General features: G+C 58.8%; 55 protein-coding genes (2 of these 55 only partly in view). 49 read left to right on the top strand and 6 right to left on the bottom strand.

The genetic code is table 11. From position 1 onward, the window contains the following. From ACP26L_RS26165 to ACP26L_RS26120, 10 genes are all read left to right on the top strand, one after another. Positions 1–119: the 3' portion of a DUF1540 domain-containing protein gene (locus ACP26L_RS26165; RefSeq protein ID WP_426447768.1), read on the top strand. It extends 85 nt beyond the left edge of the window; only the last 119 of its 204 coding nucleotides appear in the window; the start codon falls outside the window, past its left edge; its stop codon occupies positions 117–119. 99 nt (positions 120–218) lie between these two features. Continuing rightward, positions 219–1,163, top strand: coding sequence for a hypothetical protein (locus ACP26L_RS26160; protein WP_426447766.1), 945 nt, complete (start codon positions 219–221; stop codon positions 1,161–1,163). 206 nt (positions 1,164–1,369) lie between these two features. Beyond that, the gene (locus ACP26L_RS26155; RefSeq protein ID WP_426447764.1) at positions 1,370–2,080 is read left to right on the top strand and encodes a lytic transglycosylase domain-containing protein; all 711 of its coding nucleotides are present in this window, start codon (positions 1,370–1,372) and stop codon (positions 2,078–2,080) included. Positions 2,081–2,231: 151 nt separating this feature from the next. Further along, positions 2,232–3,404: a cysteine desulfurase family protein gene (locus tag ACP26L_RS26150; RefSeq protein ID WP_426455091.1), complete on the top strand. Its 1,173-nt coding sequence runs from the start codon at positions 2,232–2,234 to the stop codon at positions 3,402–3,404. Further along, a complete protein-coding gene (thiI, locus tag ACP26L_RS26145) occupies positions 3,405–4,613 on the top strand; it encodes a tRNA uracil 4-sulfurtransferase ThiI (protein ID WP_426447762.1) in 1,209 nt (402 codons plus the stop codon). Between the two features lie 30 nt (positions 4,614–4,643). After that, the gene (locus ACP26L_RS26140; RefSeq protein WP_426447760.1) at positions 4,644–5,309 is read left to right on the top strand and encodes a TerC family protein; all 666 of its coding nucleotides are present in this window, start codon (positions 4,644–4,646) and stop codon (positions 5,307–5,309) included. A gap of 225 nt (positions 5,310–5,534) precedes the next feature. After that, positions 5,535–7,373 (top strand): translational GTPase TypA, encoded by a 1,839-nt coding sequence (gene typA / locus ACP26L_RS26135; RefSeq protein ID WP_426447758.1) that lies wholly within the window; start codon positions 5,535–5,537, stop codon positions 7,371–7,373. 169 nt (positions 7,374–7,542) lie between these two features. After that, entirely contained in the window at positions 7,543–7,821 is a 279-nt protein-coding gene (locus ACP26L_RS26130; protein WP_426447756.1) for a YlaH-like family protein, read from the top strand. A gap of 58 nt (positions 7,822–7,879) precedes the next feature. Further along, positions 7,880–8,314, top strand: coding sequence for a hypothetical protein (locus ACP26L_RS26125; RefSeq protein ID WP_426447754.1), 435 nt, complete (start codon positions 7,880–7,882; stop codon positions 8,312–8,314). A gap of 6 nt (positions 8,315–8,320) precedes the next feature. Continuing rightward, the gene (locus tag ACP26L_RS26120) at positions 8,321–8,593 is read left to right on the top strand and encodes a hypothetical protein (protein WP_426447752.1); all 273 of its coding nucleotides are present in this window, start codon (positions 8,321–8,323) and stop codon (positions 8,591–8,593) included. 737 nt (positions 8,594–9,330) lie between these two features. Here the strand turns inward: ACP26L_RS26120 and ACP26L_RS26115 are convergent. Further along, positions 9,331–9,885 (bottom strand): YhcN/YlaJ family sporulation lipoprotein, encoded by a 555-nt coding sequence (locus ACP26L_RS26115; RefSeq protein WP_426447751.1) that lies wholly within the window; start codon positions 9,883–9,885, stop codon positions 9,331–9,333. A gap of 112 nt (positions 9,886–9,997) precedes the next feature. On the opposite strand from ACP26L_RS26115, the gene ACP26L_RS26110 reads away from it, so the two are divergent. Continuing rightward, a complete protein-coding gene (locus ACP26L_RS26110; RefSeq protein WP_426447749.1) occupies positions 9,998–11,332 on the top strand; it encodes a PhoH family protein in 1,335 nt (444 codons plus the stop codon). 166 nt (positions 11,333–11,498) lie between these two features. Here the strand turns inward: ACP26L_RS26110 and ACP26L_RS26105 are convergent, their stop codons facing one another. The 3 genes from ACP26L_RS26105 to ACP26L_RS26095 all read right to left on the bottom strand — a co-directional run bounded on the left by ACP26L_RS26105 (position 11,499) and on the right by ACP26L_RS26095 (position 14,264). Further along, the gene (locus ACP26L_RS26105; protein ID WP_426447747.1) at positions 11,499–12,020 is read right to left on the bottom strand and encodes a hypothetical protein; all 522 of its coding nucleotides are present in this window, start codon (positions 12,018–12,020) and stop codon (positions 11,499–11,501) included. An 81-nt stretch (positions 12,021–12,101) separates the two neighbouring features. Continuing rightward, positions 12,102–13,241 (bottom strand): coiled-coil domain-containing protein, encoded by a 1,140-nt coding sequence (locus ACP26L_RS26100; protein ID WP_426447745.1) that lies wholly within the window; start codon positions 13,239–13,241, stop codon positions 12,102–12,104. A 96-nt stretch (positions 13,242–13,337) separates the two neighbouring features. After that, complete coding sequence (locus ACP26L_RS26095; protein WP_426447743.1) at positions 13,338–14,264, bottom strand: hypothetical protein; 927 nt, start codon at positions 14,262–14,264, stop codon at positions 13,338–13,340. Positions 14,265–14,385: 121 nt separating this feature from the next. Here ACP26L_RS26095 and ACP26L_RS26090 point away from each other — a divergent pair, with 121 nt between their 5' ends. Next, positions 14,386–15,558 (top strand): class I SAM-dependent methyltransferase, encoded by a 1,173-nt coding sequence (locus tag ACP26L_RS26090; RefSeq protein ID WP_426447741.1) that lies wholly within the window; start codon positions 14,386–14,388, stop codon positions 15,556–15,558. Positions 15,559–15,694: 136 nt separating this feature from the next. Here the strand turns inward: ACP26L_RS26090 and ACP26L_RS26085 are convergent, their stop codons facing one another. Further along, positions 15,695–15,925 (bottom strand): DUF2626 domain-containing protein, encoded by a 231-nt coding sequence (locus ACP26L_RS26085; protein WP_014371645.1) that lies wholly within the window; start codon positions 15,923–15,925, stop codon positions 15,695–15,697. A gap of 307 nt (positions 15,926–16,232) precedes the next feature. Here ACP26L_RS26085 and ACP26L_RS26080 point away from each other — a divergent pair, with 307 nt between their 5' ends. The 8 genes from ACP26L_RS26080 to ACP26L_RS26045 all read left to right on the top strand — a co-directional run bounded on the left by ACP26L_RS26080 (position 16,233) and on the right by ACP26L_RS26045 (position 24,484). Continuing rightward, positions 16,233–16,880, top strand: a complete 648-nt coding sequence (locus ACP26L_RS26080) for an RsfA family transcriptional regulator (RefSeq protein WP_426447739.1) — start codon at positions 16,233–16,235, stop codon at positions 16,878–16,880. Positions 16,881–17,086: 206 nt separating this feature from the next. Beyond that, the gene (locus ACP26L_RS26075; protein WP_426447737.1) at positions 17,087–18,091 is read left to right on the top strand and encodes a ketopantoate reductase family protein; all 1,005 of its coding nucleotides are present in this window, start codon (positions 17,087–17,089) and stop codon (positions 18,089–18,091) included. Between the two features lie 19 nt (positions 18,092–18,110). Beyond that, the gene (locus tag ACP26L_RS26070; RefSeq protein WP_426447736.1) at positions 18,111–18,500 is read left to right on the top strand and encodes a DUF3397 domain-containing protein; all 390 of its coding nucleotides are present in this window, start codon (positions 18,111–18,113) and stop codon (positions 18,498–18,500) included. Between the two features lie 368 nt (positions 18,501–18,868). Then, on the top strand, positions 18,869–20,530 hold the full coding sequence (locus tag ACP26L_RS26065) for a peptide ABC transporter substrate-binding protein (protein ID WP_426447734.1): 1,662 nt from the start codon (positions 18,869–18,871) through the stop codon (positions 20,528–20,530). 94 nt (positions 20,531–20,624) lie between these two features. Further along, a complete protein-coding gene (locus ACP26L_RS26060; RefSeq protein WP_426447732.1) occupies positions 20,625–21,554 on the top strand; it encodes an ABC transporter permease in 930 nt (309 codons plus the stop codon). A 5-nt stretch (positions 21,555–21,559) separates the two neighbouring features. Next, positions 21,560–22,477, top strand: coding sequence for an ABC transporter permease (locus tag ACP26L_RS26055; protein ID WP_426447730.1), 918 nt, complete (start codon positions 21,560–21,562; stop codon positions 22,475–22,477). A 16-nt stretch (positions 22,478–22,493) separates the two neighbouring features. Then, the gene (locus tag ACP26L_RS26050; RefSeq protein ID WP_426447728.1) at positions 22,494–23,531 is read left to right on the top strand and encodes an ABC transporter ATP-binding protein; all 1,038 of its coding nucleotides are present in this window, start codon (positions 22,494–22,496) and stop codon (positions 23,529–23,531) included. Beyond that, positions 23,528–24,484, top strand: a complete 957-nt coding sequence (locus tag ACP26L_RS26045) for an ABC transporter ATP-binding protein (RefSeq protein ID WP_426447726.1) — start codon at positions 23,528–23,530, stop codon at positions 24,482–24,484. The genes ACP26L_RS26050 and ACP26L_RS26045 overlap by 4 nt, the downstream gene beginning before the upstream one ends. Before the next feature lie 73 nt (positions 24,485–24,557). On the opposite strand, the gene ACP26L_RS26040 is transcribed toward ACP26L_RS26045, so the two are convergent. Continuing rightward, complete coding sequence (locus tag ACP26L_RS26040) at positions 24,558–25,229, bottom strand: DUF4085 family protein (RefSeq protein WP_426447724.1); 672 nt, start codon at positions 25,227–25,229, stop codon at positions 24,558–24,560. 229 nt (positions 25,230–25,458) lie between these two features. Between ACP26L_RS26040 and bshC the strand changes: the two genes are divergently transcribed. From bshC to ACP26L_RS25895, 29 genes are all read left to right on the top strand, one after another. Next, the gene (bshC, locus tag ACP26L_RS26035; protein WP_426447722.1) at positions 25,459–27,090 is read left to right on the top strand and encodes a bacillithiol biosynthesis cysteine-adding enzyme BshC; all 1,632 of its coding nucleotides are present in this window, start codon (positions 25,459–25,461) and stop codon (positions 27,088–27,090) included. A gap of 50 nt (positions 27,091–27,140) precedes the next feature. Further along, a complete protein-coding gene (locus tag ACP26L_RS26030) occupies positions 27,141–28,406 on the top strand; it encodes an adenosylhomocysteinase (RefSeq protein ID WP_426447720.1) in 1,266 nt (421 codons plus the stop codon). 169 nt (positions 28,407–28,575) lie between these two features. Then, positions 28,576–29,661 carry a DUF4349 domain-containing protein gene (locus ACP26L_RS26025; protein WP_426447718.1) on the top strand — a complete coding sequence of 362 codons (1,086 nt, stop codon included), beginning with the start codon at positions 28,576–28,578 and terminating at the stop codon, positions 29,659–29,661. Between the two features lie 125 nt (positions 29,662–29,786). Continuing rightward, complete coding sequence (mraZ, locus tag ACP26L_RS26020) at positions 29,787–30,224, top strand: division/cell wall cluster transcriptional repressor MraZ (RefSeq protein WP_426447717.1); 438 nt, start codon at positions 29,787–29,789, stop codon at positions 30,222–30,224. A 36-nt stretch (positions 30,225–30,260) separates the two neighbouring features. Next, complete coding sequence (gene rsmH, locus ACP26L_RS26015) at positions 30,261–31,220, top strand: 16S rRNA (cytosine(1402)-N(4))-methyltransferase RsmH (protein ID WP_426447715.1); 960 nt, start codon at positions 30,261–30,263, stop codon at positions 31,218–31,220. A 14-nt stretch (positions 31,221–31,234) separates the two neighbouring features. Then, positions 31,235–31,669 carry a cell division protein FtsL gene (ftsL, locus tag ACP26L_RS26010; protein ID WP_426447713.1) on the top strand — a complete coding sequence of 145 codons (435 nt, stop codon included), beginning with the start codon at positions 31,235–31,237 and terminating at the stop codon, positions 31,667–31,669. 30 nt (positions 31,670–31,699) lie between these two features. Next, positions 31,700–34,132: a penicillin-binding transpeptidase domain-containing protein gene (locus ACP26L_RS26005; RefSeq protein WP_426447711.1), complete on the top strand. Its 2,433-nt coding sequence runs from the start codon at positions 31,700–31,702 to the stop codon at positions 34,130–34,132. Positions 34,133–34,255: 123 nt separating this feature from the next. Further along, positions 34,256–36,214, top strand: coding sequence for a stage V sporulation protein D (locus tag ACP26L_RS26000; protein ID WP_426447709.1), 1,959 nt, complete (start codon positions 34,256–34,258; stop codon positions 36,212–36,214). 181 nt (positions 36,215–36,395) lie between these two features. Continuing rightward, positions 36,396–37,889, top strand: coding sequence for a UDP-N-acetylmuramoyl-L-alanyl-D-glutamate--2,6-diaminopimelate ligase (locus tag ACP26L_RS25995; RefSeq protein WP_426447707.1), 1,494 nt, complete (start codon positions 36,396–36,398; stop codon positions 37,887–37,889). 51 nt (positions 37,890–37,940) lie between these two features. Beyond that, positions 37,941–39,338, top strand: a complete 1,398-nt coding sequence (locus ACP26L_RS25990; protein ID WP_426447705.1) for a UDP-N-acetylmuramoyl-tripeptide--D-alanyl-D-alanine ligase — start codon at positions 37,941–37,943, stop codon at positions 39,336–39,338. Between the two features lie 4 nt (positions 39,339–39,342). Next, the gene (gene mraY / locus ACP26L_RS25985) at positions 39,343–40,305 is read left to right on the top strand and encodes a phospho-N-acetylmuramoyl-pentapeptide-transferase (RefSeq protein ID WP_426447703.1); all 963 of its coding nucleotides are present in this window, start codon (positions 39,343–39,345) and stop codon (positions 40,303–40,305) included. A gap of 2 nt (positions 40,306–40,307) precedes the next feature. Continuing rightward, a complete protein-coding gene (murD, locus tag ACP26L_RS25980) occupies positions 40,308–41,729 on the top strand; it encodes a UDP-N-acetylmuramoyl-L-alanine--D-glutamate ligase (protein WP_426447701.1) in 1,422 nt (473 codons plus the stop codon). A gap of 80 nt (positions 41,730–41,809) precedes the next feature. After that, entirely contained in the window at positions 41,810–42,907 is a 1,098-nt protein-coding gene (gene spoVE, locus ACP26L_RS25975; protein ID WP_426447699.1) for a stage V sporulation protein E, read from the top strand. Between the two features lie 64 nt (positions 42,908–42,971). Beyond that, complete coding sequence (locus tag ACP26L_RS25970; RefSeq protein WP_426447697.1) at positions 42,972–44,048, top strand: undecaprenyldiphospho-muramoylpentapeptide beta-N-acetylglucosaminyltransferase; 1,077 nt, start codon at positions 42,972–42,974, stop codon at positions 44,046–44,048. A 205-nt stretch (positions 44,049–44,253) separates the two neighbouring features. Beyond that, on the top strand, positions 44,254–45,159 hold the full coding sequence (gene murB, locus ACP26L_RS25965) for a UDP-N-acetylmuramate dehydrogenase (RefSeq protein WP_426447695.1): 906 nt from the start codon (positions 44,254–44,256) through the stop codon (positions 45,157–45,159). Positions 45,160–45,174: 15 nt separating this feature from the next. Beyond that, complete coding sequence (gene murA / locus ACP26L_RS25960; RefSeq protein ID WP_426447693.1) at positions 45,175–46,443, top strand: UDP-N-acetylglucosamine 1-carboxyvinyltransferase; 1,269 nt, start codon at positions 45,175–45,177, stop codon at positions 46,441–46,443. Between the two features lie 296 nt (positions 46,444–46,739). Beyond that, a complete protein-coding gene (locus ACP26L_RS25955; protein ID WP_426447691.1) occupies positions 46,740–47,570 on the top strand; it encodes a cell division protein FtsQ/DivIB in 831 nt (276 codons plus the stop codon). Positions 47,571–47,789: 219 nt separating this feature from the next. Continuing rightward, positions 47,790–49,043 (top strand): cell division protein FtsA, encoded by a 1,254-nt coding sequence (gene ftsA, locus ACP26L_RS25950; protein ID WP_426447689.1) that lies wholly within the window; start codon positions 47,790–47,792, stop codon positions 49,041–49,043. A gap of 47 nt (positions 49,044–49,090) precedes the next feature. Next, positions 49,091–50,242, top strand: coding sequence for a cell division protein FtsZ (gene ftsZ, locus ACP26L_RS25945; RefSeq protein WP_426447687.1), 1,152 nt, complete (start codon positions 49,091–49,093; stop codon positions 50,240–50,242). Between the two features lie 376 nt (positions 50,243–50,618). Then, positions 50,619–51,518, top strand: coding sequence for a sigma-E processing peptidase SpoIIGA (spoIIGA, locus tag ACP26L_RS25940; RefSeq protein ID WP_426447685.1), 900 nt, complete (start codon positions 50,619–50,621; stop codon positions 51,516–51,518). Positions 51,519–51,616: 98 nt separating this feature from the next. Then, positions 51,617–52,339 carry an RNA polymerase sporulation sigma factor SigE gene (sigE, locus tag ACP26L_RS25935; RefSeq protein ID WP_426447683.1) on the top strand — a complete coding sequence of 241 codons (723 nt, stop codon included), beginning with the start codon at positions 51,617–51,619 and terminating at the stop codon, positions 52,337–52,339. A 172-nt stretch (positions 52,340–52,511) separates the two neighbouring features. Beyond that, the gene (sigG, locus tag ACP26L_RS25930; RefSeq protein ID WP_013917745.1) at positions 52,512–53,294 is read left to right on the top strand and encodes an RNA polymerase sporulation sigma factor SigG; all 783 of its coding nucleotides are present in this window, start codon (positions 52,512–52,514) and stop codon (positions 53,292–53,294) included. A 271-nt stretch (positions 53,295–53,565) separates the two neighbouring features. Next, a complete protein-coding gene (locus ACP26L_RS25925; protein ID WP_426447680.1) occupies positions 53,566–53,865 on the top strand; it encodes a YlmC/YmxH family sporulation protein in 300 nt (99 codons plus the stop codon). 177 nt (positions 53,866–54,042) lie between these two features. Then, positions 54,043–54,897 carry a peptidoglycan editing factor PgeF gene (gene pgeF / locus ACP26L_RS25920; protein WP_426447678.1) on the top strand — a complete coding sequence of 285 codons (855 nt, stop codon included), beginning with the start codon at positions 54,043–54,045 and terminating at the stop codon, positions 54,895–54,897. Positions 54,898–54,961: 64 nt separating this feature from the next. After that, positions 54,962–55,654 (top strand): YggS family pyridoxal phosphate-dependent enzyme, encoded by a 693-nt coding sequence (locus tag ACP26L_RS25915; protein WP_426447676.1) that lies wholly within the window; start codon positions 54,962–54,964, stop codon positions 55,652–55,654. A 35-nt stretch (positions 55,655–55,689) separates the two neighbouring features. After that, positions 55,690–56,115 (top strand): cell division protein SepF, encoded by a 426-nt coding sequence (locus ACP26L_RS25910; protein ID WP_426447674.1) that lies wholly within the window; start codon positions 55,690–55,692, stop codon positions 56,113–56,115. 25 nt (positions 56,116–56,140) lie between these two features. After that, positions 56,141–56,410 (top strand): YggT family protein, encoded by a 270-nt coding sequence (locus ACP26L_RS25905; RefSeq protein WP_426455089.1) that lies wholly within the window; start codon positions 56,141–56,143, stop codon positions 56,408–56,410. Positions 56,411–56,440: 30 nt separating this feature from the next. Continuing rightward, positions 56,441–57,223 carry an RNA-binding protein gene (locus ACP26L_RS25900; RefSeq protein WP_426447672.1) on the top strand — a complete coding sequence of 261 codons (783 nt, stop codon included), beginning with the start codon at positions 56,441–56,443 and terminating at the stop codon, positions 57,221–57,223. A gap of 223 nt (positions 57,224–57,446) precedes the next feature. Further along, a protein-coding gene (locus ACP26L_RS25895; protein WP_013917737.1) for a DivIVA domain-containing protein crosses the window boundary here: on the top strand, positions 57,447–57,471 show its 5' portion. The gene runs 455 nt beyond the window's last position; 25 of the gene's 480 nt are visible here — the first part of the coding sequence; it begins with the start codon at positions 57,447–57,449; its stop codon lies beyond the right edge, outside the window.

Below are 57,471 nucleotides of genomic sequence, written 5' to 3'. Positions count from 1 at the left end.
TCGATCAGCATGCCAATCTGGCTTACGATACGGAGTTCGGACTTGATTTCGAAGATCACACAGACCAGGCTGCTAACGAGCGCAGCACCTGCTGTCACACGTTCGAGCAAAAGGAGTAGTCCGGCAAGGTCGGATGAACAGGACCGGATCTCTATCATTACGAACCCTACCCGTGGCACGAACTTTTCTTAACCTTGTTACGAAAGGATGGGGCAGGCATGAAGAAAAAGTCCAAAGAACGGCAGCAGTCAGGCGGCTCTGGGGCCACTGACGGGCAGCAAGGGATTAAAAGCAGGCAGCAGGTGAACATGGAATCCGGAGGGGCAGCGGACACGGAATTCGCACAGGATCCGGGTGCCGCGGCCGGTGGTTCCACTGCGCGCGGCGGCGGTGCTTCCATGACGGCGGGTACCCGCAGGTTCCTGGCGGAGCTCTCGGCCATGCAGGCGCTGTCGGACATTCAGGCGAGAACCAGTGCGGCTCCTGCGCGGAGCAATGCCGCTGCCGGCCCGGCATCGGCCTCCAATACGGAGGAGTTCGCTGCAGAGGTCTCCCCTTCCGTAAACCAGGCGGCCCAGTCTTCGGGTGGAAGCCAGGGATATGCCGACCAGGATCATTCGGCTACGCTGGCTGAGATTGCCGATCTCCAAGCGTTGTCCGACGACCAGCGCCGGCTGGATGAGGAACCGGTGAGCAGCACAGCGGCTGCAGCCAACGTTCATGAGGAATACTCTTCGGAGATTGCGCCGGCCGGCAAGTCGGAAGATCATACCCGCACGATCGCTGAGCTTTCGGCACTGCAGGCCATGTCGGATGCACAGGCTCGCGCGGACCGTGCGGAACAGGTGTTCTCCAATGCCAATGAAGAGTATGCCGCCGAAGTAGCTCCGCCGATGACGGTACACAATATCCGCCAGCCGGTTTCCAAAGCCGAGGGGCAGGAGAACAGCGGCACCACGGCGGCGATGAAGTGGATCGGATATACCGCTCTGATTTTGGCCGTACTGTCCTTATTCGTTGCGCCGGCACTGCTTGGATCTTCCGCGGCTTTATTCGGCTTTTTTGCTTTCGTTCTCGGACAGCGCGCCATCGGGGCACTGGCCATTCTGATCGGTCTTATTTCCTTGGCAGGATACTTCATTCTAGTGCCTCTATATGCTTAGCCCGGGTTAGCCAGCCCGTGCATACCAACGGAGAAGCAGGTTCCTTAACCGGACCTGCTTTTTTGTTTTGGGCTCAGAATCAAGAAGTACAAATGAAAATTCAGCCTTGACATGGAAAATTATCCTTGAAAATGGGGTAGCCGGGCCGGGCAAAACCGTGTACAATAGGAGGGACAACCGGAAACAGGAGGAGAATCCAAGACACCATGAGCATAAATTCCTTATCGGCGATGGATCCCCGGACAATCAAAGAACTGCTGCAGCTGCAGATGCTTTCGAAATCGAGCCTTCTCAGCAGCGGAAACGGTACATCCTCTGCGGACGATGGAGAATTCTCAGAGCTGTTGGACCAGTTGATGGCGATGCAGGAGAACGCAGCCCCCTCTTCGGACAAAGGCACGGCATCGATCAAGCCGGCGCTCGTACCGGCCGGTATCACCTCCGCTGCTGAGGCAGATGCCGAGGTAAACGTGCCGCGTACCGCATCCAAGGCCAGCAAGCCTTCTTCTTATGATACCATGATCGCGGAAGCCGGCCGCAGATTCGGTGTAGAGACGAGCCTGATTAAGGGCGTCATTCAGGCCGAATCCTCCTTTAACCCGAATGCGCAGTCGCAGGCGGGCGCGAAGGGACTCATGCAGCTGATGGATGCGACAGCCCAGGGAATGGGTGTGCGGAATTCGCTCGACCCCGAGCAGAACATCCAAGGCGGGACGAAGTACCTGGCCAACCTGCTTGAGCAGTATGACGGGAACACCGGCATGGCGCTGGCCGCTTATAACGGAGGCCCGGCAAGGCTGAAGCGTCTTGGCATCCAAAATGACCAAGAGCTGATGGAGAAGCTGCATCTGTTCCCGAAGGAAACACAGGGCTATGTGCGCAAAGTGCTCCAGTTCAAAGAAGGATTCGAGGTTTGATCACACCTCTTTACGTAAGACCAATGTTGGCTTCTGCCGGGCGTTCAAGCCGGCGGAAGAGGGCTTGGTCTTCTTTTCATGCGTATAGCATCCGGCGTATCGATCAAGGCTGAGGTGGATGATATACATAGAGGAGGAGCACGAAGTGAAACTGATCTATATGGATTATGCCGCTACAACACCGATGGACGAAGAGGTCATCGGGGCGATGGCGGAAGTGATGCGCTCCCACTACGGCAACCCTTCGTCCCTGCATCGGATCGGGGTGGAAGCGGACAAGCTCGTGCAGCGTTCCCGGGAGACCATTGCTGCGGCGGTGGGCGTGAATCCGGGAGAGATCCGGTTCACCTCCGGGGGAACGGAGAGCAACAACCTGGCGATCCTGGGAGCTGCGCGGCGCTACCGCAGCCGGGGGACCCATCTGATTACAACCCGTATCGAGCATGCGTCGGTCTATGAGGCGTTCCGCCTACTGGAGAAGGAAGGCTTCCGGGTAACTTACCTCGGTGTGGATGAGACGGGAGCGGTCCGGGTGGAAGAGCTGGAGGCCGCCCTGACGGATGAAACGATTCTTGTCAGTGTGATGGCGGTAAATAATGAGATGGGGCGGATTCAACCGATCGATGACATCGGCCGGCTGCTGAAGTCCCGCCCGCGGACGCTGCTGCATGTCGATGCCGTCCAGGCGGTCGGCAAGCTGCCGCTGGATCCGAAGGCACAGGGCATTGATCTCCTCTCGGCGGCGGCGCACAAGCTTCACGGCCCGAAAGGGACCGGCTTTCTGTACTGCCGCGAGGGGGTCGAGCTGCAGCCGTTCATGGCCGGCGGAGGGCAGGAGGACGGTCTGCGCCCCGGTACGGAGAACGTGCCGGCGCTGGTGGGCATGGCCAAGGCGGTACGCATGGCCGTGGAACGTCAGGAAGCGTTTGCAGCCCACACCTCCGCATGGAGGCAAAAGCTGGTCGACTGCATCGGGGCCATCCCGGCGCTTCGTTACAACGGCTCGCCCCACAGCGAGGAGATGGCGCCGCATATCGTGCATTTTTCGTACCCCGGTATGAAATCCGAAGTTCTCGTATATGCTTTAGAACAGCAAGGAGTCTGCGTGTCCGCGCGTTCCGCCTGCTCGTCCGGCACAGAGCGGCCGAGCCGGGTTCTGGAGGCCATGGGGGCCCCTTACGCGGTTGCGGTCAGCGGTGTCCGGCTGAGCTTCTCGCTGAGGGAATCGGCAGAGGATATCGAACGGGTGTGCAGCGCCCTTACCAGGGTAGCCCGGGATCTGGGCAGCGTCACGGCGGAACCGCAGAAGGGAAGAAGATCGTAAATGAAATGGCAGAAAGTCATACTAAAGCTTGGTGAATTGGTGCTTAAGGGACGCAATCGGCACCGCTTCGAAAAAACAGTGTACGAGCAGGTCAGAAGGGTATTGGCCCCTTGGCCCGGGATCACCTACAGAAGAGAGTTCGGCCGGATCGTGCTGACGCTCGGCGGAGCTTCTTATGAAGACATCCGTCCCCGGCTGGCAAAGGTGCTTGGGCTCGGCTCGTTCTCTCCGGCACTGACGTGCGCTCTGAGCCTGGAAGAGGTGCAGGCCGCCTCGCTGCAGGTCATGGCTGCACTTGGCGAGGCCCCCCGCACCTTCAAAGTGAACGTGCGCCGGGTGAACAAAAGCTTCCCGCATGATTCTCTGGAGATGAACCGGCTCGTTGGCGGGCCGATTCTAAGGGCTTACCCCGACCTGCGGGTGGACGTGCACCGGCCGGACGCCGAGCTCCGGGTGGAGCTGCGTGAAGAGGAGGCCCTGATCTACTGCGTATCGGAGTCGGGCGCGGGCGGGTTCCCGCTCGGCTCGAACGGCAGGGCGGTGCTGATGCTCTCCGGTGGAATCGATTCCCCTGTAGCGGGCTTTCTTGCCCTGCGGCAGGGGCTGAAGCTCGAGGCGGTGCACTTCCACAGCTATCCGTTCACGAGCGAGAAGTCACAGGAGAAGGTGAAGGACCTGGCCCGCAAGCTGTGCGCTTATGCCGGACCGGTGAAGCTGCACATGGTTCCTTTTACCAGTGTACAGACCCGCATTCATGAGGCGTACCGCGATAATCTGCTCGTTACCATTCTCCGGCGGACGATGCTTCGCATTACGGGGAAGCTTGCGGAGCTGCACGGCGCAGGGGCCATTGTCACGGGAGAGAGCCTGGGGCAGGTAGCCAGTCAAACGCTGTCTTCGATGAATACGATCGGACGGGTCGCCGATCTTCCGATGATCCGGCCGCTGGTCTGTATGGAGAAGGCGGAGATCATCCGGCTGGCGGAGCGGATCGATACCTACGAGCTTTCGATCCTGCCGTATGAAGACTGCTGTACGCTCTTCCTTCCGCCGAGCCCGAGCACGAACCCGAACCTGAAGGTAGTGCAGAGCATCGAGCGGAACCTGGAGTGGCTGGAAGAGGAGATCGACAAAGCCGTCAGCGGGACCGAAACCCTACTCATTACCGAGGAAGACGAGAAGCAGGACCGCTACTCATCTTTATTTTAATTATATAAGGAAGACGGGGGACGAATCGAAATGTGGGATTGGCTTTTGCTTTTTATGGAGATTATGCTTATCAATATCGTGCTCAGCGGCGACAATGCGGTGGTAATCGCTCTGGCGAGCAAGAACCTGCCTCCGGAGCAGCGCAGGCAGGCTGTCTGGTGGGGGGCCTTCGGTGCGATCGCTCTGCGGATCGTGCTCACTATTGCGGCGGTCTACATCCTCAACGTGCCGTACATTCATACGGTGGGAGCGCTTCTCCTGCTGTGGATCGCCATCAAGCTGCTGACCGATGAAGAAGGCCATTCGGATGTGAAGCAGGCTTCCACCCTCGGACGAGCCGTCTGGACGATCATTGTCGCGGACTTCGTCATGAGCCTTGACAACGTGCTGGCGATTGCGGCCAAAGCACAGGGGGACAAGGCCGTCATTATCCTCGGGATCGGGCTCAGCGTGCCGATCATTATCTGGGGGAGCACCCTGGTCATGAATCTGCTCAAGAAATTCCCGATCCTCGTGTACCTGGGCGCCGCGATTCTCGGATTCACGGCCGGGGAGATGGTCATTGCCGATGAGGCGGTCTACCACCGCATCTTCGGAAGCCTGAATACGCACGTGCTTCCGCTTGCCGCGGCGGCGCTCGTTATTGCGTGCGGACTCGTCAAGCGGCTTCTTCCCTCGTCGCTGAGAGAGAATTAAGCACTTCCGGGCCGCCCGTACGAATATGAAAAAAGGTAAATCTGCGGGCTTTCCTTGCGTTTTGCTACGAATGACCGTATAATGAAAATATATTGTAGCGTCGGCGCTTACGTCCGGCGCTTCTTTTGTGAAAAACCAAGAAAGTCGGACGGTTTATTTTCATAACGGAACAACCCGGGTCAGTCCAAGAGGCGGCCCAAAATCGAAGAGAGGGTTTTGTGACTAATGCATTCAAGAGACAAGATTCGTAATATCGCAATTATCGCCCACGTAGACCACGGGAAGACCACGCTTGTAGACAAGCTTCTCCAGCAGTCCGGTACCTTCCGCGACAATGAAGCCGTTCAGGACAGGGCCATGGACTCCAACGATCTGGAGCGGGAGCGCGGGATTACCATCCTGGCTAAGAACACGGCGATCTCCTATAAAGATTACCTGATCAACATCGTGGATACCCCGGGCCACGCCGACTTCGGCGGCGAAGTGGAACGGATCATGAAGATGGTTGACGGTGTGCTTCTAGTCGTCGACGCTTTCGAAGGCACCATGCCGCAGACGAAGTTCGTCCTTCGCAAGGCGCTCGAGCAGCATCTGACGCCGATCGTCGTCGTGAACAAGATCGACCGTCCGAACGCACGTCCGGCGGAAGTCATCGACGAAGTGCTCGACCTGTTCATCGAGCTCGGCGCGGACGACAACCAGCTGGAGTTCCCTGTCGTGTACGCTTCCGCTCTGATGGGAACATCGGGTCTGGATGCCGAGAAGCAGGATGAGAACATGCTGGCGCTGTATGAGACGATCATCTCCCACATTCCGTCTCCGAGCGAGAGCGTGGAAGAGCCTCTGCAGTTCCTCGTGACGCTGATGGATTACAACGAATACCTTGGTCGTATCGCCATCGGCCGCGTCAACCGTGGTAAAGTGCGCCAAGGCCAGTCCATCGCGGTCATCAACCGCGAAGGCCAGGTGAAGCAGGCGCGTGTCGAGAAGCTCTTCGGCTTCCAGGGCCTGAAGCGCCTCGAGATCGAAGAAGCGGGCGCGGGCGACATCATCGCGATCGCCGGCATCAAGGACATCAACATCGGGGAAACCCTCGCCGATCCGGCGAATCCGGAAGCCCTGCCGGTCCTCAAGATCGACGAGCCTACGCTGCAGATGACGTTCCTCGTCAACAACTCGCCGTTCGCGGGCCGCGAAGGCAAGTGGGTGACCTCCCGGAAGCTGCGCGAGCGTCTGTTCAAGGAGCTCGAAACCGACGTATCCCTGCGCGTGGAAGAGACCGACAGCCCGGATGCATTCATCGTCTCCGGCCGCGGTGAGCTTCACCTTGGGATCCTGATCGAGAACATGCGCCGCGAAGGGTTCGAGCTGCAGGTATCGAAGCCTGAAGTCATCATCAAGAACATCGACGGCGTGAAGATGGAGCCGATCGAGCGCCTGATCATCGACGTACCGGAAGAGAGCATGGGTGCGGTCATGGAGAGCCTTGGAACGCGTAAAGCCGAGATGGTCAACATGATCAACAACTCGGGCAACGTCCGTCTGGAATTCCTGATTCCGGCGCGCGGCCTGATCGGCTACCGTACCTACTTCCTGACGCTGACACGCGGCTACGGCATCATGAACCACGCGTTCGATTCCTATGGCCCTTATGCGGGCGCCGGCGTAGGCGGACGTCACGAAGGCGTGCTCGTATCGAGCGAGAACGGCACTTCGACATTCTACGGGATGATGTCCGTAGAAGACCGCGGCACGCTGTTCCTTGAGCCGGGTACGGAGGTATACGAAGGCATGATCGTCGGCGAGCACAACCGCGACAACGACATCATCGTCAACATCTGTAAGGAAAAGCAGCTGACCAACGTCCGTTCGGCAACGAAGGAAGATACGGTGAAGATGAAGACGCCTCGCCTGTACTCCCTGGAAGCGGCGCTCGAATATCTGAATGATGACGAGTACTGCGAAATTACGCCAAAATCGATCCGCCTGCGCAAGAAGATCCTGAACAAGGGCGAGCGCGAGCGTGCCGAGAAGAACCGCAAGAACGCTGAAGCCAGCGTATAAGCCAGCGATTTAAGCATACAAGTACAAGCAGGAGAGCTCTGAGCAATCAGAGCTTTCTTTGCGATAGGAACACATAACCAATAGGAGCGGCCGCCCGCATCCCGTCGATCCCGTCTTGGGAATCTCACGGGACGGGGCGGGAGCTGCTGCCAAAAAGGGGTAGAGGACAATGACCGATTGGTTCCGCGCGAATCCCGTGCTGACCTGGTTCTTGATATTCGTGCTGATGTCTTTCGTATACAACCGGGTATTCCGGACCCGCAAGCTGCCTATTCTGAAGGCGGCCGTCGTGTATATCCTGCTGGCCTTATTTTCAGTCGTGCTCCTGGATTTCCAGCTGTTCGGCCTGCCGATCGTGCCCAGCATGTCCGTTGCGGTGCTGCTCATGTTTATGGTCCGCATCCGTTATTTTGTCGAGGGGCGCAGCTCCCGCAAGCCGGAGCAGTAAGGCCGTCTGTGCTGTGTGCATCTGAACGGGGTGGAGAAATAGCGTTAGGAGGATAAGGATGGCAGGATATTGGCTTGTTCCGCTGGAAACCGGCGGGAACTCCGTCGAGCTGGGCGGAGACCGGATTCTCTTGGAGCCGGAAGAGCGGCGGATCGCTTTCATGGACACCCTGAAGGCGCTTCATCCGCGGCTCTCCCTCACCTTCAAGAGCCATCTGCTGCCGGGGGAGGAAGAGGCGCAAGCCTGCGGTCTGGACGCCGCCGAGTTCCTGCTGTCCGGTGGCAAAGGCATTGCGCTGCACTATCCCGGAAGCGCTCCGGCTGACGGCTGGACGCTGTCCCATTGTGCGGAAGCTTATTTAGATCGGCTGCTGCCGCCGGCCGAGATAAAGGCGCATCTGGATGCCGCGGGGGAGACGGGGGAAGAGTGGATACGGATCATGCGGTCCTGGGTGAACGCCGGCCGCGGAATCATTTTGCTGAGAGAGGAATGATAGCGCTTGAATCTGCAGGATGCCTTGTTCAATTGGCTTCAGATCTCGCTGGTGGCCGCAGCGCGGCCGGAGGACGGTGCGGCGGTGGAGACACGGGATTTCTTCGAGGTGATTCTGAGGGAGGATCACGGCCTCCAGAGCTTTGCCTATGAGCCGGAAGGGGAGCGTTACCGGATCGACTATACGGCGGACGGCCAGATCCGCACCCAGCGCTTCGACGCCGAACTGGCCGACCAGCTGCTGACGGATATTAATTCCAATCCGAAATACAATGAATGACATATATTGCACAGGGTTCCGATAGAATAGATTATCCACATTCGAAGGGAGAGATCGTGACAACTGCTGGTAGCTGGCTTGATTCAACGTGTGTTATAATGAAAGCAGATGTAGAGATCACTTTTGGTAGGAGGGGAACCTATGGCCGAAACGATCACAGCTCTTTCGGAACAACTCTTCGCACTTCCAGATGAATCCTTCGCACTCGTAAGCACCATCGACCATGCATGCGGTTTGCCTGCACCTGGCGTCCAGGCTTTATTCCGGCCGGGTGCCAAGAAATGGGCGATGATCCGGCGTGACATGGATCAGCGATCCCGTGCGGCGGGCTCCATCGGGTCGAATCCCCTTGTCCCTGTGACCTCCGTGGGCTCTGAATGCTCCACCCCTGCCCCTTCCGGATGTGCTCAGACACCGCCGGAGGATGTGCCGATCCCACATGCCTGCTATACCCAAGACATTCCTACGGCGCGTGATGCCCTGCCTGGCGCAGACGCATATCCGTGCCACCACCATATGAGAAGACTCGCAGCTAGCGTGCGGCGCAGCCGTTCACGCAGGTGTTTCGTGTCATGAAAAAAGCCTAGACAGCATTACGGTCTCAGGCTTTTTTGAAATACCGCCAATTCGGCATAGGCTCGGGACACATGTACCCTTGTTCCCGCTGATAACGAAGCTGGCTGATCTTTCATCTTAGGTCTAATCTATCGGAGCGGCTTGACAGCCCTCTTACGTTCTTACGAGTTGTTGTCTGGTACTTGCGGATTTGCATTCTGGGGCCGGTTCGTCTGGTTCGAGTCTACATCGCGCGGCAGCTGGGGAACAATACGGCCAATGATGGCAGCCATCTCCTGGGCGAAACTGTTCACTCCCCGACCGTTACGCACCCCATCTCTTACCTTACGCAAACGCTCCCCCAGATCCATATCCGCAGTTACGAGAGCGTCCACACCATACGGATCTTTTTTCAACGCCTCGGCCACAGACAGCTTGATCGTTCCTACCTTCGCACGATCCATATCCTGCGGTACGTCGATGCCTACTACCGCCGTATTGCCGAACACGACGCAGTTGGCTCCCTCCACATTGGGGATGGACGAAGCAATCTGCTCCAGCCGGTCGGCTACGGCGCGGGAGTCCGTAATTTCCTTCTTCTGAGGTGCCGTTTGTTTCACCTGTACCTGCCGGTTCGCATCATCTGTCTGAGATGGGGAGGCTCCATTCCTTGGTGATTGGTTACAACCAGATACAGCGGCGGACAACAACAGCAGCACCGCGGCAAACTTCCTCATTAGTCCATCTTCCTTTCTATACGGCATCAGCTTTGGTTAGTTTGTCCTTCGGGGCTGGATCTATGTATTCTCGCTAAAGCAAGCCAAACACCATACCTGGGAGGGACTCACCATGAAGAAAATTTATGTGCTGGATACCAATGTGCTGCTTCAGGACCCCAATGCGGTTTATGCCTTTGAGGATAATGAAGTGGTTATTCCCGCGGTGGTGCTCGAGGAGATCGACTCCAAGAAGCGCAATGCCGACGAGCTGGGTCGCAATGCACGGCACATCTCCCGGATGCTGGATGGACTCCGCAGCGGCGGCCGGTTGTTCGAGGGCATCGAGCTCCCCGGCGGCGGCAGCCTGAAAGTGGAGCTGAATCATAAAAGCTTTGCCAAACTGCAGGAAACGTTCGCCGAGGTGACGAACGATAACCGGATCTTGGCGGTGGCGCTGAATTATCACCTGGAGGAAAAGGAAAAACCTCAGCCCCGTCCGGTCATTCTGGTCAGTAAGGACGTATTGGTGCGGATCAAGGCGGACGTGCTGGGAATGACGGCGGAGGACTATCTGACGGACCGGGTCGTGAACATGCCGGGCGATATTTACTCCGGCCATCTCACAATCCATGCACACCCCTCCGTCATCGACGAATTCTATACGTACCGGTACTTGAACGCCAATTCGCTGAACCTGGCCTACCCCCTTCACCCGCACGAGTTCGTCATACTGAAGGACGAGATGGGCTCGAGCAAGTCGGCGCTGCTCAAGGTCAATGCGGACGGCAAGAAGCTGGAGCCGCTTTACCTCAGCAATGACCCGATCTGGGGCATTGCAGCCCGCAACGCCCAGCAGCGGATGGCGCTTGAGCTGCTGCTTAACGACGATATTCCGCTTGTGACCCTGACAGGGAAGGCCGGCACGGGCAAGACGCTCCTGACGCTCGCTGCGGGGCTCATGAAGGTGGAGGATGAGCGCAAGTACAAAAAGCTGCTCATCGCTCGCCCGGTCGTACCGATGGGCAAGGATATCGGGTACCTGCCGGGCGAGAAGGAGGAGAAGCTGCGCCCGTGGATGCAGCCGATCTACGACAATCTGGAGTTCCTCTTCGACACGAAGAAGCCCGGGGACATCGATAAGGTGCTTGCCGGCCTCGGCAGCATTCAGGTGGAAGCCCTGACGTACATCCGGGGCCGTTCCATCCCGGGCCAGTTCATCATCATCGACGAGGCGCAGAACCTCTCGAAGCACGAGATCAAGACGATCGTCTCGCGGGTCGGGGAGGGCAGCAAGATCGTGCTGCTCGGGGATCCGGAGCAGATCGACCATCCTTACCTCGATGCCTCGAGCAACGGCTTGACCTATGTGGTGGAGCGCTTTAAGGAACAGAGCATCTCCGGACACATCATGCTGGAGCGCGGGGAGCGTTCGCATCTGGCTCAGCTGGCGGCTGATTTGCTGTAGCAGGCTGCGAAGAGCTGGAGCAGACGGGGTTGGCCGGGTGACGGCCGGTTCAAGCACAATAGACCCTTTTTCGGCGGACGATCCGCTGAAAAAGGGTCTATTGGCGTTGGAGTGAACCGTCCCGCTTGCTATCCTAAGGGGAGGGCGCGGTCGGCCGCATAACGGATTACTCCTCCCTGGGCAGGTACAGCCATACGGCTCTGCAGCCGTAAGCCCGGGCAATGCCGCCGGCCAGGCCGGCCTGATGCGCCTGAACGGCATATGCCTTCTCCCCGTATTCGCCGCTCCAATCGGCAAGCAGATGCTCCTGCAGCTGCAGCTCGGCCTGTCGGGGCTCGGCGGGGCGGCCGGCGCCGGGATCGGGCTCGAGCCGGAAGACGGCAGGCAGCGCTGAGGGAAGATAGGCGTGCTCGAGCCGGCTCACGAAGCCGTAGTCGGTGAACAAGGGAGAAAGGCGCAGGGGGGAGGGCAGGCAGAGCAGATCCTCGAGCTCGAAGGGCACCTTATACTGCTCCATGACCGGCACGGCCGCTTCCCGCTCCTGCACGGAGGCAAAGATCAGCGTCTCTTTCTCACGGTCCAGCAGCCGGGTGCGGCCTGCCAAACCCTTGACGATTTGGGCGTAGTAGCCCGCGCGCTTGTCCTCCGGCAGATCCATGTGGAGGGCGTAGGCAGGGGTGATCGGCATAATGGGCACATCCTTTCGGGTAGAAGGACTGTTGTTGAATCTCATTATGCGGCAAAGAAGCCGGCCGCCGCAACCCGCAGGTCACAGTGCCAGCTTCAGCAGAATATGCAGGGCCCCCTTCTCCAGCCGCACCCCGGTGACCTGAAGCTTCAGGAGGGGAGAAGACATCAGCTGCGGATAAATGCCAAGGTCAAACTCCTTCTCGAACGCCTCAATGGTGGTATCGGGCAGCTGGAAGCCGTTGTATTCGAGCTTCCCGGTCCGGAAGCGGATATAGGGCTTCGCGGGATCATCCCCCTTGTAGGCAAGCTCGTACCGGCCTTCAAGATGAACCTCCGTTCCGTCCTGCGTGCCGGATGCGGTAATCCTGCCGTCGTCGAAGCGGAACCGGATATGGCGGAAGAGGTCGTTCTTCGCGAGCAGGAAGCGGTTCAGCTGTTCGTCCGTGATGCGGAAGGAAGCGTTCAGGCCGTCCAGCGCGAGCTGTCCGGTCGGCTCGCCGCCTTCCGGATGTGAGGCCGGATTCATCACGCTATCCGGAAGCTCCTTGAGTGCCTTGGCCAGTGCGCGAAAATAGGTGCGGAAGAGCGGGACGCCTTCCTCGCGCCACGATTCGCTCAGCTTCTGCATCTCTTCCTGCACCTTGGATGCCTCGGACGAGCGTGCCAATCCGGCGTCGATCTCCTGCTGCAGGGCGGCCATGCGCTCCCGCTGCAGAATAAACCTGCTTTTGGTATCAGCCAGACGGGCCGCGTCCTCCTCCAGCCCGGTCTTCTTGGCCTTGAGCTCGGCCCATGCGGCCGAATGCCGGCTTAAGGCATCCCGGTCGCTGGCCAGGATCATCTGAAGATACTCCATCACCGCCAAGGCATCCCCGAACGACCGCACGGAGAACAGCAGGCCCCACAGGGAATCCCGTTCTCCCATATCATAGGCGCGGATCACCCGCGCGGCGTGCTTCTTCGCCTCATCCGCGGCCAGCCGGGCAGCTTCAATCTCCCGGCCGGCCGCGGCTAATTTGTCCTGCAGCCCGGCTTCCTGTACGGTGATCCGGGCCAGCTCCTGATCGATCTCGTAGAGCTGCAGCCCCTTCTCGAGTAACAGCTTGTCCTCCGCCGTCATCCCGGCCTGGGCCGTCTCCGCCCGGACCGCCTCCACTCCGATGCCCGTCCACAGCAGGGCGAGAAGCGCCCCGGCGCTTATCCAAGTTCGCCACTTCACCGCACGTCCCTCCATCCTCTTAGAATATGATTATCGTATGGATCCGGAATTCATGACAACAAAATACGGCCGCCGGGCGGCGGCCGCAAAGGCTGGTTACTGGACAGCCGGAAGTCCCTTCAGCAGGTCTTCCGGCTGGATGACCTGCGTCGGTATTTCCCGGGTAAAGTTCACCGGCTGGTTGATATCCGACGTGCTGTAGCTCCAGGTAATCCCGTGCTGGCGGTCCGGATGCGAGTCCGTCGACAGGAAAAGCTTGCCTTCCTGCTGCTCCAGGTAGCCGTCCTTGCCGATCCCGAGCGTGAGCGATCCGGGAGATTGGAAGTGGAGATGCTCCGCCGACGTTTTCCACTCTTGTGCCTGGGCCGGGGAGCCGAGTCCGTTTTTCACGACTTCTTCCAATAGGGCGGGAAGCACCGAAGCGGCATAGGCTTCCACTTCCTTCTCGTTCTGATTCGTAATGGAAATGATTCTTCGCTTGACGGCAGCCGTGCCCTCCGCAGGCGCCGCTTCCTCGGCTTCCTCAATCCATTCGGGTTTCACCCCATCCAGCAGCCGCTTGGTCAGGAGGGCGGAGAGGCGGCCGGTATTCTTGAGCTTCTCCGACTCCTGAAGCGGGAACTGAAGGTATTGGCCTGAAGGATTGAGTGCTGGTATGTGTATGTATAATTTGTTATCTTGGAGTAGAAGAGGGAGCTCGATGGCATCCGCCCCTTTGGGCTTCACGGTGATATCCGCTTCCATGCGGAGGGGGGCTTCCAGGGAAGCGGCTCCTTTGTACTCGATCCGGCTTTCCTTGAAGAGGGAGAGCAGGGCTGCGGTCATGGGAGGCATGCCTTCGAACAAAGAGGCGTCGAGTGCGAGCTCCGCTTGGCCGGAGAAGCGGTATGTCTTGATCTGTTCCTGCTTGGCGGCCGCCTGCTGGAGCTCCTGCTTCAGAAGTTCATGATCCGTGCAGCCGGCTGCGGTCAGAAGGGCGCTGCCCAAAGCAAGGGTGCGCAGCAGCGCGTAAGGTCTGTTCAAGTGGTGCCACTCCTTCATGGTAACGGGAATTAGCTGCCTGAATTCAGGCAGACTCTACTCAATTATAAAGAACAATCGCCGGATTGTCTTGGAATTAGCTGGATATAGAGGGGGAGAAGCGGTGACAAATTGGAGTCAAAATAAAGAAAGCGCTTCCTCGGGCGAGGAGCCGCTTATGGGCGTTATCCGCCAAGCGCTCGCGGATCAGGGCGGACTTTTGTCCTTTCGCGATTATATGCAGCTGTGCCTGTATCATGAACGCTTCGGGTACTATATGAGAAAGGAAGAGAAGATAGGGCGTGGGGGCGATTTCTACACCGCTTCCTCGGTAGGAACCCTGCTCGGCGAAGCGGTCGGCGCCTATGCCGCCCGGTTCGCGGAGGAGCGGGAAGGGGCATGGACCCTGGCCGAATGGGGCGGGGGCAGCGGCCGGCTGGCCGGGCAGGTGCTGGACTGGCTCCGTGACAGCTGTCCTGAGGCGTATGGGCGGATGACCTTTGTCAGCGTCGAAGTCAGCCCTTATCATCGCAGGCTGCAGGCCGAGGCATGGGAAGGGCATGCGGACCGGGTCCGCTTCCTGAGCGAAGAGGAGTGGCTGGGCGAAGGCCCGCGGCCGAATGCGCTGGTGTATTCGAACGAGCTGCCGGATGCTATGCCCGTCTATCGTGTGGTTTTCCGCAGAGGTGGATGGCATGAGCTTGCCGTCGGGTGGGACGAAGCGTCCGGCCGGCTGACCGAGGTGGAGCGGCCGGTGCCCGGCAGCGGAGAGCTCGCCGCGTTCATCGAGCGGGAAGGGCTGCCCCGCCGGGAAGGCCAGCGCTTCGAGATCCCGCTCGATGCCTTGGCGTGGCTGCGGCGGATCTCCCCTTCCCTCGCGGAGGGCGGTGTCCTGCTGACCATTGATTACGGCTGCGAGCGGGAGGAGCTGTATGCGGAGCATCGCATGAACGGCACGCTGCTCTGCTACCACAGCCACCGGGCCTCCGATACGCCGCTGGTGGCTCCGGGCAGCCGGGATATCACATCGCACGCCGCCTTCAGCGCTTTGATCGCTGAAGGGCGCAGGGGCGGGCTGAAGGCGGAGGCGCTCCTGACGCAGAAGGAATTTCTGGTCCGGTACGGCCGCGTGCTGGAGAAGCTTCAGGACCATGAGGCGAGGGACCCGTTCTCCCCGGCGGCCCGGCGCAACCGGGCCATCCGGCAGCTGCTGGTCTCGGACGGGATGGGCGAGCTGTTCAAGGTGCTGATCCAGATCAAAGGCGAAGCGCGTTCGGGCCGTACTCCGGAGGTGTAAGGGCCGGGCCCCCGCCCCAGCTTGAGCAAAGCTCCGGAACAATGGTTTCCCAACACAAAGAAACGGCTACGCCTTCTCTGAGGGAGAAGTGCACAGCCGTTTCTTTGTTCCGTAACCGAAGGCCGGAGGGCTTGTACTACACGTGCATTTTGAAGAAAGACCAATACGTGAACCCTGTGAACGAAAGGATCATGTATCCCCAAAAAATCAATATGTAGGCACGTTCGGACAATTTCATGTATCCTAAGAGCATGAAAATCGCCGTTTGGGCAAAAAAGATCAATGCCATCGGGATAAAGTCGCCGGCCAATGCCGCAAGCCCGATCACAAGTGTCCAGAAGCCAAGAACACGAAACATGCGATCCATCCTGCATCCCCCTCTCTTCAGTCAACATTACCAAACTTTGCGTACTAACCAACATTATAACGAAAGCGTCCTCCAGTGTAAACGTTATTCCGTGACGAAATTGAGTATTTTGGAGGAGGTCCTTCTTACGGTTTCCTTTTTCGGCGGCAATGATGTATGGCGTCCTGCAAAAATGGCAATACAAAATACTAGAAAAGTATTCTATGAACTCTACCATGGGCATAGAGATAAAGTAACGCAACACATTCATGCAGCACCGATCATAGATGTGGGGGATCAAGCCCCCGGGGTTAGGAGGACGGCTTCGATGACGGCCATTAGACAAGACGCTTGGAGCGAGGAAGATGATTTGATACTGGCGGAGGTGACGCTCCGGCATATCCGTGAGGGGAGCACCCAGCTCGCCGCCTTCGAGGAAGTCGGGGAGAAGATCGGCAGAACCGCTGCCGCCTGCGGTTTTCGCTGGAATTCGTTTGTCCGCAAAAAATACGAGGCGGCGATCGGCATCGCCAAAGCCCAGCGTCAAAAGCGCAACCAGCATAAGAAACAGGCGGCTCCCGCTTTTGCCTCGGTGGCTTCGGGCATCAGCACGGCGCTGCCTGAAGCCGGCGTACGCAGCGAGGGAATCGTCGAAGAGCTCTCGGTCGATGCGGTCATCCGGTTCCTGCGCCAGTGGAAGGGCAGCTACCAGGAGATGACCCGCCATGTCAGGCAGCTCGAGAAGGAGCTCGGCGACAAGCAGGATGAGCTGGACCGCCTCAGGAGCCTCAATGAAGAGCTGAGCCGCCAGGTGAATGATACCGCTACGGATTACAGGGTGGTGAACGATGATTACAAAGCACTCATTCAGATCATGGACCGTGCCCGCAAGCTGGCGTTCCTGACGGAAGAAGAGGAAGAGAACAAGGCCAAGTTCAAGATGGATGAGAACGGGAACCTGGAGCGGATCGAGTAGGCTCTCCCGCGTCCTCCGGAGAAAGCGATACATAACTCCTGCACAGCGGCAGTACCCGCCATGCCCCCGCCGAAGCGCCCAGGCGCACACGGAACGGGGGCTTTTGTATGTCGCGCAGGGGGGTCGCCATGGCCGGCCGGCGGTTTGTTTTGGTATGATGGAGACATACCAGAACAGCGAGGCGGAAGGGCAGGGGGCAGGAGAGTATGAAAGAAACGGTGACGGTTGTCGGAGCAGGAGCACTGGGGATGCTGTTCGGGGGGCGGCTGGCTTCGGCCGGGACCCCGATCGAGCTCATCGTACGCAGAGCGGAGCAGGGAGCGCGCCTGAAGGCTGAAGGGCTTACGCTGGCCGCAGCGGCGGGCGGAGACGAAGCGCCGGTGAAGGTCCGGCCGGCTGTACGCCTGCTGGACGGCAGTGACGCTCCGGTCAGGGGCGCAGACTCCGGAGAAGCGGAGGAGCATTGGGTGCTGCTTACCGTGAAGCAGACCGCCTTGACGCGGGAGTTCGCCGCCGCGCTCCGCCGCTCCATACCGGAGAAGGCTTATCTGGTGTGTCTGCAGAACGGCATCGGTCATGCGGAGCTGCTGTCCGAGGTGTTCCCGCGGGAGCGGATTCTCCTGGCTGTAACGACGGAGGGGGCGCTGAAACGCACGGATACGGAAGCCGTACACACGGGCAAGGGGACAACCTGGATCGGCTCCGCTGTATCCGAAGGGGGGATTCCGCTCTCCCGGCAAAAAAAACTGGCGGCGCTTCTGGGCGCGGCAGGATTCCGGGCCGAGGTGTCGAACAACATCCAACAACGGGTTTGGCAGAAGTTGCTCATGAACGCCGTGATCAATCCGCTCACGGCCATCCTGCAGGTGCCTAACGGTGAACTGCCCCGGCTTCCCGGTGTGCCGCAGCTGATGCGGCAGCTGCTCGGCGAGGGGGAGGCCCTGGCTCAGCGGCTTGGGATTCCACTGGATGCGGACCTAGGGGAGCAGGTGCTGTCCGTCTGCCGGGCGACGGCCGCGAACCGTTCCTCCATGCTGCAGGACGTGCTCTCGGGCCGGCGTACGGAGATCGGTGCGATCAACGGCGGGCTGCTGCGGGAAGCGGCGGCGCTCGGCATGGAGCTGCCGGTCAACGAGACGGTGTATGCCCTGGTCCGGGCGCTGGAGGAGAAGGGGCATCAGGCGGAAGGAAGCCCGGAACAATGCCAATAGAATCGGGGGATGAAGATTGATGGTACTGCTGCAGTGGCTTCAACAGCTTTATCTGCTGCTTGCGCTGGTTCCCTTTGCCGCATTCCTCTTGACCTGGGGGGCGGTCTACGGGCTGACGCGGGACAAACGCAAAGCAACGCACTACAGCATGGACATCACATCCGTGTTCCTGATCGGTTCCGTGGCGGTGATGAGCAGGAACATCTTCGGATCCGGGATGCTCGGCTGGACCGTGCTGCTGCTCTTTCTGGTGGCGGCGGGGCTGCTCGGCAACATGCAGAACCGCAAACGGGGCAAAGTGGATCTTGTGAAGATCGCACGCACGCTCGGCCGGGTAGGCTTTGTCTTTTTGTCAGCGTGTTATGTGCTGCTCCTGCTGGTCGGGATCGGCAAGTATATGATTGTATAACCTACAGGAAAACTAGGAAATCGACAAATGAATACTTTTGTCTTATACTGGGGGAGTCTATGAATAGGCTCCTTTTTCCATATTTCTAGATTTTTTCCTTTCGGAAAAAAATGTTTGTAGATTTTATTAACCTATGGTTGTATAATTTCTATCTGGCAACGTTTTCACTTCATTTTGCAGGTTTACAACTCGCTTTGAATTCGTTATTATCTATTCTATGCTCTTCGTGTCACTCTTGTGTCATGAATGTTCACACGACATTACTTTCTAGGAAATTACATATTTCGTCATGTGAACCTCTTTTCCTCGAAGTCATGAACGATTTTCGTTCTTGATCTTATATATCTTGATATTAAAGGAGCGACTGTATGAACGTTCGTAAATTTTTAGCTACGACGGTTGTATTGACCGTTATCGGGGGCGCAGCTGCGGGCTGCAGCGGACAGACAAACAATAATACCGCAGGCGACACTCAGCAGGGTGCTGCTTCCAAGCAGGAAATTACGCTGAACTACAGATCTGAGCCGGGTGCTCTCGACGTATCCAAAACAACGCAGATCGCCGGATTTACGGTGCTGAACGCCGTAGGCGAAGGCCTGTACCGCATGAACAAGGATAACAAGGCGGAGCCTGCCCTTGCGAAGGACATGCCTAAAGTATCCGCGGACGGCAAAACGTACACGATCACACTGAAAGACGGCGTTACGTATTCCGACGGCACACCGGTCAAGGCTCAGGACTTCGTCTACTCCTTCCAGCGTTCGGTAGACCCTGCGACGAAGGCGCTCTACTCCTTCATGGTTGCGTGGGTTAAGGGCGGCGCAGACGTACAAAAAGCGAAGACTCCGGAAGAAGTCGAAGCGAAGAAGAAAGAAATGGGCGTTAAAGCGATTGACGACAAGACGCTTGAAATTACCCTGGAGCGTCCAGTTCCATTTTTCACCGAGCAGCTGTCGTTCCTGACGTTCTTCCCGCAGCGTAAAGATATCATCGAGAAGTTCGGGGACAAGAACGGCGCGGATGCCGAGTCCGTGATCGGCGCAGGTCCGTTCAAGCTCGAGAAGTGGGGCCACGAGCAGCAGCTCGTTCTCGTCAAGAACGATAAGTACTGGGATAAAGACAACGTGAAGCTTGAAAAAGTGACGATGAACATCGTGAAGGACGAGAACACAGGCCTGAACCTGTTCCAGACCGGCGCTTCCGATCTTCAGGTCATTAGTGCGGACAACATCGGCCTCTGGGAAGGCAAGCCGGAGTATGTGCTCCAGCCTGAGCTGTCCTCTTGGTACATCAAGCTGAACGAGAAGAACGTGCCGGCTTTCGCCAACAAGAAGATCCGTCAAGCCCTCGGCATGGCGATCGACAACAAAGCGTTCATTGAAACGGTTATGGGTAAAGGTCCGGTTCCGGCGACAGGCTTCGTTCCAAACGGCACAAGCGACGGTAACGGCAACGAATTCCGCAAGCAGGCGGGCGACCTCATGCCGAAGTTCGATCCGGAGAAAGCGAAGACGCTGCTGAAGGAAGGTCTGGCTGAGCTCGGTCTGACGGCTCTGCCGAACTTCACGCTGCAGGTGGACGACCACAACACCGGTCCTAAATCCGTTGAGTTCGTAGTAGCCCAGTGGAAGCAGAACCTGGGTGTGGACGCAACGGCTCAGCCGCTGCCGCACAAGCTGCGCGTCGACAACGAGAACAACCACAAATACCAGGCTTCGATGTCGGGCTGGGGCGCGGATTACAACGATCCGATGACGTTCCTCGACATGTGGATTACGGGCGGCGAGTTCAACGATGTGGACTGGTCCAACCCGGAGTATGACAAGCTGATCACAGCAGCTCAGAACGAGCTCGACAAAGCAAAGCGTTCGCAGTATATGGTGGATGCAGAGAAGCTTCTTCTGCAGGAAATGCCTGTTCTTCCGAACTACTTCCGTGCCCTGAGCTGGGTGAAGAGCACGAAGATCGAAGGCATGATCTTCCCTCCTTACGGCGTGGAATTCGAACTGAAATGGGCATCCGTTAAGTAAGCAGCACCAACTTATAGGAAAGAGCCGTCTTCCGCTAAGCGAAGGGCGGCTCCTTCTGTCTGATTGCAGAAACTGAAGGTTAGGAGGAATGATTATGCTGCGTTACACACTGCGCCGTCTTCTCTATGCAGTGATCACCATATGGCTGATTGTCACGCTGACATTCGTGCTCATGAAGAATCTGCCCGGCGACCCGTTCGAGAATTCGGAGAAGCTGACGCAGGAGCAGAAGGCGATCCTTGCCAGACAGTATGGACTTGATAAGCCATTATCCGAACAGTATTTCTTATATCTCGGCAATGTCATTAAAGGAGATCTCGGCGTTTCGTTTCAATATCCTGCCCGCAAGGTGACCGAAGTCATCGCGCAGGGCATGGGGCCTTCCATGGAGCTTGGCATCTGGTCGATTCTGCTCGCTTTGGCCGGCGGGATTACTCTCGGGACCATCGCGGCCCTTCGGCACAATACCAAATGGGACTATACCGCCATGTTTACCGCTGTGGCGGGGGTGTCGATCCCGTCCTTTGTGCTTGGGCCTCTTCTTTCCTACTTCGTCGGCGTGAAGCTCGGCTGGCTGCCTCCGGGGCTGTGGTTTACGCCTGAGCACCGCATCCTGCCGGCTGTCGCTCTTTCGTTCGGTACGATGGCCATCCTGGCACGTCTCATGAGAACCTCGATGCTGGACGTCGTCAACCAGGACTACATTAAGACGGCCAAAGCCAAGGGCCTCTCCGGCTCGTCCATTGTGCTCAAGCACATTTTCCGCAACGCCCTGCTGCCGATCGTCACGATCATCGGGCCGGTCTTCGTCGGCGTCATCACCGGTACGCTTGTCGTGGAACAGATCTTCTCGGTGCCGGGTCTTGGCAAGCACTTCGTGCAGTCGATCCTCACCAACGATTACACGATGATCAGCGGTCTTACGATTTTCTACTCCGTCATTCTGGTCGTTGTCCTCTTCCTGACGGATATTGCATACGGCTTTATTGATCCTCGAATTCGTTTGGCTAAAGGAAAGGGGTAACAGGGATGCAGACGATGGAGAATAACGCATTTCAGCCTCTGTCCAAGTCGAACCAGTCGCAGGAAGTGATCGTAAGACCTTCCTTGAGCTATTGGAAGGATGCTTGGCGGAGACTCAAAAAGAACAAGCTGGCGATGCTCGGGCTTTACACCTTGAGCACGCTGATGATACTGGCCATCCTGGCTCCGTTCTTCTCAAGCTATGACTATGCTACACAGACCTATACGATCCGCAACCAATGGCCTACGGCCGCACACTGGTTCGGCACCGACGACTTCGGCCGCGACCTGTGGGTTCGTGTATGGTGGGGCACAAGAATCTCCCTGTTCATCGGGATCGTAGCCGCGCTGATCGACTTCGTGGTCGGCATTCTGTACGGGGGGATCTCCGCGTACTTCGGCGGCCGCGTCGATGATATCATGATGCGCGTCATCGAGATCGTATACTCGATTCCGTTCCTGCTCATTACGATTCTCATGATCATGACGATCGGTCCGAGCATCTGGACCATCATTTTGGCCTACTCGATCACCGGCTGGGTGCCGATGGCGCGATTGGTCCGCGGGCAGATTCTGACACTGAAGGAACAGGAGTTCGTCCTGGCCGCACGTACGCTCGGCGCATCGCCGTCCCGTATTATTCTGCGCCACCTGATTCCGAACGCCCTTGGTATCATTATCGTTCAGATTACCTTTGTCGTGCCGAACGCCATTTTCGTCGAGTCCTTCCTGAGCTTCATCGGTCTCGGAGTAAGGCCGCCGCTCGCATCGCTCGGTTCGCTGCTGTCCGACGGTGTCAAGAGCATGACGATTTATCCGTATAAAGTACTGATTCCGACTGTCATATTCTCACTCATTCTCATGAGCTTCAATCTGCTCGGTGACGGCCTCCGCGATGCGCTCGATCCGAAGATGCGGAAGTAAGGAGGGAGCACCACCTATGTCCAAAGCGAAAGCCCAACCCCTTCTCGAGGTCAAGGACCTCAGGGTGTCCTTCAACACGTATGCCGGGGAAGTGCAGGCGGTCCGCGGCGTATCGTTTCATCTGAACAAGGGCGAAGTGCTTGCGATCGTAGGGGAGTCCGGCTGCGGCAAATCCGTAACCGCCCAGACGATCATGAGGCTGATCCCAACACCCCCGAGCGTCATCAAAGGCGGCTCGATTCTCTTTGACGGCAAGACGGAAGTTACGAAGATCAGCGATAGACAGATGGAAAAAATCCGCGGCTCGGAGATGGGCATGATCTTCCAAGATCCGATGACCTCTCTGAATCCGACGATGATCATAGGCAAGCAGATAACGGAAGGGCTGATCAAGCACCAGGGGATGAGCCAGAAGGCGGCGGACGCCCGCGCGGTCGAGATCCTGAAGCTGGTCGGCATCTCCAACCCGGAAGGCCGGATGCGCCAGTATCCGCACGAGTTCTCCGGCGGTATGCGGCAGCGTGTAATGATTGCGATCGCCCTGGCCTGTAACCCGAAGCTGCTCATTGCCGACGAGCCTACCACGGCACTCGACGTGACGATTCAGGCACAGATCATCGATCTGATGAAGAAGCTCTCCGAAGAAACGGAAGCCTCCATCATCGTGATCACCCATGACCTGGGTGTCGTGGCGGAGATGGCGCAGCGCGTGGTCGTCATGTATGCCGGCCAGGTGGCCGAGCAGGGCACCGTCGATGAGATCTTCTACAATCCGAAGCACCCATATACCTGGGGCCTGCTCCGTTCGGTTCCGCGGCTGGACCAGCCGAAGGACAGCGATCTGGTGCCGATTCCCGGCACGCCGCCGGATCTGTTCGCACCGCCGAAGGGCTGCCCGTTCGCGGCCCGCTGCCCGTATGCGATGAATGTGTGCGTCCAGGAAAACCCGGCGCAGACCCAGCTGTCCGAAACGCATGCGGCTGCCTGCTGGCTGCTGCATCCGGATGCGCCGAAAGTGGAGCGCCCCGTTGAAACCGGAGGTGGCATACGATGAGCAAGCGTCCATTGCTTGAGGTCAACGGACTTCAAAAGCATTTTAATCTCGGCGGCGGCAAGATTCTGAAGGCCGTCGACAACCTGAATTTCTCGATTAACGAAGGCGAAACCTTCGGTCTCGTCGGCGAATCGGGCTGCGGTAAATCCACGGCCGGCCGTACGATCATCCGTCTGTATGAAGCTACGGGGGGCGAAGTGCTCTTCGGAGGCGAGAATGTGCACAAACTCAAGGGCCGCAGGCTTCATGAGTTCCGGCGCCAGATGCAGATGGTGTTCCAGGATCCGTACGCGTCGCTCAATCCGCGGATGACCGTCGGCAACATCATCGCCGAGGGTTTCGATATCCACGGGCTTGGTGACGGCCGCAAGCGCAAGGAGCGTGTATCCGAGCTGCTCGATGCCGTCGGTCTGAACGAAGAGCACGCGACCCGCTTCCCGCACGAATTCTCCGGCGGTCAGCGTCAGCGGATCGGTATTGCCCGGGCGCTGGCGATCGACCCGCAGCTCATCATTGCGGACGAGCCGATCTCGGCGCTCGACGTATCCGTTCAGGCGCAGGTCGTGAACCTGTTCAAGCGTCTGCAAAAAGAACGCGGACTGACGTACCTGTTCATCGCGCATGACCTGGCGATGGTCAAGCACATCTCCGACCGGATCGGCGTCATGTACCTCGGCAAGCTCGTTGAAGTGACGACCTCCGAGGAGCTGTACGCGAACCCGCTGCATCCGTATACCCAGTCGCTGCTCTCGGCGATTCCGATCCCGGATCCGGAGGTCGAACGCACCCGGGAACGCATTATTCTCGAGGGCGAGATTCCAAGCCCGCTGAATCCGCCGAGCGGCTGTCCGTTCCGTACGCGCTGCCCGAAGGCCATGCCGGAATGCGCGGCAAGCATGCCGGCCTTCAAAGAAGTCCAGCCCGGACACTTTACGGCATGCCATCTGTATTGAAAAGAAAGGCTCCTGCCCCCCAGCGTTTCGTACGCCCGGGGAAAGGAGCCTTTTTTGCTGTGAAGACGGTTGTTCACTCGGTGGTGTGCCGGAATTCGAAGGACCGGGCGACGATGCGGATCTCGCGGAGGGCTGGGATGCCGCCTTCCTGCTCAAGAGTACAAGGTAAGCCGTGCACCAGCGCCTTCCAGTCGAACGAGCCGCCCGCTGTACGCTCCAGTTCGTCGTAGAGCCAGAATCCGCCGGCGATGCCGGGCTGCAGTTCTTCGGTGGACTGCACACCATGGAACCTCAGCTCCAAGAGTCCGGTATGTGTAAGGCAGCCGCTGCAGTCCATGGTCAGAATCAGCGTATCCTCCTTCACCGTGTCAACGGATAAGAAGCGGGCGTCGTGGAGGGAGAAGGACTCCGTGAACTTCTGCAGTGCCTCCGGCAGGGCGTTCTTGATGCCCAGGAAGTCTTCGCGGCTCCTCCGGCATGCCCGGTCCCAGTCCGCATCCCAATCGGCACACCAGGCGCCTGCCGCTTCTCGGACGGAAGGATCCCAGTCAAGGCAGGGAGGCGCATACTCGGCCGGATAGAGGGCGCCCGCGATCCCGGGCGGCAGGTGTTTGAGCATGAGGGGGCGGAGGAGAGCGAGGGAGCCGGTGAAATGGGAACGGAATTCTTTCGCATCGTCCTCATCTCGGTCCCCGGTTGTCTGCAGGCTCTCCAGCACCAGATGAAGATAGGAGTGGACCTGCATGTTCTCATATAAAGCGATTGTAAAATGGCGTATAGGGAAGTCCTCCTTCTGCCGGATCTTTAACAGGAACGGTCCTCTATGAGATGGACGCCGGTCCTCTGCCGAATGTTTCTAATTTTTGACGATTCTTCGCCGGATGTGTACAATGAAAGAGCCCCTACCGAAGCATGGAAGAGGGCTGCACATACATAACGAAATATGCAGATGGAAGGCGGCGTCGAAGTTGCGGATGGAAGCATATCAATGGAAGTCCGGCCAGCCTTTGACCGATGATTATATCGCCCGGTTCGAGCGCACGGGCGGGCTCTTCGATTACAATCCGTGGCAGGAAGCAAGCTGGAGGGAGCGTGTCTCCTGGCTGGACGAGCAGCGGCCTTCGGGTGCGGACCGGCAGCGGGTGGCGGATGTCCTGCGCGCTTATAATGAGCGTGCGGGGAACCAGCCGGAAGCCCTGGCCGCAGCCGAACTGCTGCGGGATCCGCTCACCCTTGTCATTGCCGGCGGCCAGCAGGCCGGACTCTTTACGGGCCAGCTGCTCGTCGTCTACAAGGCGGTCACGCTGATTGCGGCGGCCCGCGAGGCTTCCCTGCGGCTCGGCCGCCCGGTCGTTCCGGTCTTCTGGATTGCCGGGGAGGATCATGACTTCGATGAAGTCAACCACATCGATTATTTGTCCCCGTCCCTTGCTGTAGAGCGGATCAAGCTCGAGCATCCGACCGGCGTCCGGACCTCGGTATCCCGGACGGCGATCGCCGAAGCGCAGTGGGCCGAGGCGATCGGCCAGCTGGGCGGCTCGCTGATGGACACGGAATTCAAGGAAGGGATCGTGGCCTCGCTCCGAGAGGCGGCCGAAGCTTCGGGAACGCTCACGGACTGTTTTGCACGCCTGATGGCGCGCCTGTTCGGAGCGTACGGCCTCGTGCTCATCGACTCCGACGATCCGGCGCTGCGCGCTCTCGAAGGGCCCATGTTCCGCGGGCTGCTGGAGCGTAGCGGCGAAGTGAACGAGGCGCTGCAGGCCCGTTCGGCCCGTCTGAGAGAGCTTGGCTACGAGCCGCAGGTGGAGCTGCAGGAAGCTTCGGCCAACCTGTTCACCTACTACGGCGAACAGGGGGAGCGGATGCTGCTCTTCCGCACGGAAGACGGGTATGCCGACCGCAAAGGGGAGCGCAGCTTCACGCGGGACGAGCTGCTGCAGCGGGCCGATCGCGAGCCTCAGCTCCTCAGCAACAATGTCATGACCCGGCCGCTGATGCAGGACTTCTTGTTCCCGGTACTGGCCACCGTGCTCGGACCGGCGGAGATTGCTTATTGGGGACAGACGGGCGAAGCATTCCGGCTGTTCGGGATGCGGATGCCGATCCTGCTGCCGCGTCTTGGCTTCACGCTGGTGGAAGGCACTGTCCAGAAGAACCTGCAGAAGTACGGTCTCTCCGTGGAGGATGTCATGGAGCGCATGGAGGAGAAGCGGGAAGCGTGGCTGCGCGAGCAGGACGCCTATGGGCTGGAGGCCCGTTTTGCCGAGGTCAAGGCGATCTTCCGCAGCTCTTATGAGCCTCTGGTCGGTACACTCGGCGAGATCAACCCGGGGCTGAAGAAGCTCGGTGATACGAACCTGAGCAAAATTCTGGAGCAGATCGACTTTCTGCATCACAAAGCCGAGGAAGGTCTCCGTTCGCAGCACGAATCGGGGCTCCGGCAGCTCCAGCGCATCGAAGTGTCGATCCGTCCGGGCGGCAGGCCGCAGGAGCGGGTCTACAATATTTATGCTTATCTGAACCGCTATGGCGGGGACTGGATCGGGCAGCTGCTCGAACAGCCGCTCGAGGTCGACGGAAAGCACCGCGTCATTTATATGTAATGGGACCACACCTTACCCTATTCTGGTACAAGTAAAGGAGCGACTCACTCATGGCAAATACGAAAGACCGCAGCATTATCCGCGATATCGCGCTGGCCCCGGAAGGCCACCTCAAGATCGATTGGGTGAACGCCCATATGCCGGTACTCAACCGGATCCGCGAGCAGTTCGAGAAGGAGCAGCCGTTCAAAGGACTGAAGGTTGCCATCTCGCTTCACCTTGAGGCGAAAACCGCCTATCTGGCGAAGGTGGTTCAAGCCGGCGGTGCGGACGTCACGATCTGCGGCAGCAACCCGCTGTCGACGCAGGATGATGTGTGTGCGGCGCTCGTGGAAGACGGCATCACCGTCTTCGCCAAGTACAATCCGGAGCCGGAGGAGTACAAGGAGCTGCTGATCAAGACGCTCGAAACCGAACCGGACCTCATCATCGACGACGGCGGCGATCTCGTCACGATCCTGCACTCGGAGCGCAAGGATCTGCTGAAGAACGTGCGCGGCGGAGCCGAGGAGACGACGACGGGGATCCTGCGCCTGAAGTCCCTCGAGAAGGACGGCCAGCTGCAGTTCCCGATGGTGGCCGTGAACGACGCCTTCTGCAAATACCTGTTCGATAACCGCTACGGCACAGGCCAATCCGTATGGGACGGCATCAACCGGACGACGAACCTCGTCGTGGCAGGCAAAACGGTCGTTGTCGTCGGCTACGGCTGGTGCGGCAAGGGTGTGGCGATGCGTGCCAAAGGCCTTGGCGCCAACGTCATCGTCACCGAGATCGATGCAATCAAAGGCGTGGAAGCGTACATGGACGGCTTCGCGGTCATGCCGATGAGCGAAGCGGCCAAAGTCGGCGACTTTTTCGTCACCGTAACGGGCAACCGCGACGTCATCCGCGGCGAGCACTACGAGGTGATGAAGGACGGCGCGATCCTCTCGAACGCCGGACATTTCGACGTTGAGGTGAACAAGCCGGAGCTCGAGGCTCTGTCGGTTTCGAAGCGTACGGTCCGCCGCAACATCGAGGAGTACACGCTGAAAGACGGCCGCAAGTTCTACATTCTTGCGGAAGGCCGTCTGGTGAACCTGGCTGCCGGCGACGGTCACCCGGCTGAGATCATGGACATGACGTTCGCGCTGCAGGCGATGTCCCTGAAGTATGTCAACGACAACTACAAGGCGATCGGCAGCAAAGTGGTTAACGTGCCTTATGAGCTCGATGAGCAGGTGGCCCGCTTCAAGCTGGAATCCCTGGGCATCGGCATCGACAGCTTGACCGACGAGCAAAAGGATTACCTGGATTCCTGGGCGGAGCATTGATCCGCCGTTGAACCGATTGTGAGAGCCTCTCTTGGATGATGAATCCAAGAGAGGTTTTTTGCAGTGCGACCGGCCGCGCTTGCAACACAGGCGGATGTTCGGACGTCTGGAAAGTAACGGAAGAAGAGATGAGGCTTCCGTTAAACCGACGGACACGGGGGTGCCGCGTATGGACAAAAAGAAAGCGGTGTGGAACAAGGTTCACAAGGTCAAAGGGCTGGCAGCTGTGCTCCTGCTGGCGGCTTATGCGGCGGGGTGCGGGGGTGCGGATCAGGGTTCGGCGTCTACGGCAAAGCTGGCCGTTGAAGCCAATAAGACGTTGAGTCCTGCGGCTGCTCCGGCAGAAGGCGGAGCAGCATCCGCCGATCAAATGAAGGTGAAGAATGAGTCGGGGACGACACCTGCACCAAGAGGGGGAGGAGGCGGAGGGGCCGGTGCCGGCATGACAGAGCAGGCTGCCGCTGCCGTACCGGAGGACCCGGTCCGCCAAATCATCTACAAGGCGAACCTCACCATGCGGGTGGATGCGTATGCCGATGCGGTGGCGAAGATTCAGGAGGTGATCCGGCAGTCCGGGGCCTATGTGCTCTCGTCCAGCGAAAACACGGCGGGGGCCGACAAGAGCGGCATCTTCGTCATCAAAGTGCCGGCCGCCGGATTCCAGGCGCTGATCGAGCTTCTTGAGGGCATTGATCCGGGACTTCAGCGCAGTGTGGAGGGGCAGGATGTCACCGAGGAGTTCGTAGACCTGTCGGCCCGCTTAAAGGCCAAGCAGGCGGTGGAAGCAAGGCTGCTCTCCTTCATTGAGAAGGCGACGAAAGCCGATGAGCTCGTAGCGTTCTCCGCCGAGCTTGGCAAGGTGCAGGAAGACATCGAACGGATCAACGGCCGGATGCGGTATCTGGAGCAGCACGTGGCTTACTCAACGGTGGAGCTGCGTGTGGAGCAGACGGTCTCTTCTGCTGCCCGCATCCAATCCGTGGAAAGAGGACCGCTGTGGTCCCGCGCGGGGGAAGCGCTGCAGGGGTCAGCAGCCTTCATAGGCCTGATGCTGGAGTGGCTGGTCGTCATCCTGGCGGGAGCGCTGCCGGTCCTGCCGCTCGCTGCAGCGGTAGGCGGATTGTACTGGTTGTACCGCCGCTGGAGGCGCAGAAGGCAGAGCATCTTCTCACCGGAGCTTGTCATCGACGCGTATCCGATATCCTCTCCGGTGGGGGATGTACCCAAAGATGAACCCAAAGAATCAGAAAAATAAAGATTTCTTTACAAAAAATCCTGCCTTCGTCTCAAGACGGAGCAGGATTTTTGACATATGTAACGAATTGTAACTATACAAGTGGTGGAAAGTGGGGTAAAGTGGTGGAAAGGGGGTGACAGGTGGTGTTCATGGGGGAGTATCAGCACAGCGTGGACGATAAAGGCCGGATGATCGTGCCGGCCAAGTTCCGTGAAGCCCTCGGAGCATCATTCATTGTCACCCGCGGACTCGATCAATGCTTATTTGTCTATCCCATGCAGGAGTGGGCGGTGCTGGAGCAGAAGCTCAAAGCGCTGCCTTTGATGAAATCCGACGCACGGGCGTTTACCCGGTTCTTCTTCTCCGGCGCGACGGAATGCGAGCTGGACAAGCAGGGCCGCGTGAACCTGCCGAAAACCCTTGTAGAGCATGCGAAGCTTGAGAAGGACTGCGTTGTAATCGGCGTTTCCAACCGGGTAGAGATTTGGAGCAAGTCGATCTGGGAAAACTACTTCCAGCAGTCGGAAGAATCTTTTGCCGAGATTGCGGAGAAGCTGGTCGACTTCAACTTTGATTTGTAAACCCGGAAGTCATGCCGAGGTTGTAGGAGGAAAGTGATGACGTTTCAACATGTGACAGTACTCAAGCAGGAAGCAGTGGAAGGATTACATATAAAGCCGGACGGCATTTATGTGGACTGTACCCTCGGAGGGGCGGGACACAGCCGTGAGATCGCTTCCAGGCTCGGGCCCGGCGGCCTCCTGATCGCTTTTGACCAGGATGATATCGCCCTGAACAATGCGAAGATCCAGCTGGCCGAATTCGGTGACCGGGTGCGCCTTGTGCGCAGCAATTTCCGCTTTCTGGAGCGGGAGCTTTCCAAAATTCCGGAGGCTTTGAAGGATGGAATTCCTCAAGTTGACGGCATCTTGTTCGACCTGGGGGTCTCGTCCCCCCAGCTTGATGAAGCCGACAGAGGCTTCAGCTACAACCATGATGCCGAGCTGGACATGCGGATGGACCGCACTTCGCCGCTGACAGCGAAGGATATTGTGAACGATTGGGACGAGAAAGAGATCGCCCAGATCCTCTTCGAATACGGCGAGGAGAAGTTCGCCCGGCGGATCGCCTCGAAGATCGCGGCCGCCCGTGCGGCTGCCCCGATCGAGACGACCGGCCAGCTGGCGGAGCTCGTGAAGGAAGGCATCCCCGCCGCGGCCCGGCGTACAGGGGGCCATCCCGCGAAGCGGAGCTTCCAGGCACTGCGCATCGCGGTCAATGACGAGCTAGGCGCCTTCGAGGAGGCGCTGGAGCAGACGATCCGCTGCCTGGCTCCGGGAGGCAGGGCCGCCGTCATTACGTTCCACTCGCTGGAAGACCGGATCTGCAAGCAGACGTTCAACAAGTATGTTGCGCGGTGCACCTGTCCGTCGGACTTCCCGATGTGTGTCTGCGGCACCAAGGGCACGGTGAAGCTGATCAACCGCAAGCCGATTGAGGCGGGCGGGGAGGAGCTCGGTGCGAATCCGCGTGCGCGTTCCGCCAAACTCCGCATTGCCGAAAAACTAGAGACCTAAGGGGGAGACCAATCTTGCCGGCTTACATGCATGGAAATCTTGCGACTCAACAACCACAGCGCCCTGAGAAGAAAGTTCGCATCAAGGAAACGAAGAAAGTTGTCGTGCGCAGCAAAACGCTGCCGGTACAAGAGAAGCTCCTGTACCTGTTTACGGTCGTTGTCTGTGTTATGGTAGCGGGGCTGATCATCTGGCGGTATGCTCAGATCTACGAGATGAATCAGAAGATTCTGACGATGGAGCAGGAGATCAAACAGATTGAAGCCCAAAATATTATTTTGAAGCAGCAGGTGGATAAGCTGTCCGATCCGATTGAGCTCGAGAAAAAAGCGAAGGAGCTGGGCCTCTCGTTCCAGGATTCCCAGACAACGGGAACGGCGGCGTCCGCCTCGAAGAAGACGGAGACGGCTTCAGCGCAGACTTCAAAGAAAACCAAGGATCAACCCTGATCCGCCATTTGGAATAGGGGGACTTACAAAATGGGAAAGCAGATCAAATTTCGATCGTTGTTCATTGGAGGGGGGTTCGCCCTCCTTTTTGCTGTCCTCGTCATTCGAATTTTTTGGGTGCAGGTAGTAGACGGGGGCGATTACCTGAAGCAGGCTCAGCAATTATGGGTAAAAGAATCGGACATTCCGGCCCAGAGGGGCTCCATCCTGGATCGGACAGACAAGGTGCTGGCAGAGGATGGTCCGGCCGCGACGCTGCTTCTTCTGCCGGGGTCTATCGCGGAGAACGGGCTGCAGGAAGAAATCGTGCGCCGGCTCGCGGAGATTCTGAAGACTTCGGATGATCCGGCTTCGATTACGATGCTGGAAGAGAAGATCCGCTCCCGGATTACCAAAGGGATTACGGATAAAAAGGCGGCTGTCGAGGTCAACAGCGAAGGCTGGAAGATCGGGGCCGACCAAATCGACCAGATTAAGAAGTTTGTGAAGGAGCAGCAGGATCTCTTGGATCTGCGCTACAAAGATGACCCCAAGAGCAAGAACAAGCCGCTTGTGGGTGTGGAACTTAGGGAAGAGCCGAGCAAACGGTTCTATCCTGCCCAGCAGCTGGCCGCTCACCTCCTGGGATATATTAACAAAGAGGGCAAGGCGGTCATGGGCCTGGAGAAGCAGCTTGACGACAAGCTGAAGGGCACGGACGGCTTTCTCCACTTGGAGAAGGACCGGAAAGGCGTGGAGCTGCTCAACAGCGAGAAGCGCTACCAGCCTGCTGTGAACGGCAACAATGTCCGTCTGACGCTCGACCGGAACATCCAATTCTATATGGAGAGCGCATTGGAGAAGGTGGCCGCGAAGTGGAATCCGAAGAGCATGACGGCCATTGCGGTTGACCCGATGACGATGGAGATTCTGGGGCTTGCCAACTACCCGACGTTCAACCCGAACCGGTACGGGGAGTCGGACATGAAGAACTTCACCAACCATGCCGTCGCCTCCCAGTATGAGCCGGGCTCGACGTTTAAGCTCGTTACCTTGGCAGGTGCGGTGCAGGAAGGGAAGTTCCATCCGGACGAGAAATATCAGTCGGGTTCCATCCGGATTCTCGACCGCCGGCTCCATGACCATAATATCTCCGGCTGGGGCAAAATTACATATCTCGAGGGCTTGAAGCGGTCGAGTAACGTGGCTTTCGTCAAGCTCGGGATGGAGGCTCTCGGCCAGGATGCGCTTAAGGGTTATATTGAAAAGTTCGGCTTCGGCGTCAAAACGGGTGTAGATATTCCGGGTGAGGTGCCGGGGATCGTGAATCTGCGGGTTCCGGCCGACTTCGCCACCGCCACATACGGTCAGGGGGCGCTCACGGTGAACGCCATGCAGCTGACAGCGGCTTATTCGGCCATCGCCAATGGCGGGACGCTGATGAAGCCTTATTTGATTAAAGAGATCTATAACCCCCTGACCGGCGAAGTAATTCAAGAGAATAAGCCGGAGGAGGTCCGCCGGGTCGTCTCCCCGGAGACGGCCAAGCAGGTTACGGAGTATCTCGAGACCGTAGTATCGGATAGGAAAATCGGTACGGGTAAGAACGCGGCGATCGACGGCTACCGGATTGCGGGCAAGACGGGTACGGCGAACAAGGTTCTTCCCGGGGAGAAGACCTATGCCGAAGGCAAGTGGGTCATCTCCTTCGTAGGGTACGCGCCGGCGGAGAACCCGCGTATTCTAGTGACGATTGTCGCAGATGAGCCGGATCTTGGCGGCGACTATCACCTCGGCGGCGAGGTGGCTGCTCCGGCATTCAAGCAGATCGTCTCCCAAACACTGCGCTACTGGGGCATCGCACCGAGTACGCAGGTGAAATCAGCGGAGGCAGCCGCACAGGAGCCCGGCACGAAGGTGCCGAATCTCGTCGGCAAGACGCCTGAAGCGGCCCGGGCGGCCATGGACGCCTTCGGCGTTGTACTCGAGACGCTTGGCAGCGGACCAAAGGTACTCGCCCAATCGCCGGCGCCCGGTACCGAAATCGGCGGGGCGCAGCGAATGTATGTAGTGCTCGAAGAAGGCACCGAGCTGGAGGTGCCGGACCTCAGCGGCAAATCGCTGCGTGATGCGGTGGAGGTCTGCTCCTTTGTGAAAGTGCGCTGCCAGTCGATCGGGGAGGGGTATGTCGCCTCGCAGGTGGTGGAAGGCAGCGGGGAGACGCGGACGGTCACCCTGACGCTCAAGCCGTACAGTGAGCTCCTTGAGACGGTGGAGAGCGACAGCAAGGACGCGGCGAAGACTCCAGCCGGCAGCGATAAGAACACGAAGGCTGCAGGAGCCAAGACTACGGAGACCGGAAACAAGGAAGGGACCAAGAGCTCATCCGCATCTTCCAGCAGTACGGCGAAGAAAACAACATCCGGCAAGGACGCGGAGGAGAGCGGTGGCAGTTCCTCCGGTTCTTCCGGATTAAGAGAATAGCATAGGGCTTGTTCTAACCCCTGGTTGTCCCGAATAGGGATGATATGAACGAAGAAAGCTGCGGACGGGCATGGGAACATCGGTTGCCCCCGGCAGACGTTCAGGAAGGGGTTAGAAGCCGGCATGAGGGCATCGAATGTAACGGTCCGTCGTCGATTGTTCACCGCACTGATGGTAGGAACGATCCTTTTCTTCGCGCTGGTGGTGCGGCTGGCGTATGTGCAGTTGTGGAAGGGGCCGGAGATTAACAAGCTTGCGGAGGAGTCCTGGCGGAGGGAGATTCCGGTGACCTCGAAGCGGGGGGAGATCCTGGACCGCAACGGGGTCCAGCTGGCCTACAATATCTCCTCGCCGACCGTCATGGCGGTGCCGGCACAGATCAAGGACGCTGAAGCGACGGCGGCGCGACTGGCGACAGCGCTCGGAATGGACCAGGCGGCCATCCTCAAGCAGATCACTTCCCGACAAATGAGCGTGTACCTGAAGCCCGGCGGCCGCAAGATCTCCCTGGAGAAAGCCAAAGAGATCAAAGAGATGAATCTCCCGGGCGTATGGGTGACCGAGGATAACAAGCGTCATTATCCCTTCGGGGAGCTGGCGGCTCATGTGCTGGGATTCACGGGTGCTTATAATCAGGGCTTGACGGGCATAGAATTGAAGTACGAGAAAAATCTTACCGGAATTAAAGGCAATATCTCCTATCTGGCCGATGCCGCAGGAAAGTATATGCCGGGCTCGACCGACGAATACAAGAAGCCGCTCGACGGGCTGAACCTGCAGCTGACGATCGACAGCCGCATCCAGCAGATCATGGAGCGGGAGCTCGATCAGGCGATGGTGAAGTTCCAGCCGAAGCATGTAGTGGCCATAGCGATGGACCCCAACAATGGCGAGATTCTGGCCATGGGCTCGAGGCCCGGTTTCGATCCGGGGAACTTCCAGGCTTCGCCGGTACAGAACTACAACCGGAACCTGCCGATCTGGATGACCTATGAGCCCGGTTCCACCTTTAAGATCATCACTCTGGCGGCAGCGCTGCAGGAGCAGAAGGTGAAGCTCACCGACCCCTTCCACGACCCCGGATCCATCGAGGTTGCAGGCGCAAGGCTCCGCTGCTGGAAACGGCAGGGCCACGGCAGCGAGACGTTCCTGCAGGTGGTGGAGAATTCGTGCAACCCGGGCTTCGTGGTCATGGGACAGAAGCTTGGCAAAGACGTCCTGCTTGATTACGTTTCGAAGTTCGGATTCGGGAAGAAGACGGGCATCGACCTGGGGGGAGAAGAGAACGGCATCATGTTCAAGCCGTCCCGTGTGGGACCGGTAGAGCTGGCGACGATCTCGTTCGGCCAGGGGGTGTCGGTTACGCCGATCCAGCAGATCACCGCGGTGTCGGCGGCGGTCAACGGAGGGAAGCTGTTCAAGCCCCATGTGGCACGCGCCTGGTATAATCCCGAGAGCGGCGAGCTGGTGGAGGCGGTGCAGCCGGAGCTCGTGCGCCAGGTGATCTCGGAAGAGACGTCAAAGCAGGTGCGCGAGACGCTGGAGAGTGTCGTAGCCAACGGCACAGGGCGCAACGCGTTTATCGACGGATACCGGGTCGGAGGCAAGACGGGAACGGCGCAGAAGGTCGTGAACGGTCGGTACTCCTCCAGCGAGCACATCGTATCGTTCATCGGCTTCGCGCCGGCGGACGATCCCAAGGTCGTCATCTATGCGGCCGTGGACGACCCGCAGGGCATTCAGTTCGGCGGTCTCATCGCCGCTCCGCTCGTCAAGAACATCATGGAGGATACGCTCCGCTACATGAACGTGCCGCAGCGCAAGGATCAGCTCGACCGCAAGTACGTCTACGGGGACACGCCGATCGCCGTTGTGCCGGATCTCATCGGGCGCAGCGTATCGGATCTCTATGAAGATCTCAACATGAATTTTACACTCGCAAAGTCGGGAACAGGCACGACGGTAGTCAACCAGGTGCCCAAACCGGGCAGCCGGGTGGACCAGGGGTCCACGATTAGGGTATACTTGTCGGATGCCGCTCCGCCGCCGGAGGGCCCAAAGGCGGGCCAGACCCCCGAGTAAAGAGGAGTCCCCCCGGGATTCCTCTCCCTTGGGAGAAGCGCGAAGCAGCCTCGGGCCGCAGCCGGATGACGGCGGGGTCATACTCGCGGTATGCCTTTCTGATAAAATCAAAAATAGGCTTTTCAGCGAGAGATTTTTTGTCCATAATAGATACCATGTGTAAAAACGGAGGGGACGCTTCATGCAGCTGAAAGAACTGGCAAACGGTCTGGCCGTCAGCCGGATCCTCGGCAGGGCCGATACTGAAGTCAAGGGGCTGCAGACTGACTCCCGCAAGGTAGTACCTGGCGATTTGTTCATCTGCATTCCGGGACTGGTCGCCGATGGCCACGATTATGCGGCCGCCGCCGTTGAGCGCGGGGCTTGCGCCCTTGTGGCGGAGAGAGAGCTGGACGCCGGGGTGCCCGTGCTCCTGGTGAAAGATGCCCGCCATGCGATGGCGGTGCTGGCGAATCACTTCTACGGCTATCCGAGCCGGGAACTGAAGCTCATCGGCGTAACGGGAACGAACGGAAAGACGACAACGACGTATCTGCTCGACCGCGTCTTAAGCGATGCGGGTTACCGCACGGGACTCATGGGCAACATCCACATCAAGATTGGCGGCGAGTATCTGCCGAACCATGCGACGAATACGCAGGAAGCGCTGGAGCTGCAGAGGATTCTGCGGCAGATGGCGGATGCCGGGACCGATTACTGTCTGATGGAGGTATCCTCGCACGGCCTGGAGATGGGCCGGGTGAAGGGATGCCTATTCCGGTCGGGCATTTTTACCAATTTGACCCAGGATCATCTCGATTTCCACGGTACGATGGAGCGCTACCAGGCTGCGAAGGGACTGCTGTTCTCACGGCTTGGCAACGACTATGGGGCGGACCCGGCACACCGCCGATTCGCCGTGCTGAACGGGGACGAGGAAGCCTCGGAGGACTACGCGAAGCTGACGGCAGCCGAGACGATCGTCTACGGGATCGACAAACCGAAGGCGGATGTACGGGCGGAGAACATAGAGATGACGGCCCAGGGAACCCGGTTCCGCTGTGTAACCTACCGGGGGACGGCGGAGATCCGGACGCGGCTGGTCGGCCGTTTCAATGTGTACAACGTCCTGGGCGTGATTGCCGCCGCCCTGGCCGAAGGTCTGGAGCTCGAAGGCATCGCTGCAAGCCTCGCCGCTATCGCATCGGTAGAGGGACGCATGGAAGTGGTGGATGCCGGGCAGCCGTTCCTGGTGCTCGTGGATTATGCCCATACGCCGGACGGTCTGGAGAATGCGCTGTCCACGGTGTCCCAATTTGCCGAAGGAAGCATCTACTGCGTATTCGGCTGCGGGGGCGACCGGGACCGCACGAAGCGTCCGCAGATGGGCGGCGTGGCGGCGAAGTACAGCGACTACATCTACGTGACGTCGGATAACCCGCGGACGGAGAATCCGGAGGCGATTCTGCAGGACATCGTACCGGGGATCGAGCAGGCGGGACTGGATCCGGCGAGCTACGAGCTCATCGCGGACCGCAAGGAAGCGATCCGCCGTGCAGTGGAGAGAGCCCAGCCGGGTGACATTGTGCTCATCGCGGGCAAGGGGCACGAGACGTATCAGGATATCGGCGGGGTCAAACATCCGTTCGACGATCGGCTCGTAGCCAGGGATGCCATACAGGGTAGAGCCCGATAAGGATATGCACAGCGAATATAGCAAGAACGAAGCGATAAAGGGGCGGAAAGCATGATAGAGCGGACACTGGGCGAGATCGCAAGGATGGCGGGAGGCACGCTGGCGGATGCCGCTGCGGCGGACCGGCCCGTGAAGGGCGTGTCGAAGGACACCCGGACCTTGGCCGAGGGCAACCTGTATGTGCCGATTATCGGCGATGCGTTCGACGGGCACAACTTTGCCGAAGCCGCCCTGGAGCAGGGGGCTTCGGGCCTCCTGTGGCAGAGTGATCACGGCAGCGGACCGGCCGGAGCGCCTCTGATCTACGTGGATGATGCGCTGCAGGCGCTGCAGCAGCTTGCGACAGCCTACCGCCGGGAGCTGGCGGTGCGCATCGTCGGCATCACCGGCAGCAACGGCAAGACGACAACGAAGGACATGACGGCTGCCGTCCTGTCAACCACATTTCGCGTGCACAAGACGCTCGGCAATTACAACAACCATATCGGGCTTCCGCTCACGCTTCTGCAGATGAATGAGGATACCGAAATTGCAGTGCTCGAGATGGGCATGAGCGGGCGGGGCGAGATCGAGCTGCTCTCGCGCCTGGCGGAGCCGGAGATCGCCATCATCACGAACATCGGCGAGGCCCATCTGCTGCAGCTGGGCTCCCGCCTCGAGATTGCGCGGGCGAAGACCGAAATCCTGGCGGGCCTGCAGCCGGACGGCGTGCTCGTCTATCACGGCGACGAACCGCTGATCCGTGAGGTGCTGCCGGAATGGGAGGCGCCGGAGCGGAGCTTCCGCGGAATCACCTTCGGCCGGGAGGCGTCGAACGACCTGTTCCCGCTCGATCTCCGTCTGACGGAGTCCGGGACGCAGATGACGGTGAACACGGATCCGCAGACGTCGTATTACATTCCGATGCTCGGCGCACACAATGCGGTCAACGCGCTGGCGGCGATCGCGGTAGGCCGGCACTTCGGACTTACCGCTCCGGTGATCGCCGAAGGGCTGCAGGGCCTGGTCATGACCGGCATGCGCATCGAAGTCAGCGTGGCGCCGTCCGGCCTCACGGTCTGGAATGATGCCTACAACGCGAGTCCGACGGCCATGCGGGCGGCGCTGGCCCTCCTGCACGAGGCGCAGGGCTTCGGGCGCAAATATGCGGCGCTCGGCGATATGCTGGAGCTGGGGGAGAAGGAGGCCGAATTCCACCGGGAGATCGGCCGGGTGCTCGATCCCGCCCAGGTGGAGGCGGTGTTCCTCTTTGGCCCGCTCGCCGGACATATCGCCGAAGGAGCCCTGGAGAAGTTTCCGCCGGAGCGCGTGCGGCATTATGAAGACAAAGAAACGCTGGCGCGCGAGCTGGCCGAAGCCGCTTCGGCGCAGGATGTCGTGCTGATCAAAGGATCTCGCGGCATGCGCATGGAGCAGGTGGCTTCGTTTTTAGTGCAATTGGGGGGATAATTCGGTGGATTTCAATATCGTTATGATTACGCTCGGCGTAGCTTTTTTGCTTGCGGTTATTATGGGGCCTCTCTTCATTCCCCTGCTGCGCCGTCTCAAGTTCGGACAGCAGATTCGGGGCGAGGGTCCCCAGAGCCACCTCAAGAAATCCGGCACGCCGACCATGGGCGGGATCATTATCATGCTGGCGCTCGCGCTGGCGGTTCTCCGCTTCGGGGAACGCAACATGGAAACCGTAACGCTGCTCGTCGCCACCCTCGGATACGGGTTTGTCGGTTTCCTCGATGACTATATCAAGATCGTGTTCAAACGTTCGCTGGGTCTGACGGCCCGCCAGAAGCTGCTCGGGCAGCTGGTCGTATCGATCGTCGTCTGCGTGCTCCTCGTCCAGATGGGGCACAGCACGGATATCCGCATTCCTTATCTTCATTTCTCGTTCGATCTCGGCTGGCTGTACTTCCCGTTCGTGGTCTTCCTGATGCTCGGCACTTCCAATGCCGTCAACTTCACGGACGGTCTCGACGGGCTGCTTGCGGGCACCTCGGCTATTGCTTTCGGTGCCTATGCGATTATTGCGCTGAACAACACGCAGCCGAATATCGCGATCTTCTCGGCGGCCGTTGTCGGTGCGGTACTGGGCTTTCTGGTGTTCAACGCGCATCCGGCCAAGGTATTCATGGGAGATACCGGGTCGCTCGGCCTCGGCGGCGGTCTTACCGTCGTGGCGCTGCTGACGAAGGCGGAGCTGCTGCTCGCGCTCATCGGAGGCGTATTCCTGGTGGAGATTCTCTCCGTTATCATTCAAGTCGTATCGTTTAAGACCAGAGGCAAGCGCGTATTCAAAATGAGCCCGATCCACCATCACTTCGAACTCGTCGGATGGTCGGAGTGGCGCGTGGTCATCTCCTTTTGGACGGCGGGGCTGATCCTGGCGGGCATCGGACTATACATTAACGAGGTGTTGTAGGCATGGAGCATCCATCATCATACGGCGGCCGCCAGGTCGTCATTCTGGGCCTGGCGAGAAGCGGCGTAGCCGTGGCCAAATTGTTCCGCGAGCAGGGTGCGCATGTCACCGTCAACGATAAGAAGGAACGCCAATTATGCCCTGAGGCCGACGAACTGGAGGCCCTGGGTATTTCTGTTGTCTGCGGGTCTCACCCCGCCGGACTGGTGCATGAGGGCATCGCACTGGTAGTTAAGAACCCCGGCATCCCGTACACGGTCGATCCGGTGCGCCGGGCGACCGAGCTCGGCGTTGAGGTCGTCACGGAGGTGGAGGTGGCTTACCGCATCTGCCGGGCGCCGATCATCGGCATCACCGGCTCGAACGGCAAGACCACCACGACGACGTGGACAGGACTCATGCTCGAGGCCGGCGGCCTGAAGCCCATCGTCGCCGGGAATATCGGCCGGGCGCTGACGGAGGCGGCGCTGGAGGCCGAAGCGGACAACCGAATGGTCGTTGAGCTGAGCTCCTTCCAGCTCAAGGGTACGGACCGGTTCCGCCCGCGGATCGGCTGCCTGACCAACGTGTATGAGACGCATCTCGATTATCACGGCTCCATGAACGACTACGTCGAGTCGAAGGCGAAGCTGTTCGCCAATCAGACCGAAGAGGACACGGCCGTGCTGAACTGGGACCATGAGATCTGCCGCCAAGTGGCGGAGGGCCTCCGCTCGCAGGTGCTGCCGTTCTCGATCCGTCAGGAGCTGGACTACGGATTCTATGTTCAGCCGCCGATCGGTGAGGGAAGCGAAGATGATGCGCACCGGATGCTCGTCTACCGCAGCCGGGACGGCGCCCTCCAGGAGATTCTGCCTATGAAGGAGATCGGCATTCCCGGCACCTTCAACGTGGAGAATGCGCTGGCGGCCAGCGCCATTGCGCTGACCAGCGGGGTTGGCGTGGAAGCGATCGCGGACGTGCTTCGTTCCTTCGGAGGCGTCGAGCACCGGCTGGAGCTCGTCGGCACGAAGGACGGCGTCCAGTTCTACAACAACTCCAAGGCGACGAACCCGACCGCAACGATCAAGACGATCGAAGCGTTAACGCAGGATATCATCCTGATTGCCGGGGGACTTGACCGCGGATCCGACTATATGGAGCTGCTTCCTGTCTTCGGAGGACAGGTGAAGGGGCTTGTCGCTCTGGGAGAAACCAAGGAAAAAATCGTCCGTGTCGCCCGTCTGGCCGGCATGAGCCGGGTGAAAACCGTCGATACTGCTAAGCAGGTGCAGGATACGGTCACGAAGGCGGTCCGGGAAGCGTTCGCCATGGCAAAGCCTGGGGATGTCGTGCTTCTCTCGCCCGCGTGCGCCAGCTGGGACATGTTCGCCTCCTATGAGGAAAGGGGAAGCATGTTTAGGCAGTCCGTGCATAACCTTTAAGAGGGGGCTGCAGGCGTTCCGGGACTCGGTGCGGACGCAAAAGCGCCTCTAAGTCACGAAGGTTAGAGGTGTGGACAAAAATGGTCAAAGCTAGGTCGTCACCGGACATGTTGCTTCTCGGCTCCACGCTTGTGCTTCTGGTCATCGGCGTGGTCATGGTCTTCAGCGCCAGCGCGGTGCTCGCATTCCGCGAATTCGGGGATTCGATGTACTATTTGAAGCGGCAGGCGCTGTTTGCAGGGCTTGGTGTCGCCGCCATGGTGTTCACTATGAATACCGACTATTGGATCTGGAAGAAGTATGCCAAAGTCGCCTTGATCGTCTGCTTTGTACTGCTGGTTGCGGTCCTGGTACCGGGCATCGGCGTGGTGCGCGGTGGCGCCCGCAGCTGGCTCGGTATCGGCTCCTTCGGCATCCAGCCTTCCGAGTTCATGAAGATGGGAATGATCATTTTCCTCTCGAAGTGGCTCTCGGAGCGGCAGGGCACCATTACGCTGTTCGCCAAAGGCCTGATGCCTCCGCTCGGTTTGGTGGGACTGGCCTTCGGCATGATCATGCTCCAGCCCGACCTTGGGACCGGAGCCGTTCTCGTCGGCGCCTCCCTGTTGATTATCTACGTTGCGGGCGCGCGCCTGCTTCATCTGTCTTATCTCGGTATGGTCGGGGTTGCCGGACTCATCGGCCTCATTATTGCCGCTCCCTACCGGCTGAAGCGGATCACCGCTTTTCTGGACCCCTGGGCCGATCCGCTCGGCGCGGGCTATCAGTCCATCCAGTCGCTCTATGCGATTGGTCCGGGTGGGCTCGTCGGACTCGGGCTCGGCATGAGCCGGCAGAAGTACAGCTATCTCCCCGAACCGCAAACCGACTTCATTTTCTCCATCATTGCCGAGGAACTCGGCTTTATCGGTGGCACGTTCGTGCTCCTGCTCTTCACGCTGCTCGTGTGGCGGGGGATGCGCACCGCCATTACGGCCCCCGATACGTTCGGCAGCCTGCTGGCCACGGGCATCGTGGGCATGGTGGCCGTCCAGGTCGTCATCAACATCGGGGTGGTCATCGGCATGTTCCCCGTCACCGGCATTACGCTCCCTCTGATCAGCGCAGGCGGCTCATCGCTCACCTTGATGCTGACCTCGCTCGGCGTGCTGCTCAACATTTCCCGTTATTCCAGGTGACCCTGACTCCAGATACCTGGCCCAAGGCAACCTATCCCAGGTGAGTAGAAAGGTGAGCATCCCTATGAAAAAAATCGTCTTCACCGGCGGCGGAACCGCCGGCCATGTGACCCCCAACCTGGCGGTCATGGCCGAGCTCCGCAGGCAGGGTTGGGACATGGAATATATCGGCTCCCGGGACGGGATCGAGAAGGACATCATCGATCACGAGGGAATTCCGTTTCATCATATCGCTTCGGGTAAGCTCAGGCGGTATTTCGATCTCAAGAACTTCAAGGATCCGCTGCGCGTCATCCAGGGAACGCTGCAGGCGTACAGGCTGCTGCGCCGGATCCGGCCGCATATCGTGTTCTCCAAGGGCGGCTTCGTCTCCGTGCCGGTGATCGTCGGCTGCCGGCTTGCCGGCATTCCGGTCATCGCCCACGAGTCCGACCTCACTCCAGGACTCGCGAACAAAATTTCAATGCCGTTCGTCTCGCGGATCTGCGTGACCTTCCCGGAGACCCTGAAGCATTTGCGGGGAGGCAAAGCCGAGTGCACCGGGCTTCCGATCCGGGAGCAGATCCTGAATGGCAGCGCTTCGAAGGGCAGGCAGCTCTGTGATTTCCACTCTGCCAAGCCGGTACTGTTCATCATGGGCGGCAGCCTCGGCGCCCAGAAGATCAACCAGGCGGTCCGCAGCATCCTGGATTCGCTGCTCAAGGAATTCCAGATCATCCATATCTGTGGCAAAGGCAATACCGACCCCGGACTGCAGGGAATCCGGGGCTACCGCCAGTTCGAGTACGTTAAGGATGAACTGCCGGATCTGCTCGCAGCGGCATCGCTGGTGGTATCCCGGGCGGGCTCCACCTCGATCTTCGAATTCCTGGCGGCACGCAAGCCGATGCTGCTCATTCCGTTGTCCCGGGCGGCGAGCCGGGGGGACCAGATTCTCAACGCCGAATCGTTCCGCTCGCAGGGATACTGCGAAGTGCTGCAGGAGGAAGCGTTGACGGAAGCTTCGCTTCTTTCCGCCGTGCACTTACTGCACGCGGATAAAGACCGCATCGTGGCGAACATGGACCGCAGCCCCTATGGGGACGGAACCGCCAAGATTGTCCGTCTGATCGAAGCCCACCGGCTGAAGGAGGGCTCGTGAACATTCTCAATGGGCGATTGTCACACTCTAGCTTCTTCTACATAAACTACACTATAACCGTGACAGACGTCCGGAAGGCGCGGCAGACAGCCGCAGGCCGGCAGCAGAGAGCATTAAATAAGAGCCGGCCGGCTGTCCGTCCGCCCGGCTGCAGGCACACTGCCGCAGCCGGCTGCAACGGCGTTTCTGTGAAGGAGGTTTACCCATGCAACAGGTCATATCAGAACTCATGAACGGGTCTTGCGGCGAAGTTCGACTGAACGAGCCGCTTGCCCCCTACACCACCTGGAAGATCGGCGGACCCGCCGACGTCCTGCTGATCCCGCGCGACAAGACGGAGCTCGTGCATGCCGTCAAGCTTTTGCATGCACACGGTACGCCCTGGACCGCCCTGGGCCGGGGCTCCAATCTGCTCGTTACCGACAAGGGCATCCGCGGTGTGGTGATCAAACTGGGGGATGCGCTCGAGACCGCGCGGTTTGAAGGGGAGCTCGTATATGCCGGCGGCGCATTCTCGTTCATCAAGTTATCGGTCATGGCGGGCAAAGAGGGATTGACCGGGTTGGAGTTTGCCTCAGGCATTCCGGGAACCGTGGGTGGAGCCGTCTACATGAACGCCGGAGCGCACGGGTCCGATGTGTCACGCATACTACTGCGGGCTGAAGTTTTGCTCCCTGACGGGGAGTTGGTCACAATGGAGAAAGACGATCTGGCGTATGCTTACCGGCATTCGGTGCTGCAGCAGCGGCCCGGCATTGTAACCGAAGCGGTGTTTGGGCTACAGTACGGTGACCGGCTGGAGATCGCAGCCACGCTGGCTTCCTACAAAGCCCGGCGCCTGCGTACGCAGCCCCTGCAGCTGGCCTGCGCGGGCAGCGTGTTCCGCAACCCGGACGGCCATTTTGCCGCCAAGCTGATCGAAGACACCGACCTCAAAGGATACCGGGTCGGCGGCGCCGAAGTCTCTCCGCTGCATGCCAACTTTATCGTCAACACCGGACAGGCGACAGCCCTCGACGTGCTTACCCTCATCGAACATGTGAAGCAGACCGTATCGGACCGGTTCGGTGTGCAGCTCATACCGGAAGTATTGGTGGTGGGTGAGCGGTAAATCGGAGGTGGGACTTTGGAAAAGTTGGTTATCGAAGGCGGGAAACCTCTATCGGGAGCCATCAAGATTCACGGAGCCAAAAATGCCGCACTGCCTATTCTGGCAGCCGGCATCATGGCGGAGGGCACCGTAGTCATCGAGAATGTGCCGGACCTGTCGGATATTCATGTGATGATCGGGATTCTGCGGTCGCTTGGATGTCAAGCGGAATACCAGGGAGATACGGTAACCGTGAACACGATGGGCGTTCATGAATTTCACATCCCGGAGCATTTGATGAGCCAGATGCGGTCTTCGATCTTCCTCATGGGTCCGCTGCTCGCACGGCTTGGCCGGGTGGAGCTGTATCAGCCCGGAGGGTGCGCGATCGGAGAGCGCAAGATTGACCTGCATCTTCGCGGCCTGGCGGCGCTTGGGGCCCACATCGAGGAGAGCGGCAGCAGGATTGTCTGTACAGCCCAAGAGCTCCGCGGAGCGGAGATCGTACTGGACTACCCGAGTGTAGGAGCGACCGAGAATATTATGATGGCCGCCGTCACCGCCCGCGGTACCACCACGATTACGGGAGCGGCGCGCGAGCCGGAGATTCAGGATCTGCAGAACTTCCTGAACTCCATGGGCGCCAAGATTATGGGAGCCGGGACGGATACGATCACCATCGAGGGTGTACCTGATCTCACTCCTACTGCCTACCGGATTATTCCGGACCGGATTGTCGCCGGGACACTGATGATCGCCGCCGCCGTCACACGTGGGAATATTACACTGGAGCAGGTATGCCCGGCACATATGACCTCGGCGATTCACGTGCTGAAGCGCGCCGGTGTTCAAATCGCAATCTGGGGTGATATAATGAACGTATGCGCTCTCACCCGTCCCAAAGCGGTGGAGCGGATCGTGACTTCGCCGCACCCGGCCTTCCCGACCGATCTGCAGTCGCAGATTATGGTGCTGCTGAGCCTTGCAGACGGGGTAAGCGTAGTGAAGGAAACGGTTTTTGAAGGACGTTTCAAGCACGTGGATGAACTCTCCCGCATGGGGGCGGACATCCGGGTGGATCTCAATGCGGCTATGATCCGGGGCGTCCCCCGTTTGTACGGCGCCACGGTAGAAGCTACCGACCTGCGGGCGGGAGCGGCACTGGTCATTGCCGGCCTCGCCGCACAGGGCACAACAGTCATCGAACAAATTCATCACATTGACCGTGGTTATGACCGGATTGAGGCTATGCTGAGTGCACTCGGCGCAAGCATTCTCCGGGTAACGCCGGTAATCTCGGAGTAGTTCTCCGATCCGTTCAGGCGTCCGTTTCCAGCAATTCGGCTCTTACGAAATCCATCGTTCGGTATCATCCGATTTCCTGTTTCTTCTATTATTATGATCACAACCGCCCTTCTATCCCTTTTCTCCCGAGAAAGGGATAGGGCGGTTTACATATTGGCTTTTCGGCTCGGCGTTCGGGCTACGAAGTTTCGCCGGAGTGCGTTTTTTACTCCGGCGGCCCGCGTGGCGCTCACGCGTCCCCGCAGGGAGAACAGCCGGCCGCCGGGCGGACAAGCATTCCCCAGGAGGGCTGCATCATGGATGACCGACTTCCCGTAATGAAAAAGCAGGCACCTCCCCGAAGCCGGGGCAGCCGCAGGCTGCTCACGGTTCTGGTCATCTTCTTCATCGGACTGCTTCTGGTCCTGTTCTTCCAGTCTTCCTTGAGCAAAATCTCACAGGTGGAGGTCACCGGCCAGCAGCTGGTGGACCCGGCGGAGATTCTTCAGAAGGCGGAAGTCAAACAGGGAGACCATTTCTTCTCCGTATCCTCCGCGGATATCGAGAAGAAGGTACAGACGCTGCCCATGGTGGAGTCGGCCGAAGTCACGAAGCATTTTCCGGGACGCATCACCATCCGTGTCCAAGAACATCCCAAGGTGGCCTACCAGATCGGCGAGGGCGGCCAGGTGGAGGTGCTGCTGGCCGATGCCAGCATTCTCCCTGTCAAAGTACAGGGCGTCCCGCTGGACAAGCCGATACTGACGGGCTGGGATCCAGCCGATCCCTTGAAGACGAGGCTGTGTCTGGCCATGGCGAAGCTGCCGCCCGCTTACTTCGCCGATATCTCGGAGATCAAGCCGGCTCCAACTGCCGCTTATCCGGACAAGATCCGGCTGTACACCCGCACGGGGTTCGAGGTGCAGACGACCATAGGCAAGCTTCCGGAGAAAATCAAGTATCTGCAGTCTTATATTTCAAACCTTCAGACCGATCAGATCAAGGGCGGGATCATCAAGATGCTTGAAGCGGATTACTATACCGCCGTGGATGATACGCCGGAGTCCAAAGCCGGGCAGACCCCGACGGAAGGCGATTCCGCCGGCAAGGAAGAGGCTTCCGAGGAGGAGAAGAAGCCCCAGAACTGATCCTCTGAGATGGGGTGGCGCTGATTTCATCTGATAAAAAAGAACTACTCAAGCCTATGAAAAAATGATAGAATTGTAATTATGGTATATTTTAAGCTTCTCCCTGAAAAATTATGCTAGAAAAAGAGGGAATCGCAGGGCCGTGTGGAATATTTACAAAATGGTTTTCTATGCTGACCAAGGCTCAGATCGAATATATGTCACAGGAGGTGCCACGGGTTGAGCAGCAATGACATCATTGTTAGTTTGGACATCGGTACATCCAAAGTTCGGGTTATTATTGGGGAAGTCGTTAACGGCGCCATTAATATAATTGGAGTTGGATCTGCCGATTCTGAGGGAATTCGCAAAGGATCCATCGTGGATATTGATCAAACGGTTCAAACGATCCGTAGTGCGGTGGACCATGCGGAGCGGATGGTAGGCATTCAAATTGCGGAAGTATATGTCGGCATCGCCGGTAATCATATCGCTCTGCAGTCCAGTCATGGTGTAGTTGCTGTATCCAATGAAGACCGCGAAATTGGAGACGACGATATCGAGCGCGTGATTCAGGCGGCTAAGGTCATTCCTCTGGCACCGGAGCGCGAGATCATCGGTGTGGTTCCGAATCAGTACGTAGTGGACGGCACGGATCAGATTCACGATCCGCGCAGCATGATCGGCGTAAGACTTGAAGTGGAAGCAACGATCGTAACCGGAACAAAGACAGCCATACATAACCTGCTTCGCGTGGTAGAGAAATCGGGTTTGAAGGTTGCAGGGCTCATCCTGATGTCGCTGGCGAGCGGGCATCTGGCTTTGTCCAAGGATGAGAAGAACATCGGTACGGTGCTCGTGGACATTGGGGCGGGCGCTACCACCATTGCCATTTTCAATGAGAACAACCTGGTGGCCACCTCCACGCTGCCCATCGGCGGGGAATACATCACCAATGACATAGCTTATGGCCTGAAGACACAGGCGGATATCGCAGAGAAGATCAAATTGAAATTCGGCTGTGCTCTTGTGGATCATGCGGCAAGTGATCAGGTGTTCAAGGTAAATCGGATCGGGAGCAACACGGATAAGGAATTCTCCCAGGTGGATCTCGCCAATATCATCGAACCCCGCGTTCAAGAAATATTCCATTTGATCCGGCTCGAAGTGCAGAGGCTTGGTTTCGGCGACCTTCCCGGTGGGTATGTACTTACCGGAGGCACTGTGGCCATGCCGGGGATGCTGGCCGTTGCCCAGATGGAGCTCGCTACCTCCGTGCGAATCGCCGTACCGGATTATATCGGTGTCCGTGATTCCTCGTATACGAGCGGTGTCGGCATAATCCAGTATGCTTCCCGTTATCTGCGCAGTTCGAAACAAACGCAAAACTCGGGAGTCAAGAAACTGATTCCGAAGAAACCGGCTCCCGGTCAAGAGCAGCAGAAGCCCTCGGCCATGGAACGTTTCAAGAACTGGTTAAGCGAGTTTATCTAGCAGGGATAAGCTCTTGATGAAAGCCTAATGAGGGGGAAGACGCTAGTATGTTTGAATTTGACATGGACATGGACCAACTGGCTAAAATAAAGGTCATCGGCGTTGGCGGCGGCGGAAGCAATGCCGTCAACCGGATGATTGAGAACGGAGTGAAGGGCGTAGAGTTCATTACCGTGAACACGGACGCCCAAGCACTTCATCTGGCTCACTCCGAGCAGAAGCTTCAGATCGGGGACAAGCTGACCCGCGGTCTTGGAGCCGGCGCGAACCCGGAGGTGGGCAAGAAAGCGGCTGAGGAGTCCCGTGAAGCGATCATGAATGCGCTGAAGGGCTCCGACATGGTCTTCGTCACCGCAGGGATGGGCGGCGGTACGGGAACCGGCGCCGCTCCGGTCATCGCCGAGATTGCCAAGGAGTGCGGCGCGCTGACGGTAGGCGTCGTCACCCGGCCGTTCACCTTCGAAGGCCGCAAGCGGGCGCTTCAGGCGGAACAGGGGATTGCCGCACTGAAAGAGAAGGTCGACACCCTGATCGTCATTCCGAATGACCGGCTGCTCGAGATCGTCGACAAGAAGACGCCGATGCTTGAAGCGTTCCGGGAAGCGGATAACGTGCTTCGTCAAGGCGTGCAGGGGATTTCCGATTTGATCGCTGTACCGGGTCTCATCAACCTCGACTTTGCCGATGTGAAGACCATCATGACCGAACGTGGTTCCGCCCTGATGGGGATCGGGATTGCTACAGGGGAAAACCGTGCGGCGGAAGCTGCCAAGAAGGCGATCATGTCGCCGCTTCTCGAAACATCGATCGACGGGGCACGCGGTGTGCTCATGAACATTACCGGCGGAGCGAATCTCTCGCTCTATGAAGTCAACGAAGCCGCAGATATTGTCGCGTCGGCTTCGGACCTGGAAGTGAATATGATTTTCGGTGCGGTGATCGACGAGCGGCTGAAGGAAGAGATCATGGTTACCGTTATCGCCACCGGATTTGAACATAAAGCAATTGCTCCAGGCCCTCGCAAACCGGGTGCCGGAGCAGGTGCGGCTCCTTCCTCGGCGGCTCCCCAGCAGGAGCAGACGGACAACCGGCTGAACAACCTCCGTCCTTTCGGAGGCAGCCAGCCGTCGAGCGACCAGCTCGACATTCCGACATTCCTCCGCAACCGCAACCGCGGTGGAGGCTTCGATAACAAATAAGTTCCAGAGCTGATCAAGCAAGCGGGTTCCCTTCGAGGGAACCCGCTTTTTTACCGTTACAAAGCATCCAACCCCGAGGCGCTCGCAGTCGACCGAGGACATTGCCTTGCAGACTAGCATCCTCTTAAGACCGGCATGCCGCTTAGCCGATATCTGAAGGGCTCAACCTATCAAAGGAGCTAGGGATCGGAGGCAGGGGAGGCCGAATCGATCACGGTGCGGGAAAGGTTACACACAGGAGAGGGGGGGATGCCGCCCTTCCATCCGACAAAATTAGTCCGCCGCCCCCGGCATGTTTAGACAGACTTTGGAATACAGTTACTATATACTTGTCTCATTCGCGAGAGGAACAGACGGGCGGCGGAGGAGGTGGGAGATGGTTGTTTATATCGACATCATTTTCCTTCTGAATCTATTGATTGACGGGGCGCTGCTGTGGACCACGGCCTGGACACGCAGACTCAGCTTCCGTTGGTGGAGGCTTGGCTTGTCTGCGGCGATCGGCGGCAGCTACGCGGTGATGATTTTTTTTCCTCCGCTGTCATTCCTGTATACCCTCGCCTTGAAGTTCACCCTGTCGCTGATCATGCTGCTCGCCGCATTCGGTTTTGGAGGGCTGCAGCATTTTCTGAGAAACTTGGGCGCGTTCTACTTGGTGAACTTCGTTGCAGCCGGCGGCATTATCGGCCTGATCTACTTCCGGCAGTCGGCCGGAGAAATCTTAAGCGGTATCCTGACCGTCCGCAGCTGGGACGTCACGCTGATGCTGCTGCTCTTCGCCATTCCCTTCAGCGTGTGGCTGTGCCGGCAGGTCATCGGCGCTCTGCGGCGCAAGCAGGAGCTGGGCTCGTTTCTCGCCAAGGTGGATATCCATATCGGCGACTCGCTCACTACCTGTACCGGTCTCATCGATACGGGCAACCAGCTGTACGACCCGCTTACGAAAACACCGGTCATGGTCATGGAGGCGCTGCAGTGGGCCGAGCACATTCCGGAAGCCTGGCTGCCCCGCATCCGTAAAGCCGAAGTCGATCAGCTCGTGAACTCCATCGGCACCGACGCGTTCATATGGCAGGACCGCCTGCGGCTTGTACCCTACAGGGGCGTCAACCGAAGCACGCAGTTCATGCTCGCCATCAAACCCGACCGGGTAGTCATCACCATGGAGGGCAGAACCATGGAAGCGATGAAGGTACTTGTCGGACTGGACGGAGGACGTCTCAGCTCCGATAACGCGTACCAGGCCATCATTCATCCGTCACTCGTCCATACGTAGCTCAAGCCTTTGCAGACGTCAGGTAACCGCCGGACAGGCAGGGTCCGGACGACGAACGATCGGTGGACCCATGACCCGATAGGAGGAGGAAGCGTACCATGATGCTGAAGTGGAAGCTGTCGATGCAAATTTTTTATTTTCGTCTCTTGCTGCTGTTCGGGCTCAAAGGGGAAGAGATCTACTACATTGGTGGGAGCGAAGCGCTGCCGCCCCCGCTTACCCGCGAAGAGGAAGAGTATCTGCTGGGGAGGCTGCCGTCCGGGGACGCGGCGATCCGGGGAATGCTCATCGAGCGCAACCTGCGTCTGGTCGTGTACATTGCCCGCAAGTTCGAGAACACGGGAATCAACATCGAGGATCTCGTATCGATCGGGGCGATCGGCCTGATCAAGGCGGTCAACACCTTCGATCCCGAGAAGAAAATCAAGCTCGCGACCTACGCATCCCGCTGCATCGAGAACGAAATTCTGATGTACCTGCGCCGCAACAGCAAGATCCGCACGGAGGTGTCCTTCGACGAGCCGCTCAATATCGATTGGGACGGCAACGAGCTGCTGCTCTCCGATGTGCTCGGCACCGAGAATGATACGATCTACCGCAACATCGAGGAACAGGTGGACCGCAAGCTGCTGCACAAGGCACTCGATAAGCTGACGGAGCGAGAGCGGATCATCATGGAGCTGCGGTTCGGCCTGCAGGACGGGGAAGAGAAGACGCAGAAGGATGTGGCCGACATGCTGGGCATTTCGCAGTCTTATATCTCCCGGCTTGAGAAGCGGATCATCAAGCGGCTGCGCAAGGAGTTCAACAAGATGGTGTGATGTGGAAAAAATCTTTTTTTGGGATCCGGCGATGGGTCTTGCCCTTGATGCCATTGGGTTTGGCTGCCTTCCGGGGGGATCCGCGAGGGGGCAGGGGCGGATAGGTACCCGCATAAAAAACCAAACCGAGGAGATAATTAACAGTAATGTTTCTCCTTGGGAGGTAATCACGGTGACCCGAAACAAAGTCGAAATATGCGGCGTCGATACGGCAAAGCTACCGGTTTTGACGAATGCGGAAATGCGTGAACTGTTCGTGGCGCTTCAGACGAACAATGAACGATCTGCAAGAGAGAAATTAGTGAACGGGAACCTCAGGCTGGTGCTGAGCGTGATCCAGCGGTTCAACAACAGGGGGGAATTCGTTGACGACTTGTTCCAAGTAGGCTGTATCGGACTGATGAAGGCCATTGATAATTTTGATCTCAGCCAGAATGTGAAATTCTCGACCTATGCGGTGCCGATGATTATCGGGGAGATCCGGCGCTACCTGCGGGACAACAACCCGATCCGCGTATCGCGTTCCCTCCGGGATATCGCCTACAAGGCGCTGCAGGTGCGCGACCAGCTCACCAATATGAACTCCCGCGAGCCCTCGATCTACGAGATCTCCGAGGCGCTCAACGTACCCAAAGAAGACGTCGTCTTCGCCCTGGATGCCATCCAGGATCCGGTTTCGCTCTTCGAGCCGATCTATCATGACGGCGGCGATCCGATCTATGTGATGGACCAGATCAGCGACGACCGCAACAAGGACGTATCGTGGATTGAGGGCATTGCCCTGCGGGAAGCGATGCGCAAGCTGGGCGACCGCGAGAAGATGATCCTCTCCATGAGGTTCTTCGACGGCAAGACCCAGATGGAAGTGGCCGATGAGATCGGCATCTCGCAGGCACAGGTCTCCCGGCTTGAGAAGTCGGCGATATCCCAGATGCAGAAGCACGTAAAGAATTGATCCCGTCCGGCTGCGGCCGAGACCTTTCCGAGTGACCATCCGACCCTACCGTCTCCGGACGGCCAGCGGTCTTTTTTTGTAGATGGGGGAAGATGGCCCTGAGGTTAGGATATGCCTGGAAGCACGGGGGCATTCCAGCGGGTTCGGATGAAGCCGGAGGAGTCATTTCCCGGGACAGGGGGACATTTTTGCCTAAGCCCACATATAGTAGTAACAAAAGCCCTGACCGGCCCATGGAGGGAGGGGACAGGGCGAGGCGGTGGTGCTCGCGGTGAAAATATCCGACTTTCAGACGAAGGATGTCATTAATATCGTGGATGGCAAGAAGCTCGGCCAGATCAGCGACCTGGAGCTGGACCTGCGCCATGGACGCATCGAAGCGATCGTCGTGCCGGGTGCCGCCCGCTTCTTCGGACTTTTCGGCGGCACGGACGATATCGTCATTCCGTGGAGGAGTATCGTCAAGATCGGCATGGACGTCGTGCTCGTCAAGCTCGATGATGTCCGTTCATACCGGCAGGGAGAGGAGCCGGAGGTGACTTACGAGTTCAACCGGCAGTACCGGGGGTAGCGAAAAGGAAGTACCGCGCGCTTGGCGGCATGGGAATGACATTCTCCTGGGTGAGTCGCGCTGTCCCATGAGCCGGCTCCTTTGCCTTCCCTGCCCGAGCACTGAACCTACCCGGGCATAGCTATCCCCGAGGGCTTTGATGTATACTGGAATCATTATACATGAGGGGGAAAGCCCATGGAGCCATTTGTACTTCAAGAAGCCGATAACGGCACGGGTTGGATGAAGCTCAGCCCTTTCATGAACGGCAGCGCGGCTGTGACCGCCGGATTCACGACCCGGCGCGGCGGCGTGAGCGGTGAGCCGTACCAGGGGCTGAACTGCGGGCTGCACGTGGACGATGCGCCGGAGGCGGTCGTCGAGAACCGCCGCAGGCTCGCGCAGGCGCTCGGTATCCCGTTCGAGGCGGGCACGTACGCCGAGCAGGTGCACGGCAAGGAGATTCAGATGGTGACCTCCGCGCTGCGGGGAGCGGGGATCCGTGACCGGGACAGCGCGCTGCAGGCGAAGGACGGCTTCATGACGAACGAGCCGGGCGTGTACCTGTATGCGCTCTTCGCGGACTGCGTGCCGCTCTACTTCTACGACCCCATCCGCCGGGCGGTGGGGCTCGCGCATGCCGGCTGGAAAGGAACCGCGCTCGGGATCGCCCGGTCGATGGTTGAGGCGATGAGCGCCGCCTATGGCACGAAGGCGAGGGATCTGCGGGCAGCGATAGGGCCGTCGATCGGCGCCTGCTGCTACGAAGTGGATGATACCGTAGTCTCGCGGATCGATAAGGCGCTCGGGACGACAGGGGGCGCGGCGCAGGAAGAAGGACAGCCGCCCTTCTATGAAGCGAAGCTGGGAGGCAAATACACGTTAAACTTGCAAGCCGTCAACCGACAAATTATGATAAAAGCAGGAATTATGCCGTCTCATATCGAAATAAGTAGCTTATGTACGAGCTGCCGGACGGACCTCTTCTTCTCGCACCGCAAGGAGAGGGGAAGAACGGGCCGGATGGCAGCCTGGATCGGACTGCGGGAATAGGCCTTGAAGCCTCCCGCTTCCGAAGCGGTACCGAGATTGTCGGCAGCGGGAGGACGCAGCACAAGTGACTACGAATTTGCAGGAACGCATACAGCACGTCAATGACCGGATTGCAGCCGCCTGCGCGCGGGCGGGACGCCGTCCCGAAGAGGTCGGGGTCATTGCGGTAACCAAATATGTATCGATGGAGACGACCGGCGCCGCTCTGGACCAGGGCCTCACCCAGATCGGGGAGAATCGCTGGCAGGATGCGGCGGCGAAGTGGGAGGCCTACGGAAGCCGGGCCACCTGGCATTTCATCGGCCATCTCCAGACGAACAAGGTGAAGGAAGTCGTCGGCCGGTTTCACTACATTCATTCGCTGGACAGGCTGTCGCTTGCGAAGGAGATCGAGAAGAAAGCGGCCGGGCTCGGCATCACCGTGCCCTGCTTCCTCCAGCTGAACATCTCCGGCGAAGAATCCAAGTACGGCATGGAGCCGGAAGCGCTCATGGATTTTGTAAGCGAGCTGCGCGGCAGCTGCCCTCATATCCGGATCGAGGGACTGATGACGATGGCTCCCTATGAAGCGGAGCCGGAAGAGACCCGTCCCGTATTCCGCGGGCTGCGGGAGCAGCGGGACCGTCTTAACGCATCGGGGCTGCTGGATTACGAAGTGCGCGGCCTCTCCATGGGCATGTCGAACGATTTTGAGGTTGCCATTGAAGAAGGCGCCACATGGGTGCGTCTCGGAACCGTTCTGGTGGGTAAGGAATAAGCGCTGGAGAGCCGCCAAGCGAAGGAGGAAAGGATATGGGTGTGATGAACAAATTCATGAACTTCCTGGGCCTGCAGGATGAAGAGGAGATCGTGGAGCGCGAACGTATTGTGGAGCCCCAGGAAGAAATTGAAACGCCGGTGCAGGAGCCGCGTAAAAGCAATAAGGGGAATATCGTTTCGATCCATTCCCAGAAGAATGTCCGCGTGATTCTTCACGAGCCGCGGTCTTACGAAGAGACGCAGGAGATTGCCGACCATCTGCGCTCCCGCCGTCCCGTCGTGGTGAACCTGCAGCGGATCCGTTCGGATCAGGCCACACGGATCGTCGATTTCATCAGCGGAACCGTTTACGCGCTGAACGGGTCGATCTCGAAGATCGGGCCGAACATTTTCTTGTGCACGCCCGATACGGTGGAGATTCACGGTTCGATCTCGGAGATCTTGAATCACGAAGGATAACGCATATATTAGAGAGGTGAACTCCTTGAATTTCAACATCGTCGGCTATGTAGCTACCCTGATTCAAATTTATCAATACCTCATCATCGCGTACGTCCTCTTATCCTGGCTGCCGAACGCCCGGGAGAGCTTTATCGGCGAATTCCTCGGCAAGCTGTGCGAGCCGTATCTCGGCATCTTCCGCCGTATTATTCCGCCGCTCGGCGGCATGATCGACATCTCGCCGATCGTCGCCCTGATCGCCCTGCAGTTCGTGGGCCAAGGAATCATCGCGATCGTGGATTTCTTCTTCTAACGGACGGATTCTAACGGACGGAGCCTGCCAATGTCAACCGATCAGATCTACTCGCATTTTCATCCCGACGAGCACCGGTTCGTCGATAAGGCGGCCGAATGGGTGGCCCGGGCGGAGCAGCACGAAGCGAAGCTGACCGATTTCCTGGACCCGCGGCAGGCCTTTATTCTCACCACCCTGGTCAACCGCAGCATGGATGTGCAGCTCCTGCTGAACGGGGGGCATCCGTCCGCCGAACGCAGGCGGGCCTGGGTTGCACCGGACTACCGGGTGCTCGAATCGGAGGATCCCGGCATCACGCTGCTGTCCATCACTTCCCCGGACGACAAGCTGGAAGATCTCGACCATGGCGATTACATGGGCGCGATTCTCGGCCTCGGCATCAAGCGGGAGAAGGTGGGGGACATCCATGTACGGCCGGACGGCTGCCACATCCTCGTGGCGTCCGAGATTGCCGATTACTTCCGGCTCAACCTGAACCAGGTGCACCGGGTGCATGTCATGACCGAGGTGCTGCCGCTGGACCGGCTGCAGTTCACCGAGGTGAAGTTCGAGGAGCTCCAGCTGTCCCTAGCGTCCCTGCGTCTGGACGGGATCGTCAGCGACGTATACCGTCTTAGCCGGGCGAAGGTGCTCGTGCCGATCAAGGCCGGGCGCTGCAAGGTCAACTGGAAGCAGGAAGAGGACCCAAGCAAGCCGCTGCGCGAAGGGGATGTCGTGTCGCTCCAGGGGGCGGGCCGGTTCAAGGTGCTGGAAGTCGAAGGTGTCACCAAAAAGGGGAGAACCCGTATCAGAATCGGCAAGTACACGTGACTGCCGATTTTTTTGCTGTTCAGGGACGGGGACGGTGCAGGCGGCGAGGGCTTCGGTGAGAGCTATTGCGGCCAGCCGAAGAAAAGAGGCGGATTCCGTCTGAAACCATCGTTTTTTCGCAGGATAGGGGAAATTTTGGGCAGAAGTGCAGGAAAAATCGGGATGGTGTCGAATATACCCAAGTAACAAAGTTGGTTTCGCTAAATTTGCAGGAGGTGCACCGATGGCTTTAACACCGCTCGATATAC

The sequence above is a fragment of the Paenibacillus sp. S-38 genome (assembly GCF_049942825.1).
Lineage (GTDB): Bacteria > Bacillota > Bacilli > Paenibacillales > NBRC-103111 > Paenibacillus_G.
This window is presented reverse-complemented; position numbering and strand designations above follow the sequence as displayed.

What these genes read in the sequence shown, in the direction of transcription:
- ACP26L_RS26160 (WP_426447766.1), top strand. Translation starts at nt 219, where the DNA reads ATGAAGAAAAAGTCCAAAGAACGGCAGCAGTCAGGCGGCTCTGGGGCC.
- ACP26L_RS26155 (WP_426447764.1), top strand. Translation starts at nt 1,370, where the DNA reads ATGAGCATAAATTCCTTATCGGCGATGGATCCCCGGACAATCAAAGAA.
- thiI (WP_426447762.1), top strand. Translation starts at nt 3,405, where the DNA reads ATGAAATGGCAGAAAGTCATACTAAAGCTTGGTGAATTGGTGCTTAAG.
- ACP26L_RS26140 (WP_426447760.1), top strand. Translation starts at nt 4,644, where the DNA reads ATGTGGGATTGGCTTTTGCTTTTTATGGAGATTATGCTTATCAATATC.
- typA (WP_426447758.1), top strand. Translation starts at nt 5,535, where the DNA reads ATGCATTCAAGAGACAAGATTCGTAATATCGCAATTATCGCCCACGTA.
- ACP26L_RS26130 (WP_426447756.1), top strand. Translation starts at nt 7,543, where the DNA reads ATGACCGATTGGTTCCGCGCGAATCCCGTGCTGACCTGGTTCTTGATA.
- ACP26L_RS26125 (WP_426447754.1), top strand. Translation starts at nt 7,880, where the DNA reads ATGGCAGGATATTGGCTTGTTCCGCTGGAAACCGGCGGGAACTCCGTC.
- ACP26L_RS26115 (WP_426447751.1), bottom strand. Translation starts at nt 9,885, where the DNA reads ATGAGGAAGTTTGCCGCGGTGCTGCTGTTGTTGTCCGCCGCTGTATCT.
- ACP26L_RS26110 (WP_426447749.1), top strand. Translation starts at nt 9,998, where the DNA reads ATGAAGAAAATTTATGTGCTGGATACCAATGTGCTGCTTCAGGACCCC.
- ACP26L_RS26105 (WP_426447747.1), bottom strand. Translation starts at nt 12,020, where the DNA reads ATGCCGATCACCCCTGCCTACGCCCTCCACATGGATCTGCCGGAGGAC.
- ACP26L_RS26085 (WP_014371645.1), bottom strand. Translation starts at nt 15,925, where the DNA reads ATGGATCGCATGTTTCGTGTTCTTGGCTTCTGGACACTTGTGATCGGG.
- ACP26L_RS26080 (WP_426447739.1), top strand. Translation starts at nt 16,233, where the DNA reads ATGACGGCCATTAGACAAGACGCTTGGAGCGAGGAAGATGATTTGATA.
- ACP26L_RS26075 (WP_426447737.1), top strand. Translation starts at nt 17,087, where the DNA reads ATGAAAGAAACGGTGACGGTTGTCGGAGCAGGAGCACTGGGGATGCTG.
- ACP26L_RS26070 (WP_426447736.1), top strand. Translation starts at nt 18,111, where the DNA reads ATGGTACTGCTGCAGTGGCTTCAACAGCTTTATCTGCTGCTTGCGCTG.
- ACP26L_RS26065 (WP_426447734.1), top strand. Translation starts at nt 18,869, where the DNA reads ATGAACGTTCGTAAATTTTTAGCTACGACGGTTGTATTGACCGTTATC.
- ACP26L_RS26060 (WP_426447732.1), top strand. Translation starts at nt 20,625, where the DNA reads ATGCTGCGTTACACACTGCGCCGTCTTCTCTATGCAGTGATCACCATA.
- ACP26L_RS26055 (WP_426447730.1), top strand. Translation starts at nt 21,560, where the DNA reads ATGCAGACGATGGAGAATAACGCATTTCAGCCTCTGTCCAAGTCGAAC.
- ACP26L_RS26050 (WP_426447728.1), top strand. Translation starts at nt 22,494, where the DNA reads ATGTCCAAAGCGAAAGCCCAACCCCTTCTCGAGGTCAAGGACCTCAGG.
- ACP26L_RS26045 (WP_426447726.1), top strand. Translation starts at nt 23,528, where the DNA reads ATGAGCAAGCGTCCATTGCTTGAGGTCAACGGACTTCAAAAGCATTTT.
- ACP26L_RS26040 (WP_426447724.1), bottom strand. Translation starts at nt 25,229, where the DNA reads ATGCAGGTCCACTCCTATCTTCATCTGGTGCTGGAGAGCCTGCAGACA.
- bshC (WP_426447722.1), top strand. Translation starts at nt 25,459, where the DNA reads ATGGAAGCATATCAATGGAAGTCCGGCCAGCCTTTGACCGATGATTAT.
- ACP26L_RS26030 (WP_426447720.1), top strand. Translation starts at nt 27,141, where the DNA reads ATGGCAAATACGAAAGACCGCAGCATTATCCGCGATATCGCGCTGGCC.
- ACP26L_RS26025 (WP_426447718.1), top strand. Translation starts at nt 28,576, where the DNA reads ATGGACAAAAAGAAAGCGGTGTGGAACAAGGTTCACAAGGTCAAAGGG.
- rsmH (WP_426447715.1), top strand. Translation starts at nt 30,261, where the DNA reads ATGACGTTTCAACATGTGACAGTACTCAAGCAGGAAGCAGTGGAAGGA.
- ACP26L_RS26005 (WP_426447711.1), top strand. Translation starts at nt 31,700, where the DNA reads ATGGGAAAGCAGATCAAATTTCGATCGTTGTTCATTGGAGGGGGGTTC.
- ACP26L_RS26000 (WP_426447709.1), top strand. Translation starts at nt 34,256, where the DNA reads ATGAGGGCATCGAATGTAACGGTCCGTCGTCGATTGTTCACCGCACTG.
- ACP26L_RS25995 (WP_426447707.1), top strand. Translation starts at nt 36,396, where the DNA reads ATGCAGCTGAAAGAACTGGCAAACGGTCTGGCCGTCAGCCGGATCCTC.
- ACP26L_RS25990 (WP_426447705.1), top strand. Translation starts at nt 37,941, where the DNA reads ATGATAGAGCGGACACTGGGCGAGATCGCAAGGATGGCGGGAGGCACG.
- murD (WP_426447701.1), top strand. Translation starts at nt 40,308, where the DNA reads ATGGAGCATCCATCATCATACGGCGGCCGCCAGGTCGTCATTCTGGGC.
- spoVE (WP_426447699.1), top strand. Translation starts at nt 41,810, where the DNA reads ATGGTCAAAGCTAGGTCGTCACCGGACATGTTGCTTCTCGGCTCCACG.
- ACP26L_RS25970 (WP_426447697.1), top strand. Translation starts at nt 42,972, where the DNA reads ATGAAAAAAATCGTCTTCACCGGCGGCGGAACCGCCGGCCATGTGACC.
- murB (WP_426447695.1), top strand. Translation starts at nt 44,254, where the DNA reads ATGCAACAGGTCATATCAGAACTCATGAACGGGTCTTGCGGCGAAGTT.
- ACP26L_RS25955 (WP_426447691.1), top strand. Translation starts at nt 46,740, where the DNA reads ATGGATGACCGACTTCCCGTAATGAAAAAGCAGGCACCTCCCCGAAGC.
- ftsZ (WP_426447687.1), top strand. Translation starts at nt 49,091, where the DNA reads ATGTTTGAATTTGACATGGACATGGACCAACTGGCTAAAATAAAGGTC.
- spoIIGA (WP_426447685.1), top strand. Translation starts at nt 50,619, where the DNA reads ATGGTTGTTTATATCGACATCATTTTCCTTCTGAATCTATTGATTGAC.
- sigE (WP_426447683.1), top strand. Translation starts at nt 51,617, where the DNA reads ATGATGCTGAAGTGGAAGCTGTCGATGCAAATTTTTTATTTTCGTCTC.
- pgeF (WP_426447678.1), top strand. Translation starts at nt 54,043, where the DNA reads ATGGAGCCATTTGTACTTCAAGAAGCCGATAACGGCACGGGTTGGATG.
- ACP26L_RS25910 (WP_426447674.1), top strand. Translation starts at nt 55,690, where the DNA reads ATGGGTGTGATGAACAAATTCATGAACTTCCTGGGCCTGCAGGATGAA.
- ACP26L_RS25900 (WP_426447672.1), top strand. Translation starts at nt 56,441, where the DNA reads ATGTCAACCGATCAGATCTACTCGCATTTTCATCCCGACGAGCACCGG.